General features: G+C 74.1%; 50 protein-coding genes, 2 tRNA genes and 1 other RNA gene (1 of these 53 only partly in view). 33 read left to right on the top strand and 20 right to left on the bottom strand.

Features of this window, described 5'->3' with window-relative positions; all coding sequences use genetic code 11:
- Positions 1–175: 175 nt before the first annotated feature.
- Positions 176–1,387, top strand: a complete 1,212-nt coding sequence (locus N555_RS29090; RefSeq protein WP_029431204.1) for a PucR family transcriptional regulator — start codon at positions 176–178, stop codon at positions 1,385–1,387.
- On the opposite strand, the gene N555_RS0109215 is transcribed toward N555_RS29090, so the two are convergent.
- Positions 1,388–1,621 carry a DUF2630 family protein gene (locus N555_RS0109215; RefSeq protein ID WP_029431203.1) on the bottom strand — a complete coding sequence of 78 codons (234 nt, stop codon included), beginning with the start codon at positions 1,619–1,621 and terminating at the stop codon, positions 1,388–1,390.
- A 38-nt stretch (positions 1,622–1,659) separates the two neighbouring features.
- Positions 1,660–2,586, bottom strand: coding sequence for a prephenate dehydrogenase/arogenate dehydrogenase family protein (locus N555_RS25795; protein ID WP_051683865.1), 927 nt, complete (start codon positions 2,584–2,586; stop codon positions 1,660–1,662).
- Positions 2,587–2,629: 43 nt separating this feature from the next.
- Here N555_RS25795 and N555_RS0109205 point away from each other — a divergent pair, with 43 nt between their 5' ends.
- From N555_RS0109205 to N555_RS0109185, 5 genes are all read left to right on the top strand, one after another.
- Positions 2,630–3,292, top strand: a complete 663-nt coding sequence (locus tag N555_RS0109205) for an O-methyltransferase (protein ID WP_029431201.1) — start codon at positions 2,630–2,632, stop codon at positions 3,290–3,292.
- Positions 3,289–3,795: a tRNA adenosine deaminase-associated protein gene (locus tag N555_RS0109200; RefSeq protein ID WP_029431200.1), complete on the top strand. Its 507-nt coding sequence runs from the start codon at positions 3,289–3,291 to the stop codon at positions 3,793–3,795. Before N555_RS0109205 ends, N555_RS0109200 begins: the two co-directional genes overlap by 4 nt.
- The gene (locus N555_RS0109195; RefSeq protein ID WP_029431199.1) at positions 3,792–4,454 is read left to right on the top strand and encodes an HAD-IA family hydrolase; all 663 of its coding nucleotides are present in this window, start codon (positions 3,792–3,794) and stop codon (positions 4,452–4,454) included. Before N555_RS0109200 ends, N555_RS0109195 begins: the two co-directional genes overlap by 4 nt.
- Before the next feature lie 136 nt (positions 4,455–4,590).
- Positions 4,591–5,082, top strand: coding sequence for a nucleoside deaminase (locus N555_RS0109190; protein WP_231502672.1), 492 nt, complete (start codon positions 4,591–4,593; stop codon positions 5,080–5,082).
- Between the two features lie 10 nt (positions 5,083–5,092).
- Positions 5,093–5,180, top strand: a tRNA-Ser gene (locus N555_RS0109185).
- Positions 5,181–5,246: 66 nt separating this feature from the next.
- On the opposite strand, the gene N555_RS25790 is transcribed toward N555_RS0109185, so the two are convergent.
- Positions 5,247–6,965, bottom strand: a complete 1,719-nt coding sequence (locus N555_RS25790; protein ID WP_034509602.1) for a serine/threonine-protein kinase — start codon at positions 6,963–6,965, stop codon at positions 5,247–5,249.
- 45 nt (positions 6,966–7,010) lie between these two features.
- Positions 7,011–7,355, bottom strand: a complete 345-nt coding sequence (locus N555_RS0109175) for a hypothetical protein (RefSeq protein WP_029431196.1) — start codon at positions 7,353–7,355, stop codon at positions 7,011–7,013.
- 202 nt (positions 7,356–7,557) lie between these two features.
- Here N555_RS0109175 and N555_RS0109170 point away from each other — a divergent pair, with 202 nt between their 5' ends.
- Entirely contained in the window at positions 7,558–9,549 is a 1,992-nt protein-coding gene (locus N555_RS0109170) for a CASTOR/POLLUX-related putative ion channel (RefSeq protein ID WP_029431195.1), read from the top strand.
- Between the two features lie 36 nt (positions 9,550–9,585).
- Positions 9,586–9,670: transfer RNA gene (locus tag N555_RS0109165), tRNA-Ser, on the top strand.
- 47 nt (positions 9,671–9,717) lie between these two features.
- Here the strand turns inward: N555_RS0109165 and N555_RS0109160 are convergent.
- Positions 9,718–10,674 carry a DMT family transporter gene (locus tag N555_RS0109160; protein ID WP_029431194.1) on the bottom strand — a complete coding sequence of 319 codons (957 nt, stop codon included), beginning with the start codon at positions 10,672–10,674 and terminating at the stop codon, positions 9,718–9,720.
- Positions 10,675–10,881: 207 nt separating this feature from the next.
- Between N555_RS0109160 and ffs the strand changes: the two genes are divergently transcribed.
- Together ffs and N555_RS0109155 are read left to right on the top strand one after the other, a co-directional pair.
- Positions 10,882–10,977: signal recognition particle sRNA small type (gene ffs, locus N555_RS27395), an RNA gene on the top strand.
- 331 nt (positions 10,978–11,308) lie between these two features.
- Positions 11,309–13,579, top strand: a complete 2,271-nt coding sequence (locus N555_RS0109155) for a DNA polymerase III subunit gamma and tau (RefSeq protein WP_029431193.1) — start codon at positions 11,309–11,311, stop codon at positions 13,577–13,579.
- Between the two features lie 69 nt (positions 13,580–13,648).
- On the opposite strand, the gene N555_RS0109150 is transcribed toward N555_RS0109155, so the two are convergent.
- Complete coding sequence (locus tag N555_RS0109150; RefSeq protein ID WP_029431192.1) at positions 13,649–14,482, bottom strand: N-acetylmuramoyl-L-alanine amidase; 834 nt, start codon at positions 14,480–14,482, stop codon at positions 13,649–13,651.
- Between the two features lie 48 nt (positions 14,483–14,530).
- Here N555_RS0109150 and N555_RS0109145 point away from each other — a divergent pair, with 48 nt between their 5' ends.
- The 6 genes from N555_RS0109145 (at position 14,531) to N555_RS29085 (ending at position 21,278) form a co-directional block, all read left to right on the top strand.
- Positions 14,531–14,866: a YbaB/EbfC family nucleoid-associated protein gene (locus tag N555_RS0109145; RefSeq protein WP_029431191.1), complete on the top strand. Its 336-nt coding sequence runs from the start codon at positions 14,531–14,533 to the stop codon at positions 14,864–14,866.
- A 30-nt stretch (positions 14,867–14,896) separates the two neighbouring features.
- A complete protein-coding gene (gene recR, locus N555_RS0109140; protein WP_029431190.1) occupies positions 14,897–15,496 on the top strand; it encodes a recombination mediator RecR in 600 nt (199 codons plus the stop codon).
- Positions 15,497–15,687: 191 nt separating this feature from the next.
- Positions 15,688–17,337 carry an ABC transporter substrate-binding protein gene (locus N555_RS0109135; RefSeq protein ID WP_029431189.1) on the top strand — a complete coding sequence of 550 codons (1,650 nt, stop codon included), beginning with the start codon at positions 15,688–15,690 and terminating at the stop codon, positions 17,335–17,337.
- Between the two features lie 112 nt (positions 17,338–17,449).
- Entirely contained in the window at positions 17,450–18,556 is a 1,107-nt protein-coding gene (locus N555_RS0109130) for an ABC transporter permease (RefSeq protein ID WP_029431188.1), read from the top strand.
- Complete coding sequence (locus N555_RS0109125; protein WP_029431187.1) at positions 18,556–19,590, top strand: ABC transporter permease; 1,035 nt, start codon at positions 18,556–18,558, stop codon at positions 19,588–19,590. The genes N555_RS0109130 and N555_RS0109125 overlap by 1 nt, the downstream gene beginning before the upstream one ends.
- A complete protein-coding gene (locus N555_RS29085; RefSeq protein WP_029431186.1) occupies positions 19,587–21,278 on the top strand; it encodes an ABC transporter ATP-binding protein in 1,692 nt (563 codons plus the stop codon). Before N555_RS0109125 ends, N555_RS29085 begins: the two co-directional genes overlap by 4 nt.
- Before the next feature lie 42 nt (positions 21,279–21,320).
- Here N555_RS29085 and N555_RS0109115 read toward each other — a convergent pair whose 3' ends face one another.
- Positions 21,321–21,680 (bottom strand): Rieske (2Fe-2S) protein, encoded by a 360-nt coding sequence (locus tag N555_RS0109115; protein ID WP_029431185.1) that lies wholly within the window; start codon positions 21,678–21,680, stop codon positions 21,321–21,323.
- 92 nt (positions 21,681–21,772) lie between these two features.
- Between N555_RS0109115 and N555_RS0109110 the strand changes: the two genes are divergently transcribed.
- The gene (locus N555_RS0109110; protein WP_029431184.1) at positions 21,773–23,797 is read left to right on the top strand and encodes a TPM domain-containing protein; all 2,025 of its coding nucleotides are present in this window, start codon (positions 21,773–21,775) and stop codon (positions 23,795–23,797) included.
- Between the two features lie 76 nt (positions 23,798–23,873).
- On the opposite strand, the gene N555_RS0109105 is transcribed toward N555_RS0109110, so the two are convergent.
- The 4 genes from N555_RS0109105 to N555_RS0109090 all read right to left on the bottom strand — a co-directional run bounded on the left by N555_RS0109105 (position 23,874) and on the right by N555_RS0109090 (position 27,609).
- Entirely contained in the window at positions 23,874–24,740 is an 867-nt protein-coding gene (locus tag N555_RS0109105) for a TauD/TfdA dioxygenase family protein (RefSeq protein ID WP_029431183.1), read from the bottom strand.
- Between the two features lie 20 nt (positions 24,741–24,760).
- Entirely contained in the window at positions 24,761–25,603 is an 843-nt protein-coding gene (locus N555_RS0109100) for an ABC transporter ATP-binding protein (protein WP_197028938.1), read from the bottom strand.
- Entirely contained in the window at positions 25,596–26,660 is a 1,065-nt protein-coding gene (locus N555_RS0109095; protein WP_029431181.1) for a taurine ABC transporter substrate-binding protein, read from the bottom strand. Before N555_RS0109095 ends, N555_RS0109100 begins: the two co-directional genes overlap by 8 nt.
- A gap of 79 nt (positions 26,661–26,739) precedes the next feature.
- On the bottom strand, positions 26,740–27,609 hold the full coding sequence (locus tag N555_RS0109090) for an ABC transporter permease (protein ID WP_029431180.1): 870 nt from the start codon (positions 27,607–27,609) through the stop codon (positions 26,740–26,742).
- Positions 27,610–27,914: 305 nt separating this feature from the next.
- On the opposite strand from N555_RS0109090, the gene N555_RS0109080 reads away from it, so the two are divergent.
- Positions 27,915–29,012, top strand: coding sequence for an LLM class flavin-dependent oxidoreductase (locus N555_RS0109080; protein WP_029431179.1), 1,098 nt, complete (start codon positions 27,915–27,917; stop codon positions 29,010–29,012).
- Positions 29,013–29,072: 60 nt separating this feature from the next.
- Positions 29,073–29,834: a VOC family protein gene (locus N555_RS0109075; RefSeq protein ID WP_029431178.1), complete on the top strand. Its 762-nt coding sequence runs from the start codon at positions 29,073–29,075 to the stop codon at positions 29,832–29,834.
- Between the two features lie 3 nt (positions 29,835–29,837).
- Here N555_RS0109075 and N555_RS0109070 read toward each other — a convergent pair whose 3' ends face one another.
- Genes N555_RS0109070 through N555_RS0109060 form a run of 3 tightly spaced genes read right to left on the bottom strand, consistent with a single transcriptional unit; the run spans position 29,838 to position 32,269 of the window.
- Complete coding sequence (locus tag N555_RS0109070; protein ID WP_029431177.1) at positions 29,838–30,266, bottom strand: PPOX class F420-dependent oxidoreductase; 429 nt, start codon at positions 30,264–30,266, stop codon at positions 29,838–29,840.
- A gap of 4 nt (positions 30,267–30,270) precedes the next feature.
- The gene (locus N555_RS0109065; protein ID WP_029431176.1) at positions 30,271–31,239 is read right to left on the bottom strand and encodes a pirin family protein; all 969 of its coding nucleotides are present in this window, start codon (positions 31,237–31,239) and stop codon (positions 30,271–30,273) included.
- Between the two features lie 28 nt (positions 31,240–31,267).
- Positions 31,268–32,269, bottom strand: a complete 1,002-nt coding sequence (locus N555_RS0109060) for a pirin family protein (RefSeq protein ID WP_029431175.1) — start codon at positions 32,267–32,269, stop codon at positions 31,268–31,270.
- A gap of 122 nt (positions 32,270–32,391) precedes the next feature.
- Here N555_RS0109060 and N555_RS0109055 point away from each other — a divergent pair, with 122 nt between their 5' ends.
- The 5 genes from N555_RS0109055 (at position 32,392) to N555_RS0109035 (ending at position 37,711) form a co-directional block, all read left to right on the top strand.
- Complete coding sequence (locus N555_RS0109055; protein ID WP_231502671.1) at positions 32,392–33,432, top strand: methylenetetrahydrofolate reductase C-terminal domain-containing protein; 1,041 nt, start codon at positions 32,392–32,394, stop codon at positions 33,430–33,432.
- Positions 33,425–34,189 carry a class I SAM-dependent methyltransferase gene (locus N555_RS0109050; RefSeq protein WP_231502670.1) on the top strand — a complete coding sequence of 255 codons (765 nt, stop codon included), beginning with the start codon at positions 33,425–33,427 and terminating at the stop codon, positions 34,187–34,189. The genes N555_RS0109055 and N555_RS0109050 overlap by 8 nt, the downstream gene beginning before the upstream one ends.
- A gap of 71 nt (positions 34,190–34,260) precedes the next feature.
- Positions 34,261–35,883 carry a circularly permuted type 2 ATP-grasp protein gene (locus tag N555_RS0109045; RefSeq protein ID WP_051683864.1) on the top strand — a complete coding sequence of 541 codons (1,623 nt, stop codon included), beginning with the start codon at positions 34,261–34,263 and terminating at the stop codon, positions 35,881–35,883.
- On the top strand, positions 35,877–36,827 hold the full coding sequence (locus tag N555_RS0109040; RefSeq protein WP_029431171.1) for an alpha-E domain-containing protein: 951 nt from the start codon (positions 35,877–35,879) through the stop codon (positions 36,825–36,827). Before N555_RS0109045 ends, N555_RS0109040 begins: the two co-directional genes overlap by 7 nt.
- The gene (locus N555_RS0109035) at positions 36,824–37,711 is read left to right on the top strand and encodes a transglutaminase family protein (protein ID WP_231502669.1); all 888 of its coding nucleotides are present in this window, start codon (positions 36,824–36,826) and stop codon (positions 37,709–37,711) included. The genes N555_RS0109040 and N555_RS0109035 overlap by 4 nt, the downstream gene beginning before the upstream one ends.
- 13 nt (positions 37,712–37,724) lie before the next feature.
- Here the strand turns inward: N555_RS0109035 and N555_RS0109030 are convergent, their stop codons facing one another.
- The gene (locus N555_RS0109030; RefSeq protein WP_156036276.1) at positions 37,725–38,498 is read right to left on the bottom strand and encodes a GNAT family N-acetyltransferase; all 774 of its coding nucleotides are present in this window, start codon (positions 38,496–38,498) and stop codon (positions 37,725–37,727) included.
- A 185-nt stretch (positions 38,499–38,683) separates the two neighbouring features.
- Between N555_RS0109030 and N555_RS0109025 the strand changes: the two genes are divergently transcribed.
- From N555_RS0109025 to mnhG, 7 genes are all read left to right on the top strand, one after another.
- Positions 38,684–40,498, top strand: a complete 1,815-nt coding sequence (locus tag N555_RS0109025; protein ID WP_029431168.1) for an ABC-F family ATP-binding cassette domain-containing protein — start codon at positions 38,684–38,686, stop codon at positions 40,496–40,498.
- Between the two features lie 170 nt (positions 40,499–40,668).
- Positions 40,669–43,527, top strand: a complete 2,859-nt coding sequence (locus N555_RS0109020; RefSeq protein ID WP_029431167.1) for a Na+/H+ antiporter subunit A — start codon at positions 40,669–40,671, stop codon at positions 43,525–43,527.
- Complete coding sequence (locus N555_RS0109015; protein WP_029431166.1) at positions 43,524–44,015, top strand: Na(+)/H(+) antiporter subunit C; 492 nt, start codon at positions 43,524–43,526, stop codon at positions 44,013–44,015. Before N555_RS0109020 ends, N555_RS0109015 begins: the two co-directional genes overlap by 4 nt.
- A gap of 17 nt (positions 44,016–44,032) precedes the next feature.
- On the top strand, positions 44,033–45,697 hold the full coding sequence (locus N555_RS0109010) for a Na+/H+ antiporter subunit D (RefSeq protein ID WP_231502668.1): 1,665 nt from the start codon (positions 44,033–44,035) through the stop codon (positions 45,695–45,697).
- Positions 45,694–46,308, top strand: coding sequence for a Na+/H+ antiporter subunit E (locus N555_RS0109005; RefSeq protein WP_081866084.1), 615 nt, complete (start codon positions 45,694–45,696; stop codon positions 46,306–46,308). The genes N555_RS0109010 and N555_RS0109005 overlap by 4 nt, the downstream gene beginning before the upstream one ends.
- Positions 46,305–46,634 carry an MrpF/PhaF family protein gene (locus tag N555_RS0109000; protein WP_029431163.1) on the top strand — a complete coding sequence of 110 codons (330 nt, stop codon included), beginning with the start codon at positions 46,305–46,307 and terminating at the stop codon, positions 46,632–46,634. The genes N555_RS0109005 and N555_RS0109000 overlap by 4 nt, the downstream gene beginning before the upstream one ends.
- Complete coding sequence (mnhG, locus tag N555_RS25785) at positions 46,631–47,026, top strand: monovalent cation/H(+) antiporter subunit G (protein WP_081866083.1); 396 nt, start codon at positions 46,631–46,633, stop codon at positions 47,024–47,026. Before N555_RS0109000 ends, mnhG begins: the two co-directional genes overlap by 4 nt.
- Here mnhG and leuA read toward each other — a convergent pair.
- The 4 genes from leuA to N555_RS0108970 form a co-directional block, all read right to left on the bottom strand.
- Positions 47,007–48,743, bottom strand: coding sequence for a 2-isopropylmalate synthase (gene leuA / locus N555_RS0108990; protein WP_029431161.1), 1,737 nt, complete (start codon positions 48,741–48,743; stop codon positions 47,007–47,009). The genes mnhG and leuA overlap by 20 nt on opposite strands.
- Positions 48,744–48,915: 172 nt before the next feature.
- Positions 48,916–49,545, bottom strand: a complete 630-nt coding sequence (locus N555_RS25780; protein WP_034509420.1) for a helix-turn-helix domain-containing protein — start codon at positions 49,543–49,545, stop codon at positions 48,916–48,918.
- Between the two features lie 301 nt (positions 49,546–49,846).
- The gene (locus tag N555_RS0108975; protein ID WP_051683863.1) at positions 49,847–51,304 is read right to left on the bottom strand and encodes a ferredoxin reductase family protein; all 1,458 of its coding nucleotides are present in this window, start codon (positions 51,302–51,304) and stop codon (positions 49,847–49,849) included.
- A 240-nt stretch (positions 51,305–51,544) separates the two neighbouring features.
- Complete coding sequence (locus tag N555_RS0108970) at positions 51,545–53,164, bottom strand: phospholipase D family protein (protein ID WP_051683862.1); 1,620 nt, start codon at positions 53,162–53,164, stop codon at positions 51,545–51,547.
- A gap of 74 nt (positions 53,165–53,238) precedes the next feature.
- On the opposite strand from N555_RS0108970, the gene N555_RS0108965 reads away from it, so the two are divergent.
- Positions 53,239–54,507, top strand: coding sequence for an aspartate kinase (locus tag N555_RS0108965; RefSeq protein WP_029431157.1), 1,269 nt, complete (start codon positions 53,239–53,241; stop codon positions 54,505–54,507).
- Positions 54,504–55,544 carry an aspartate-semialdehyde dehydrogenase gene (locus N555_RS0108960; RefSeq protein ID WP_231502667.1) on the top strand — a complete coding sequence of 347 codons (1,041 nt, stop codon included), beginning with the start codon at positions 54,504–54,506 and terminating at the stop codon, positions 55,542–55,544. Before N555_RS0108965 ends, N555_RS0108960 begins: the two co-directional genes overlap by 4 nt.
- A gap of 41 nt (positions 55,545–55,585) precedes the next feature.
- Here the strand turns inward: N555_RS0108960 and N555_RS0108955 are convergent, their stop codons facing one another.
- On the bottom strand, positions 55,586–56,474 hold the 3' end of the coding sequence (locus N555_RS0108955) for a S9 family peptidase (protein ID WP_029431155.1). Its footprint extends 920 nt past the window's final position; only the last 889 of its 1,809 coding nucleotides appear in the window; its start codon lies off the right edge, out of view; the stop codon is at positions 55,586–55,588.

Here is a 56,474-nt window from a genome sequence, read left to right as displayed (position 1 = left end):
GGGCCCACATCTCCTCGGGGTCTAGGAGGTCGCCCGACCGGGTGAGGTCGGCGACGATTGGGTCACGGCTACGTCCCCAGGAGATTGCCCGCTGGTGTCGGCGGTCACAATGGGCGCAACGCACAGTGATCGACAACCCGTGTTGTGCGCAGCGCAGCGTGGCAGGAGGTGGGCGGTGCACGTGTTTCCGTCGGAGGTGGCGGACCGGCTCAGTGACGTCGCGCCACAGATGTTCGACCAGGTGGACGCCATGGTGGATCGCATGGTCGACGTGCTCCTGCGGACCGAGCCGGCCTACCGCGAGCTCGACCTCGTGGAACTGCGCCGGTCCAGCCGGGCCGGTCTGGCCGGCGGCGTCCGCAGCCTGGTCGGCCTCGCCGGCGGGACGAGCGAGGTGCACAGCTCGGAGGCGCGTGAGGTGGGCCGCCGCCGTGCCGCCCAGGGCATCCCGCTGGAGGCCGTGCTGCGCGCCTACCGGCTCGGCGGGCAGATCACCTGGGAGACGCTGCTGGCGGTCGCCCGGGATTCCGGCGCCGCGAACGACACGCTCCTCGTCGAGGTGGCCGGCTCCGTGTGGCGGACCAACGACGTGGAGTGCTCCGCGCTCGCCGAGGGCTACCGCGAGGAGCAGCGGCGGCTGGACTCCGTCGACGAGGCGGCCCGCAGCCACGTGCTGGACGGGCTGCTGGAGGGCCGCGGCGGTGACCCCTCGTTCGTCCGTGCGGCCTCGGAGCTGCTCGGCATGCCGCTGGCCGGCCGGCTGCTCGCCGTCGTGGCGATCCCGGACGCCGGCGGGACCGCGCCCCTGGTGGATCCCGCCGCGGGCCTGCTGCGCCGCGGGGTGCGGTCGGTGTGGGGCGAGCGCTCCGGCGCGCAGGTGGGCGTCGTGGCCCTCGGCACCCGCCGGTCGACCGACGTCCTGGGCTGGCTGCGGGCGATGGCCACCGGACCGGTCGGCGTCTCCGCCGAGGTCGAGGGCGCCGGCGGCGTGGCCACGGCCTACCGCCTGGCCGAGACCGCGGCCCGCACGCTGCCGGTCGGCACCCGTCAGGTCGTGACCATCGACGACCGGCTGCCGGAGGCGCTGCTGAGCAACTCGCCGGAGATCAGCTCCCGGCTGGTCGGGCAGTCGCTCGGTGGGTTGCTGGAGCTCCCCGAGGAGGAGCAGGGGGTGCTGCTGGAGACGCTCGCGGCGTTCCTGGCCGCCGACGGCTCGCCGACCCGGGCCGCCGACGAGCTGTACTGCCACCGGAACACGGTCATGCACCGGCTGCGGCGGATCGAGTCGGTGACCGGGCGCAAGGTCACCGACCCGCGGGCCCGGCTGCTGTGGCAGCTCGCGCTGCTCATCGCCCCGCAGCTGCGGGCTGCCCGGCCCGCCGCCTAGCTACTGGAGGTAGCCCTCGACCTCCGAGGCGGGGCGCACCTCGGTGTCCTCCGGGTCCTCGTCGTACTGGCGCTTGGCCCGCCGCTGGCGCAGGAGGTCCCAGCACTGGTCGAGCTGCACCTCGAGCTCCTGCACGCGCTGGCGCTGGTCGTCGGTGTGCTCGCCGCTGTCACGGAGCTGGTGCTCCTCCTCGACCAGGGCGTGGATGCGGCTCAGGAGGTCGGTCTCGTCCATGATCGCCATCCTGCCCCCCGCCTCCGACGGGGAAACGGTCAGACCCGCTCGGGCAGCCGGCCCTCGACGAAGGCGGCCAGTCGCCGGGTGACCGCTCCGCCGGCCCGGCCCAGCGCCAGCAGCGCGGCCCGCTCCAGCGGCACCCGGAGCTTCCGGGAACCGGCGGGTGCGGCGGCCCGCACCGCGTGGCCGGCGGCCACCAGCTCGGCCCAGGGCCGGTCCAGCTGCTCCTGCACCCGGGCGAGCGCCGCTGCCGTCGGCCCGGCGTTCCCCTCCACCATGGCGGTGACCAGCGCGGGGTCGCTGCCGGCGACCCGCGTCCCGTCGCGGAAGCTGCCCGCCGCCAGCGAGAGCGCCAGCGGACCGGCCTGCCCCGCCGCGGCGGCCAGGGCTGCGGCCAGCAGGTGCGGCACGTGGCTGATCGCCGCGACGGCGTCGTCGTGCTCCGCGGCCGTCACCGGCACCACCTCGGCGCCCACGGCCAGCGCCACCTCGGCGACCCGCAGCCAGCGGGACAGGTCGGTGCCGGGCTCCAGGCACACCGCCCACCGTGCGCCGCGGAAGAGCGCGGGGTCGGTCGCGGCGTGCCCCGAGCGCTCGGTCCCGCACATCGGGTGGCCCCCGACGAACCGGCTCCCGACCGTGGCCCCGACCGTCCGCAGCACCGGCACCTTGACCGAGCCGAGATCGGTCACCGTCGCCGCCGGGTCGAGCGAGACCTCGGCCAGCGCCGCGGGCATCGCCGGCACCGGCACCGCCAGGACGACGACACCGGTCAGCTCCGACCCGATGCGGACCCCGCGCTCGGCGGCGGCGGCCCGCGCAGCGGGGTCGACGTCCCACCCGGTGACGTCGCGGCCGGCCTCGACCAGCGCGGCGGCCAGCGACCCACCGAGCTGGCCCAGGCCCACCACCCCGACCGGCGGGGTGGGCATCGTGGGCACCGGGAGTGCGGCGTCGGCCATGATCAGAGGCTATGACCCACGCGCTCCTCCACCACCGCGCGCCATGACCCCCCGTCCCTTCCTCCTCAGCCAGCAGATGGCCGACTACGTCCGGGCGAGCTCCGAGGCGCCGGACGACGTCGTCACCGACCTCATCGCCGAGACGTCGGCCATGGCCGAGCGGGGTGAGCTCTCGGCCACCATGCAGATCGGCCCGGACCAGGGCGCCTTCATGCAGCTGCTCACCCGCGCCCTCGGCGTGCGGACGGCGATCGAGATCGGCACCTTCACCGGGCTCTCCGCGCTCAGCATCGCCCGCGGCCTGCCCGACGACGGTCACCTGCTCTGTCTCGACCTGAACGCCGACTGGACCGCGGTCGCCCGGCGGTACTGGGACCGGGCCGGCGTCGGCGACCGGATCGAGCTGCGGCTGGGCCCGGCACTGACCTCGCTGCGCGCGCTGCCCGCCGAGCCCACGTTCGACCTCGCGTTCGTCGACGCGGACAAGACGGGGTACGCGGCCTACGTCGACGAGCTGCACCCGCGGATCCGGGAGAACGGCGTCATTCTGCTGGACAACACGCTGCGCGGTGGGCACGTGCTCGAGCCGCGCAGCGACGACGACCGGGCCATCGCCGAGCTGAACGTGCGGCTGGCCGCCGATCCGCGCTGGGAGACCGTGCTGCTGCCGCTGGCCGACGGCCTGACGATGCTGCGCCGGCGATGACCGCGGGACCCGACGCCGGCGGTCCGGCCAGCTACGCGCTGCTCGTGCGCAAGACCGGGGGCAGGTGGCAGGTGCAGCTGCTGGCCGAGGACGCCGGGGACGAGCTCCCCGTGCTCGAGCGGGCGCTGGGGGAGCCGGGCGCAGGGGAGTGGCCCGGGCCGTTCGTCGTCGTCGTCGACTCGCGGCTGTACTTCGTGCTGCTCCGGCACGGCCCCGGCGGCATGGTCCGGGCGTTCATCTCCGACGCGACGATGCAGGAGTGGCTGCTGGCCAGCGAGGTCGTCGAGCGCTACGGCATCGCGGTGGACACCGAGGGCGCCTTCGACGACGACGAGACCGGCTGGCCCGGCGGTGACCTCGACGTCCTGGCCGACTACGGACTGCCCGCCGACGAGCTGCGGCCGATCGTGACCGCCGACGACCTGTGGGCCGACGAGATGGTCGAGCGGATCGCCGGCCGGCTGGGCTTCGCCGACGAGCTCGCCGCGGCGGTGACCTCGTGACCGCGACGGTCTCCGCGGTCCTGTTCGACCTCGGCGGGGTGATCACCGAGAGCCCGATGACCGCCTTCGCCGCCTACGAGGCCGAGGCGGGCCTGCCCGACGGGCTGATCCGCCGGCTGAACAGCACCGATCCGGACGCGAACGCCTGGGCCCGCTACGAGCGCGGCGAGCTCGACACCGACGGGTTCTGCGACGCGTTCGAGGCGGAGGCGCTGACCGCCGGGCACCGGGTGGACGCCCGGCGGGTGCTCGCCGCGCTGGCCGGGGAGCTGCGACCGGCGATGCTCTCGGCCGTCGACGCGCTACGGGCGGCCGGCGTCCCGTTGGCACTCGTGTCGAACAACGTGGCGCCGATGGAGCGGACCGGCCGGCTGGGCGACCTGCTCGGTCTCTTCGACGCGGTCGTGGAGTCGTCGGTGGAGGGCGTGCGCAAGCCCGAGCCGGAGATCTACCGGCGGGCGCTGCAGCGGTTGTCCCAGGCCGTGGGCCGCCCGGTGGCGGCGGCGGACTGCGCCTACCTCGACGACCTGGGCATCAACCTCAAGCCGGCGCGGGCGCTGGGCATGCACACGATCAAGGTGGTCGATCCCGCGGCGGCGCTGGCGGAGCTCTCGGCGCTGGTCGACCTGGACCTGACCGGCGTGGGCACCAGCCGGTGAGCACCGACCCCGCTCGCTCGTGCTCTGCCCAGCCCACGGGGCAGAGCACGAAGGAGGCGGCGGCACCTGTCACTCCGGCTCGCTCGTGCTCTGCCCAGCATGGTGGGCAGAGCACGAGCATCCGCGGGGGTACCCCGTGACCGGCAGCGGGGGCGCCGAACCGGGCCGGGAGGTGCTCGACGCCGCCATGGCCCGGGCGCTGGAGCTCGCGGCCGCAGCGGTCGAGTGGGGGGACACGCCGATCGGTGCCGTCGTCCTCGGGCCGGACGGGACGGTCCTCGCCGAGGCGGCCAACGAGCGGGAGAAGCGCGGCGACCCCACCGCGCACGCCGAGGTGCTCGCCCTGCGGGCGGCCGCCCGCGTGGTCGGCGACGGCTGGCGGCTGACCGGCACGACGCTCGTCGTCACGCTCGAGCCCTGCACGATGTGCGCCGGGGCCAGCGTGCTCGCCCGCGTCGCGCACGTCGTCTACGGCGCCGACGACCCGAAGGCGGGAGCGGCCGGATCGCTCTGGGACGTGCTGCGCGACCGGCGGCTCAACCACCGGCCGCAGGTCACCGGCGGGATCCGGGGCGAGGAGTCCGCCACGCTGCTACGCACGTTCTTCCGGGCCCGGCGGAGCCTGTAGTCTCTCCGGCGGTGGCGTGTCCGAGCGGCCGAAGGGTCCCGCCTCGAAAGCGGGTGAGGTGCAAGCCTCCGTGGGTTCAAATCCCACCGCCACCGCCAGCACACCGACGGCGGCGCTCGTCCGGGCTCGAGGCCCGGGCCGGCGCCGCCGTCGTGCTTCCGGGATCAGCCCGCGGGGACGTCGAGGTCGACGAGCAGTCCGCCGTCCTCACGGCGGACGAAGGTCACCGCGTGCGTCTCGTCCTGCGTCTCGCCGGGCCGCGAGTAGCGCAGGTCGGTGGTCGCGGTGATCCGGTTCCCGTCGACCGACACGTTCCGGACGTCGAGCAGCTCGACGTCGGACCACGTGCCCCAGAACCCGACGTAGGAGTTCTGGCTGATCTGCGACTGCAGTGAGGGGCCGGTGAGCGCGTACGCGCTCCGGGCGTCGCCGGGCAGCAGCGAGTAGTACCGGCCGAGCGTCTGCTGGACCTCCGCGACGGGATCGTCCGCCGGCGGGGACTCCGACGTCGGCGGCGCCGGCTCCGTGCTCGGGGACGACTCGTCGCCGGCTCCCGAGGTCGTCCCCTCGGTCGGCTCCGCCTCCTCCGACGACGGTGCCGCGGAGGAGGACGACGACGGGGCCGACGGCTCGGCGGCCGGGTCGTCGCCGTCGCCGTCCGCCAGCGTCAGCCAGGTGACCCCACCGCCCACCAGCAGCAGCAGGACCAGGCCGGCCACGAGCAGTGGCCAGCGGCGACGTGGCCGGGCGGTCGAGCGGACGGCCGGAGCCGGCGCCCGGACCGGGGCCGGGGGAGGGACCGGGGCCGGGGGAGGGACCGGCGCCGGCTCCGGGACGGGGGACGGCTCCGGGGTCGGCGTCGGGTCGGCGACCGGGGTCGGTTCCGCGACCGGGGTCGGTTCCGCGACGGGCGTGGGTTCGGGAACGGGCGTGGGCTCCGCGACCGGGGTGGCTCCGGGTGCGGGGCTCGCCAGGGCCGACGTCGGTGTCCGCACGGGGGAGGGCCGCAGTTCGGGGCGCGCGAGCAGCACGGTCGTCGGGTCGCCGTCCCGGCCCGCCGCGAGCCGCGCCAGCCGGTCGCGGACCCGCTCCATCGTGGGCCGGTCCGCCGGGTCGTCGGCCAGCATCTCCATGAGCGGCGCGGTCAGCGAGCCCGCGCGGCCGGGCGGGCGGACCGAGCCCTGCGCGACCCGGTGCAGCAGGCGGAGGGCGTTGTCGTCCATGCCGAACGGCGGCTGGCCCTCCAGGCAGGTGTAGAGCGTCGCGCCGAGCGAGAAGACGTCGCTGGCCTCGCTCATCTCCGTGCCCTGGGCCACCTCGGGCGCCAGGAAGGCCGGCGTCCCGGTGATCTGGCCGGTCTGGGTGAGCGTGACGTCGCCGATGGCGTGGGAGATGCCGAAGTCGGTGATCTTCACCAGTCCCTCGACCTCGCCGCCCTGGCCGACGAGGACGTTCGCCGGCTTCACGTCGCGGTGCACGATGCCGGCGGCGTGGGTGGCGGCCAGCGCGTCGGCGACCTGCGCCCCGATCTGCGCGACGGGTTCCGAGCGCAGCGGACCGTCGTCGAACAGGACCTGCGCGAGGCTCCGCGACGGCAGGTACTCCATGACCAGCCACGGCTGACCGCCGTCCGTGGCGACGTCGTAGACGGAGATGGCGTGCGGGTGGCTGAGCCGGGCCGCGATCCGCCCCTCGCGCAGGGCACGCTGGCGCTGCTGGTCGACCAGCTGCTCGTCGGCACCGGCGGGCGGCAGGATCTGCTTGACGGCCACCTGCCGGCCGAGCAGCTCGTCGCGGGCGCGCCAGACGGTGCCCATGCCGCCGCCGGCGATCTGCGCCATCAGCCGGTAGCGGCCCGACACCAGGTGGCCTGGACCGATCACCTGCACGTGCGGTCCTCCTCGCGCCGAGCCCCGGGCGGCACCGGCTCAGACGGAACTGGGCACGCCGAAGCGGCGGGCGTACTCCTCCTGGGCGCCGGCGGGCAGGGCGTCGTAGAGCTCGCCCAGCTCCTGCACGGCGTCGGGGGAGAGGTCGTCGAACAGCGTCGACCAGGTCGGCGGCTCGTCGTAGCTGCGGGTCAGCAGCAGCTCCCACGCCTGGGTCTGGCGGTCCCGCTTGCTGCGCTCGGCGGCGAACTCGGTGAGGTAGCGGTCCTTGGCCGCCGACTTCTCCTCGCTCGTCGCACCGGGCGGCAGCCCCGCCGGGTCGGCGCCCTTGAGCACCGCGACGATGGCGTCGACCACCTCGGGCCGTGGCTCCGCTGCGCTCATCCCGACCGCCTCCCGATCTCCGGCTGTTCCGGCCGGGCCGCTGGCGGCGCCGACCGGTTTTCCATTCCCATGCGTCCGTCGCTCAACCGTCCGCCACGGCCGCATCAGCGACGTCCCAGGTCACAGGGGCGGAGGGCTACCGTGCCCCGACGCCCGACCGCTCCGAGCTGCGGACCGCCGGGCACGCCGCGAGGAGCCTCCCATGCCCGAGATCACGACCGCCACGTCACGCCCTGCCCGGCCGGGCAAGGCGGTCAGCCGGCGCAGCCGGATGAGCAGCACCCCGACGCCGGTCCCGCCGGGGGCGCGCCGGCCGCGGCCGACGCTGCGCCCGACGTCCGGGCAGCGGCTGCGCTACCGGTTCGACAACGCCCTGTCCCGCGGCCCCGCCGTCGTCATCGGCTGGCTGGCGCTGCTCACGCTGGCGATCTTCGTCGTCGCGGGCCTGGCGTTCTGGGCGTTCCGCATGGAGGGCGTCAACGGCGAGGGTCCCGTGCCCAACCCGGTCGAGGGCATCTGGCAGGCGATGCTGCGGGTGGTCGACGCCGGCACCTTCGCCGGTGACTCCAGCTGGCCGATCCGGCTGCTGTCGTTCGTCGTCACCCTCGCCGGCATCTTCATCGCCGGCAGCCTCATCGGCCTGATCGCCAACGCCGTCGACCAGCGGATCGAGGGGCTGCGCAAGGGCCGCAGCGACGTCCTGGAGACCGGCCACACCGTGGTGCTCGGCTGGTCCCCGCGGATCGCCGCCATCGTCTCCGAGCTGGTCGTCGCCAACGCCAGCGAGAAGGACGCCGCGATCGTCGTCCTCGGCGCCGAGGACAAGACGGTCATGGAGGACTCGCTGGCCGCGGCCGTGCCCGAGACCGGCAGCACGCGGGTCGTGTGCCGCTCCGGGTCGCCGGCCAAGGCGGCCGACCTGCGCATGGTCAACCTGCTCGGCGCCCGCTCGGTCGTCGTCATGGGTGCCGGCGCGGGGGACGCCGACGCGATCAAGGCAGTCCTCGCGATCAAGACGCTCGACCCGGACTTCAGCGGCCCGCGGGTCGTCGCCGAGATCTCCGACCCCATCTACGCCGCCAGCCTGCAGAGCCTCACCGACGGACGGGTCGTCACGGTCAACTCCGACCACGTGATCGCCGAGATCACCGCCCAGTCGTGCCGGCAGAGCGGGCTGTCGCAGGTGCTGCGCGACCTCCTCGACTTCGACGGCGACGAGATCTACTTCGGCTCGTTCCCCGAGCTCACCGGCCGCACCTACGCCGAGGTGCAGACCGCCTTCGAGGACTCCGCGGTGATGGGCATCGCCCGCGCCGACGGCACCGTGCTGGTCAACCCGCCGGGCGGCACCGTCCTCGGCCAGGGCGACGAGGTGGTCGCGGTGGCCGAGGACGACTCCACCTTCCGCAGCACCGGGGTCACCACCCACCCGGTGCCGGTGCCGGTGCTGTCGGCCGACGAGCTGCCCCAGCCGCAGCGGCTGCTGGTCGTGGGCTGGAGCGTGCTCGGACCCAAGGTGGTCCGCGAGATCGACCAGTTCGCCCGCACCGGGACCGTCATCGAGGTCGTCGTCGACCCCGCGCTGATCGACCCGGCCGACGTCCGCGTCGACGACCTCATGCACACCGACCTGGTCGTGCACACGTCCAGCGCGGGCCCGGACGAGCTGGCCGCCCTCGTCGCCGACGAGCACTACGACCAGGGCATCGTGCTCAGCTACCGGGACGCCGGCGACCCCGCCGACAGCGACGCCCGCACGCTGCTGACCCTGCTGGCGCTGCGCCGGGCCTGGCCCGCCGGGACCGACGGGCCGGGCGTGCGGATCGTCGCCGAGGTGCTCGACCGGGACGACGTCGAGCTGGCCCAGGCCGGCGGCGTCGACGACTGGATCGTCAGCGACGAGGTCACCAGCCTGATGCTGGCCCAGCTGTCCGAGCGCACCGAGCTGGCCCAGGTCTTCCTCGAGCTGTTCTCCCCGGAGGGTGCGCGCCTGTCCTTCCGGCCCGCGCAGCGCTACATCGGCGGGGAGCCGGTCCGCTACGGGGCCCTGGTCGCGGCCGGAGCCGCCCGCGACGAGTCGGTCCTCGGCTACCGCGACGCGACGACCGGTGCCGTCCGGCTCAACCCGGCCAAGAGCGAGGTGCTCACGCTCGGCGCCAGTGACCAGGTGCTCGTCGTGGAGAGCCGCGGCTGACCGTCGCCGGTGCGCCCGGTAGTCTGGGCACGCACGGGAGGATTCGCCTAGTGGCCTATGGCGCTCGCTTGGAAAGCGGGTTGGGGGCAACCCCTCGGGAGTTCGAATCTCCCATCCTCCGCACGTGAGAACAGGGCCCCCGGCGCACCGCCGGGGGCCCTGTCGCGTTCACACCCCGCCCTCGACCTCCGGGGCGCGCCCGAGCTCGCGCAGGTAGAGCCCCGCGACGGCGGCCAGCAGCAGCAGCCCGCCGACGACGGCGCCCGGGGCCAGCCGCTCGTCGAGGAACGCCGTCGCCAGCACGGTGGCGGTCAGCGGTTCGAGCAGCGTCACGATCGAGGCCACCGGACCGGGCACCGTGCGGACGCCGGTGAAGAAGAGGCCGTACGCGAGCGCGCTGGGCACCAGGCCGAGGTAGAGCAGCACCGCGACGGCGCCGGCGTCGGTGGGCACGGAGGGCCCGGCGGCGAGCACCGCGGGGGTGAGCAGCAGCGCGCCGCCGCCGAAGCCGACCAGGGTGACCGGCACCCCCGCCGGGACCCCGCCGCCGGCGAGCGTGACGACGGCGTACCCGAGCGCGGAGCCCGAGGCGAGCAGCGTGCCCAGCAGCACCGCCGTCCCGGCGTCCCCGGATGCCGACACGCCGACCAGCAGGGCGAGCCCGGCCAGGGCGACGACCAGCGCGGCCAGGGTCGTCCCGCTGGGCCGGCCGTGCCCCAGCAGTGCGGCGCCCACCGCGATCAGCAGCGGGGCGAGACCGAGGGCGACCAGCGTCGCGATGCTGACCCCGGCGCGGTCGACGGCGCTGAAGTACGCCCACTGGTAGCCGGCGAGACCGGCGGCCACGAGACACAGCCGCGCCACCACCGGGCGGCCGGCGGCGACCCGGGCGACCCGGCGCCGCGACGTCCAGGTCCACGCGGCCAGCAGCACGACGGCGCCGATGGCCAGCCGGTACCAGGCGATGTCGAGGGCGGAGAGGTCGCTGCGGTCGGCGACGACCCGGCCGCTCAGGCCCGACGTCCCCCAGCACAGCGCGGCGAGGACGACGAAGAGGAAACCGCGGCGGGAGGCCGCGGCGGGGGAACCGCGACGCGAGGTCGCGGCCGGAGAGGGGGTGGACATGACGCTCCTGGGCGGTCCGGACGGGCGGAGGGCGGTCCGGAGCGCGGGGCGGTGCACCCGAGGGCGGGAGGCCCAGCGGGTGTCAGGGGTGCGCGGCGCTCCGGGTCAGGAGCGGGGCGGGGGCAGCACGAGGGCGCGCCGGGGCGTCATGCCGCGAGCCTAGGGGACGGCGTCGCCGGCGCCCGTCCGCTCTCCTCTACAGTGGGACCCGACCCCTCGTGTGGCGTCATCCTGTGAACCTCCCCAGGGCCGGAAGGCAGCAAGGATAAGCGGGCTCTGGCGGGTGCGCGGGGGGTCCCTGCTTTCCCGGGCACCCGCCGCACTCTGCGGGCGCCCTCGGGACGTTGCCGATGCGATCTCGCCCGCGACGTCGGGAGAAAGCCCGCACAGCACTCGTGAGCCGGCGGTCGGTCCGGGGCGATGTCCCCCGAGCGGCCAGGACCAGCCGTTGTCTGGCCGGTGCGGGGACAACGCTGCCGGCCCCCGGCAGGTCGCCTGAGAAGTGGACCGGAGTGGCCCGGAACAGGTGGTGTCTCGGGCCGCGTGGGTTCGACGGTCGCGCGCCGGAAGCCGGAGTGCCGCGGCCATCCGTCGGGCCGCACAGGTCGTCACTCCTCCCACGTAACCTGCGTCCGTGGCTCTGGCGCTCTACCGGAAGTACCGCCCGGCGACCTTCGCCGAGGTGGTCGGGCAGGAGCACGTCACCGCGCCGCTGGTGAACGCGGTCGACGGCGGCCGGATCAACCACGCCTACCTCTTCAGCGGCCCGCGCGGCTGCGGCAAGACGTCGTCGGCGCGCATCCTCGCCCGCTCGCTCAACTGCGAGCAGGGCCCGACCTCGACCCCCTGCGGGGTCTGCGGCTCCTGCGTCGCGCTGGCGCCGGACGGCCCCGGCTCGCTCGACGTGATCGAGATCGACGCGGCCAGCCACGGTGGCGTCGACGACGCCCGTGACCTGCGCGAACGCGCGTTCTTCGCGCCGGTCAGCAGTCGCTACAAGGTCTACATCATCGACGAGGCGCACATGGTCACCTCGCAGGGCTTCAACGCCCTGCTGAAGGTGGTCGAGGAGCCGCCGGAGTTCCTGGTCTTCGTGTTCGCGACCACCGAGCCGGAGAAGGTGCTGTCGACCATCCGGTCGCGCACCCACCACTACCCGTTCCGGCTGGTGCCGCCGTCGACGCTGCGCACCCTGCTGGAGAAGACCTGCGCCGCCGAGGGCGTCACCGTGGAGCCGACGGTGTTCCCGCTGGTCGTCCGCGCCGGTGGGGGCTCGGTCCGCGACTCGCTGTCGATCCTCGACCAGCTGCTGGCCGGCGCCGGGCCGGGAGGCGTCACCTACGCGACCGCGGTCGGGCTGCTCGGCGTCACCGACGACGCGCTGCTCGACGAGACGATCGACGCGCTGGCCGCCTCCGACGCCCCGGGTGTCTTCCGCGCCGTCGACCGGGTCGTCGAGGCCGGTCACGACCCGAGGCGCTTCGCCACCGACCTGCTCGACCGGCTGCGCGACCTGATCGTGCTCGACGCCGTTCCCGACGCGGGGGGCAACGGCCTGCTCGACTGCCCGCCCGACCGGCTGGACCTGATGAGCTCGCAGGCCCGCGCCCTGGGCTCGGCGACCCTCTCCCGGATGGCCGACACGGTCCACGCCGGCCTCACCGAGATGCGCGGGACGACGGCGCCGCGGCTGCTGCTGGAGCTGGTCTGCGCGCGGATGCTGCTGCCGGCCGCCGACGACGCGGCCGCCGCAACCCTCCAGCGCCTGGAGCGGCTCGAGCGGCGGATGTCCATCGCCGGCGAGCACGCGGGCCGTCCACCCGTCGCTCCCGCCGCCGCGCCGGACCGCGAGGTCCCGGTCCCGGCGGCCCCCGTCCGGGAGGCGCCGCCGGTCCGCGAGGCGGCCGCGGTGCGCGAGGCGCCGGTGCCGGAGCAGCCGCCAGCCGCTCCGCCGACGCCGGACCCCGCGCCGGCCGCGCGCCGGGAGTACGTGCGGCCGTCGCGCACGACCACGACCACGACTCCGACCGCGCCGCCGGCGCCCCCGGCACCCAGCGCTCCGGCCGCGACCGCCCCCGCCGACGACGACTGGCCGGAGACGACCCAGCCCGGGTCCGGCGCGCCGCCCGCAGCCAAGCCCGCGAGACCGGCCGCCACGGCCCCGCCGGCTGCGACCGCCCCGCCGCGCCCGCCGGTGGCCACCGGCGAGCCGGACATCCCGCTGCCCCCGGAGCCGACGGACGACGAGGACTGGCCGCACCCGGCCGAGCCCGAGGCCGCCCGCGCCGCCGCCGCCCGGGTCGGTGCTCCGCGCGAGACCGCTCCGCCACGGGCGGCCGCGGAGTCCGCGCCCGCACCCCGGGGTGGCGAACCGACGCCCGTCGTCTCGGCGAACCCCGAGCCGGCCGGTGCGGCGGACGCATCCGGCGGCGCCCTCACCACCGCCGACGTCCGGCGGGTGTGGCCGGAGCTGCGGGCCGCCGTGAAGCGCCAGAAGCGCACCACGGACGCGCTGCTGCAGAACGCGCAGGTGCACGAGCTCAGCGGTGACGTGCTCACCCTCACCACCACGTCCCCGGCGCTCGCCCGGCGGCTCGGTGACGACCTGAACAAGGACATCATCCGGTCCTCGCTCGAGGAGCTCCTCGGCGTGCGGTGGAAGGTGCAGGTCGTCACCGACGGGGCCGGCGGAGCCGGTGCCGCGTCGCGGGGCGGCTCGGAGGCAACCCGGGAGGCCGCCCGCGAGGCCGCGCGGGTGGCGGAGGCCGCCGAGGCGGTGGAGCTCATGGCCGAGCGTGCCGCCGAGGCCACCAGTGACCGGCCGCCCGAGCCCGTCGTCGACCCGGAGCAGGCCGCGCTGTCGCTGCTGCGCGCCCAGCTCGGCGCCCGCCCCATCGACGAGTGAAGGACCCGACGTCCCCCCACGACACGCTCCGCGTGCCGCGGGGCCCTGACGTCGGGCCGTTCCAGCACCTCACTCGAGGAAGCTGAGCACCCCGGCGGCCAGGCGTTCGGCGATCGCCTGCCGGCCGGCCGGGTCGCTCATGCGCGCGGCGTCCCCGGCGTTGCGCATGTTCCCGCACTCGACGTAGACCGCCGGCGTCGTGGCCAGGTTGAGGGCGGCCAGGTCGCCGCGGTCGTCGAGCCCCCCGGACCCCACGTAGGTCGCCGGCGGCACCACCGCGACGAGCGCGTCGCGCAGGGCTGCGGCCAGCGCATCGGTGCCGGCCGCCACCTCGGGTCCGGCCGGGTCCAGCGACGACGTGATGACGTGGAAGCCGGAACCTCCGGCCGCGGCGCCGTCCCCGTGGATCCCCACGAACGCGGCCGCGCCCACCTGCCCCGGTAGGGCCCCGCGGACGTCGACGCACGGCCCGACCCCGGTGTCGTCGGGCCGGCTGAGGACCACCTCGACCCCGTGCGCGACGAGCAGGTCGCGGGTCCGCAGGGCGACGTCCCAGGTGAAGGCGTGCTCGGGGTACCCGGCGTCGGTCGCGGTCCCGGTGGTGTTGCAGGCCTTGGTGCCACCCGCCCCGTCCGGCACCGGCGCACCGATCGCTCCCGGCGCGGCGGCGTTGCCGCCGTTGTGGCCCGGATCGAGGACCACCACGGGCGCGGGCGCCGGTGGGGGAGCCGGGACGGCCGGTGGCGGGGTCGGGGTCTCGACCGGGACGACGGCCGGGGACGAGGACGACGACGCCGACGAGGACGTCGCCGCGGAGGGGGCGGCGGGAGCCGGTGCCGGATCGCCGCCGCAGCCGGCCAGCAGGAGCACGGCCAGCGCTGCTCCCGCCCCGGCGCGCCGCACCCGCGAGAGCCTGCCACGGACGTCGTCCCCCGGGCCTACGCTCGGGGCATGTTCCCCGGTGGCGCCCCCGACCTCGAGCAGCTCATGCAGCAGGCCCAGCAGATGCAGCAGCAGCTGGTCGCCGCCCAGGAGCGGCTGGCCGCCGAGGAGGTCACCGGCTCGGCCGGTGGCGGCCTGGTCACCGCCACGATGACCGGCGGCGGCGAGCTGACCGCGGTGGCCATCTCGCCGGAGGCCGTCGACCCCGACGACATCGAGACCCTGCAGGACCTGGTCGTCGCCGCCGTCCGCGATGCCGGTCGTCTCGCCAACGAGCTGGCCGCCAGCCGGATGGGTCCCCTCGCCGGGGGTCTCGGCGGCGGCCTCGGGCTGCCCGGCGCCTGAGCGCCGGCAGCCGGACGGGACAGGAGAGTCATGTACGAGGGGGCCGTCCAGGACCTCATCGACGAGCTGGGCCGGCTTCCCGGCGTCGGGCCGAAGAGCGCGCAGCGCATCGCGTTCCACCTGCTGGCCGCCGAGTCCGCCGACGTCGTCCGGCTGGTCGCGGCCCTGCAGCGGGTGCAGGCCGAGGTCCGGTTCTGCGTGACCTGCTTCAACGTCGCCGAGGGCGAGCAGTGCCGGATCTGCCGCGACCCGCGGCGGACCGACGACGTCATCTGCGTCGTCGAGGAGCCCAAGGACGTCGTCGCGATCGAGCGCACCCGTGAGTTCCGCGGCAAGTACCACGTGCTCGGCGGCGCGATCAGTCCGATCGAGGGCGTCGGTCCCGACGACCTGCGGGTCAAGGAGCTGATGACCCGGCTGATGGACGGGAAGGTCACCGAGCTGATCATCGCCACCGACCCGAACCTCGAGGGCGAGGCGACGGCGGCCTACCTGGCGCGGCTGATCGCTCCGATGGGTCTGGCGGTGTCGCGGCTGGCCAGTGGGCTGCCGGTCGGCGGGGACCTGGAGTACGCCGACGAGGTGACGCTGGGCCGGGCGTTCGAGGGCCGCCGCCGGATAGACGCGTAGCCGCACGCCGCGCGGCAGGCGATCGTCCGTCCGGCGGTCGGACACCGCGGAGATCTTCCGGCTGTCACGGTCCGATAACCGTCGGGACCATGGCCCCGCGCCGTGTGCTACTCATGGGTAGCCAACCATCTAGGTGGCGTGCGCCCGCCGTTCGACGGCACGGGCCGCCACATCCGAGAACGAGGTAGTGGATGACCCCCCTGGGCACCAGTGGCCGGCGCGTGCGCGCGGCCACGGCAGGAATCGCCGTGACGGCGCTCGCGCTCTCCGCGTGCGGCGGGAGCAGCGACGACGACAACGGCTCGGGCGGCGGCGGAGGCGGTGGTGACGCGCTGATCGTCGGCACGACCGACAAGATCACGACGATCGACCCGGCCGGTTCGTACGACAACGGCTCCTTCGCCGTGATGAACCAGGTCTATCCCTTCCTGCTGAACACCCCGCTGGGCAGCCCGGACGTCGAGCCCGACATCGCCGAGTCGGCCGAGTTCACCTCGCCGACCGAGTACACGGTGACCCTCAAGCCGGGGCTGACCTTCGCCAACGGCCACGAGCTCACCTCGTCGGACGTCAAGTTCTCCTTCGACCGCCAGGTCGCGATCGCCGACGAGAACGGCCCGTCGTCGCTGCTGGCCAACCTCGACAGCGTCGCGGCGCCGGACGACACCACCGTCGTCTTCACGCTGACGAACCCCGACGACCAGACCTTCCCGCAGGTGCTGTCGAGCCCGGTCGGTCCGATCGTCGACGAGGAGGTCTTCTCCGCCGACGAGCTGACCCCGGACGACGACATCGTCGAGGGCAACGCCTTCGCCGGCCCGTACGTCATCACCAGCTACGAGATCAACGACCTCATCGCCTACGACGCCAACCCCGACTACCAGGGTCTGCTGGGCGCGCCGAAGACGGACACGATCAACGTCCGCTACTACGCGGAGTCCTCGAACCTGAAGCTGGACATCGAGGAGGGTGCCGTCGACGTCGCCTACCGCAGCCTCTCGGCGACCGACGTCGAGGACCTGCGCGGCAACGACGACGTCGAGGTCGTGGACGGTCCCGGCGGCGAGATCCGCTACATCGTCTTCAACTTCAACACCCAGCCCTACGGTGCGACGACGGCCGAGGCCGACCCGGCCAAGGCGCTCGCCGTCCGCCAGGCGATGGCCGACCTGATCGACCGGCAGGAGATCGCCGACCAGGTCTACAAGGGCACCTACTCGCCGCTGTACTCCTACGTGGCCGACGGTCTGACCGGCGCCACCGACTCCCTGATGCCGCTCTACGGCGACGGCCAGGGTGGCCCGGACGCCGACAAGGCGGCCCAGGTCCTGGAGGCCGCGGGCGTGGAGACCCCCGTGCAGCTGTCGCTGCAGTACTCCAACGACCACTACGGCCCGTCCTCGGGGGACGAGTACGCGCTGATCAAGGACCAGCTGGAGTCCTCGGGCCTGTTCACCGTCGACCTGCAGACCACCGAGTGGACGCAGTACTCGGAGCAGCGGACCGCTGACACCTACCCCGCGTACCAGCTGGGCTGGTTCCCGGACTACTCCGACGCCGACAACTACCTGACGCCGTTCTTCCTCACGGAGAACTTCCTGAGCAATCACTACGACAACCAGCAGGTCAACGACCTGATCCTGCAGCAGCTGGCCACGCCGGACGAGGCAGCGCGCACGGCCCTGATCGAGCAGATCCAGGACCTCGTCGCCGCCGACCTGTCGACGCTGCCCTACCTGCAGGGTGCGCAGATCGCCGTCGTCCGCACGGGCGTGAGCGGCGCCGGGGACACCCTCGACGCGTCGTTCAAGTTCCGCTACGGGGCCCTCGAGCGGGCCTGACGGTCGACCAGCGGTACCCGGCCCCGGGTGATCTCCTCACGGTGATCGCCCGGGGCCTCCCCGTGTGCGGCGCGACCGCCACCGGCAGGTGACAGATGGACGAGCAGGAGCGATGACGACCACCAGCACCGAGCTGACCGGCGAGCCGGCCACCGTCCCCGAGGCCGCTCCTCCGACGCGCCGGCGGCGCACCGGCGGCGGGCTGGGCAGCTACATCACGGTCCGGTTCCTGTTGATCTTCCCGACCGTCTTCATCCTGGTGACGACGGTCTTCTTCCTCATGCGGACCACCGGTGACCCGATCACCGCGGCCCTGGGTGGCCGGCTGGCTCCCGCGGAGCTGGCCGAGCGTGTCGCCGCCGCGGGCTACGACCGGCCGCTGTTCACCCAGTACCTCGAGTACCTGGGCCAGCTGGTCCGGCTGGACTTCGGCACCACGCTGTCGACCAACCAGCCCGTCCTCGAGGTCCTCGCCGACTTCGGCGCCGCCACGCTGGAGCTGGCGGTCTACGCGCTCATCGTCGCGTTCGTCATCGGCATCCCGCTGGGCCGCTTCGCCGCCTACGCCCGCGACCGCTGGCCCGACGCCGTCCTCCGGGTCTTCGCGATCCTCTGCTACGCGACGCCGGTCTTCTTCCTCGGCATGCTGCTGAAGCTGGTCTTCTCCAGCAGCCTGGGCTGGCTGCCGGCCAACGGCCGGGCATCGACGCGGACCGAGATCCTCATCCAGACCTCCGTCGACAACCCGACCGGCATCTACCTGATCGACGCCATCAAGACCGGCAGCGGCGAGGCGGTCCGCGACGTGCTGGAGCACGCGATCCTCCCCGCCGTCGCGCTCGGGCTGCTGACCGCCGGGGTCTTCCTCCGGCTGGTCCGCACCAACGTGATCGGCACGCTCGGGATGGGTTACGTCGAGGCGGCGCGCTCCCGCGGGGTCGGCGAGCGCCGGCTGCTGCGCAAGCACGCCTACCGGCCGGCGCTCATCCCGATCATCACCGTCATCGGCCTGCAGATCGCACTCCTGCTGGGCGGCGCCGTCCTCACCGAGACGACGTTCGAGTGGCGCGGCCTGGGCTTCCAGCTCTCGGAGTTCCTGCAGGCCCGCGACTTCGTCGCCGTCCAGGGGATGGTGGTGCTGCTCGCGGTCGTCGTGGCCGTCACCAACTTCGTCGTCGACGTCGTCGCCGCGCTCATCGACCCCCGGGTGAGGTACTGATGTCCACCGCCGCGACCACGACCGCCGTCCCGGTCCGGCGCCGGCGCGGGCTGCCCGTCGTCCGCCAGCTGAAGCAGGCCGTCGGCCTCCAGCGCGGCATGCTCGTCGCCGGGCTGGTGCTCACCGGCGTCTTCCTGCTGACGGCGGCACTGGCCGACCTGCTCGCGCCGTACGGCTACAACCAGCTGCGCGACGCCGACGGTCCGTTCGGCGCCCAGCAGTCCCCGTCCGGCGAGCACTGGCTCGGCACGACCGTCGGCGGCTACGACGTGCTCTCGCGGGTCATCTACGGCACCCGGACGGCGCTGGCGGTGATCGTCGTCGGCATCGTGCTGTCGTTCTTCATCGGCGTGCTGCTCGGCCTGGTGTCGGGCTACTTCGGCGGCTGGCTGGACCGCGTGCTCGTGGTCGTCGCCGACGCCGTCTACGCGTTCCCGCCGCTGCTGCTGGCGATCGTCACGGCCATCGTGATCAGCGGCGGCCAGTCCAGCCTGTGGGGCGGGATCATGGCCGCGGCGATCGCGATCACGGTCATCTACATCCCGCAGTACTTCCGGGTCATCCGCGCCGAGACGGTGCGGATCAAGGCCGAGGCCTACGTGGAGTCGGCCAAGGTCATCGGCGCGAGCCACTGGCGGATCATGACCCGGCACGTGCTGCGCAACGCCACCCGCACGCTGCCGCTGATCCTGACGCTGAACGCCTCGGAGGCGATCCTCACCCTCGCCGGACTGGGCTTCCTCGGCTTCGGCATCGAGCCGACCTCCGGCGCCGAGTGGGGCTTCGACCTCAACCGGGCGCTGTCGGACGTGACCAGTGGCATCTGGTGGACCTCGATCCCGCCGGGCCTGGCGATCGTGTGGGTGGTCCTGGGACTGACGCTGGTCGGGGAGAGCCTCAACGACCTGGTCGACCCGCGGCTGCGCAGCCGGCGGGCGGCCGACGCCGGCGAGACCGGCGAGGTCACCGTCGTCCCCGGCGGCACGCTCGGCGCGGGCCCCGCTGGGCTCGCGGGGATCGAGGCGACGCGATGAGCTCCACCACCGGCCCCGTCGTCGACATCCGCGACCTCTCGGTCACCTTCGCCACCGACGCCGGCCGCGTCGTCGCCGTCCAGGACGTCTCGCTGGAGGTCGGGCCCGGCGAGGTGCTCGCGATCGTCGGCGAGAGCGGGAGCGGCAAGACCGTGACCGCGCGCAGCATCCTCGGGTTGCTGCCGGAGACGGCCACCACCCGCGGCGCGGTGCTGCTCACCCGCAAGGACGGCAGCAGCAGTGCCGACGTCGTCACCCTGAAGCGGTCCGACCTCGGCGACGTCCGCGGCCGCGACGCCGCGATGGTCTTCCAGGAGCCCTCGACCTCGCTGAACCCGGTCTACAAGGTGGGCTGGCAGATCATCGAGGGCCTGCGCGCGCACGGCGGGTACTCCCGCGCCGAGGCCCGCGCGAAGGCGATCGACGTGCTCCGGCGGGTCGGCATCCCCGAGCCCGAGAAGCGGATCGACCACTACCCGCACCAGTTCTCCGGCGGGCAGAAGCAGCGCATCGTCATCGCGCAGGCGCTCGTCCTCGACCCCGGCGTGATCATCGCCGACGAGCCGACCACCGCCCTCGACGTCACGGTGCAGGCCGAGATCCTCGACCTGCTGCGCCGCTGCCGCGACGAGTTCGGCACCGCGATCGTGCTGATCACCCACAACATGGGCGTCGTCGCCGACCTCGCCGACCGGGTGGCCGTGATGTTCCAGGGACGGCTGGTCGAGCAGGCCGACGTCCGGACGCTGTTCTCCGCGCCGCGCGAGGAGTACACGAAGCAGCTGCTGGGCTCGGTGCCCCGGCTGGGCCAGGGACTGGCGCGCACGCAGGAACGCGCGGCCGCCCGCCCCGCGGACTGGGCGCAGGCGGCCCCGCTGGTGGCGGCCCGCGACCTGCGGATCGTCTACCCGGGCCGGCTGCGGGCGCCGGACTTCACCGCGGTGGACGGCGTCAGCTTCGCCATCCGCCCCGGCGAGGTGCTCGGCCTGGTCGGTGAGAGCGGCAGCGGCAAGACCACGATCGGCCGGGCCATCGCCGGCCTGACCAAGGTCACCGACGGCTCCCTCACGGTCCTCGGCACCGAGATGAACGGCGTCAAGGAGAAGCGCTTCCGCCCGGTGCGGGAGCGGATCGGCTTCGTGTTCCAGGACCCGGCGTCGAGCTTCAACCCGCTGCTGACCATCGCCCAGGCCGTCGCCGAGCCGCTGGTCGTGCACGGCCGGGCGAAGGACGCGCACGAGGCCCGCGGCCGGGTCGAGGAGCTGCTGGAGGCCGTGCAGCTGCCGACGTCGTTCGCCGACCGCTTCCCGCACGAGCTCTCCGGCGGCCAGCGGCAGCGGGCGAGCCTGGCCCGGGCGCTGGCGCTGCGGCCGGAGCTGCTGATCGCCGACGAGCCGACCTCCGCCCTCGACGTGTCGGTGCAGGCGCGGGTGCTCGACCTGTTCGCCGAGCTGCAGCTGGAGTACGGCTTCGCCTGCCTGTTCATCAGCCACGACCTCGCCGTCGTCGACATCCTGGCCGACCGGATCGCCGTCCTCTACCGGGGACAGCTCGTCGAGGAGGGGACCGGCGAGCAGGTGCTCGGCGCGCCGCAGCACCCGTACACGCAGCGGCTGCTGGCGTCGCTGCCGGTGCCCGACCCCGACGAGCAGGCCGCCCGCCGCGCGTCGTGGCAGTCCCTCGCCTGAGCGGAGTGCGACAGCGCAGGATTCCTGCGCTGTCGCACTCCACTACTCGAGGACGACGTCGTCGCCGCGGCGGAGGGCCCGGCGGACGCGCAGCTTGAGGTACTTCCCGTAGCTCCGGACGAACTGCGTGTAGCCCGGCGTGGGCCCGTGGTAGCCGAGGAACCCCTTCGGCCCGCTGACCATCTCGCCGGTGCGGACGTCGTAGCGGCTCTGGTGCCACGGGCAGACCAGGCAGCCCTCGGCGTCGAGCTCGCCCTCCGAGAGGTCGGCCAGCTGGTGCCGGCACCGGCGGGAGACGGCGAAGTAGGCGCCGCCGCGGTCGCCCACCGCCCAGTCGCCGACCCGGCGCACCGTCCCCGGGGGGAGCTCGGCGGCGGGGATGCGGTCGGGCTCGTCGGCCATGTCGTCTCCAACTCGGTCGTGTGCGTGCGGTCTGCTGCGCCCTACCCGCTCACGGCCGTCCTCGACCGTGGGCCGTCGGTAGGGTCGCCATCGTGGTCCTCCGCAGGTTCTCCGTCGTCCTCGCCGTCGCCGGGGCGGTGGTCCTGACCGGGCCGGCCGCCCTCGCCGAGCCCCCCGTCGACGTCGTCGGGCAGGTCGACGACCGGGCGGACGTGCTCAGCGACTCCGAGCAGTCCGACGTCGAGGACGCCGTGGCGACGCTGCAGTCCGACGACGGCGTCGAGATGGTCGTCGTCTTCGTCGAGTCCTTCGACGGCATCGACCCCGACGACTGGGTGGACGCGACGGCGGTGCAGTCGAACCTGGAGTCGTCCGACGTCCTGCTCGCGGTGGCCGTGGACGACCGTGCGTACTCCTACGTGATCGGCCCCGACGCTGACGCGGACATCACGACGGAGGAGGTCGACGACTTCCTCGCCGACGACGTCGAGCCGCAGTTCACCGACGAGAACTGGGCGGCCGGCGCCGTGGCCTTCGCCGAGGGGCTGGGGAACGCGACCGGAGGTGGAGGCGGCGGACTGGGGACCGTGGCCGTCGTCGGCAGCCTGGCGGTGCTCGGTGGCGGGGCCTATCTCGTCGTCCGGTCCCGCCGTCGCAGGTCCGCCGCCCCCGATGTGAAGCGGCTGGAGAAGCCCGACCCGCACGCCGGCGTGCCGACCGATGCGCTCCAGGGGCAGGCGAGTTCCGCCCTGCTCGAGCTCGACGAGGCGGTCAAGAGCTCGCAGCTGGATCTGGACTTCGCCCGGCTCCAGTACGGCGAGGACGCCGTCACCGGTTTCACCGAAGCGCTCGCCCAGTCCCGGCAGGAGCTGACCCGCGCGTTCACGCTCCGCCAGCAGCTCGACGACGAGATCCCGGAGGACGAGCCGACCACCCGCGCGATGCTCACCGAGATGCTGCAGCTGACCTCCGCCGCGGACGCCCGGCTCGACGCGCAGGCCGATGCCTTCGACCAGTTGCGCGACCTCGAGAAGAACGCGCCGCAGGCGCTGGAGGCGCTGGCTCCCCGGATCACCGCGCTGCACGGCCGGCTCCCCGCCGACGAGCAGCGGATGGGCGAGCTGCAGCGCCGGTACGCCCCGGCCGCGATCGCCCCGGTCGCCGACAACCTCGAGCAGGCGCGGGCCCGGCTCGCCGCGGCCGAGCAGGAGGTCACCGAGGCCCGCACCGGCCTCGACGCGGGGAAGCCCGGTGACGCGGTCGGCGACATCCGCGCCGCCGAGGACGCGGTCGTGCAGACCGGCCAGCTCCTCGACGCGATCGGCCGGCTGGCGACCGACCTCGAGGCGGCGGTGCAGCGGATCCCGGCCGCGCGTGCCGACACCGAGCAGGACCTCGCCGAGGCGCGGGCGCTCGTCGCGTCCGGCGACCGCAGTGGCCTCCAGCCGCAGATCGCCCGGGCCGAGGCCGCGATCGTGGCCGCCGACGAGGCGATGGCGACGACCGGGGGTGCGCTGCCCGACCCGTTCACCGCGCTGCGCCGGCTGGAGGAGGCCGACATCGCGCTGGAGCAGGCGCTGGGCGTGGCCCGCGACGCGCAGACCCGCGCCCGCCGCGCCGCGGCCGCTCTCGACCAGGCGCTGCTCAACGCCCGCTCGACCGTCGCCGCCGCCGGTGACTTCATCGCCACCCGCCGCGGCGCCGTCGGGGCCGAGGCCCGCACCCGGCTGGCGGAGGCCGAGCGGCACCTGTCGGCGGCGAGCGGGCTGGCCGCCACCGACCCGGTCAGCGCGCTGCAGGAGGCGCAGCAGGCCGATGCCCTCGCCGGGCAGGCCCTGCAGCGGGCCCAGTCCGACGTCTCCGGCTGGAACTCCGGCGGCGGGTACGGCGGCGGTGGCTACGGCGGCGGTGGCTACGGCGGCGGGTTCGCCGGCCCCGGCTACGGCCGCGGGCCGGACATCGGCAGCCTCGTGCTCGGCGGGATCCTCTTCGGCGGGGGTGGCGGCGGCGGTGGCTACCGCGGCGGTTCGTTCGGCGGATCCGGTCGCCGGCACGGCGGTGGGGGCGGGGGTGGCGGCGGAGGTGGCGGCCGGCGCGGCGGCAGCGGCCGCTTCTAGCTCGGCGTCGTCCCCCCCTCGGCGCAGCGCGTCCTCCCTCACCGCAGACCGTGAGGGAGGACGCGCTCGGATCAGGTCAGCCCGCGATCGCCGCCGGGCCGACCGGCACGTCACCGCGCAGCGTCACCCGGTGCATGATCCGCCGGAAGTCGCCGTAGTCGCGGTTGGCGTAGTGCAGCGTCGAGCGGTTGTCCCACATCGCGACGTCCCCGGCCGCCCAGCGGTGCCGCACGATGTGTTCCGGCTTGGTCAGGTGCGCGTAGAACGCGTCGAGCAGGCCGCGGCTCTCGGCCTCCGACACCCCGGCGATGTGCGACGTGAACCCCGGGTTGACGAAGAGGCTGCGCCGTCCGGTCTCCGGGTGGACCCGGACGACGGGGTGCTCGACCGGCTCCAGGCGGGTGTACTCGCAGTCCTCCCACTGGTTCCCGCCGCGCTGGGCCAGGTGGTAGCCCCACTCGCGGTTGCCGTCGTGCACCGCGGTCAGCTGGTCGGCCAGCGCCCGCACCGGAGCCGACAGCGAGGCGTACGCGGCCTCGGCGTCGGCCCAGTTGGTGTCCCCGCCCAGCGGGGGCAGCTGGACGGCGCGCAGGATCGAGCCGAGTGGAGGACGGCGCACGAAGGTGACGTCGGTGTGCCAGGTGTCGGCGAAGCCGTTGTCGGCGGCGTCGAGGGAGTAGATCTCCGGGTGCTCGTCGTCCAGCCCACGGACGACGGGGTGCGAGGGCGTGAGCTCGCCCAGCCGCCGGCCCAGCAGCACCTGACTGTCCGGGTCGAGGGACTGGGCGGGGAAGAACAGCACCTTGTGCTCGACCAGCGCGGCGCGGACCGCGGCCAGCGTCTCGTCGGACGCGCTGGCCAGGTCGACGTCGGTGATCCGGGCACCGTGGTACGCACCGAGGCGCTCGACGGCGAGCGCGCGGGTGGCGGTGGTGAGAGTCATGCGGGGTCCCTTCGGAGCGGTCAGCTGGCGACGGAGCGGACGGCGGCGCCGATCTCGGCGCGCAGGGCGGCGTACTCGGGCAGGCCGCGCAGGTCGTCGGGCGAGAGCCCGGAGCGCGGCAGAGGCACCTCGAGGTCGAGCGCGACGGTGCCCGGGGCCCGGGTCAGGACGACGACCCGGGACCCGAGGAACACGGCCTCGTCGACGCTGTGGGTCACGAACACCGAGGTGTTGCCGGTCTCGGCCGAGACCTGGCGGACGTCCTCCTGCAGCCGTTCGCGGGTGAGCGCGTCGAGCGCGGCGAACGGCTCGTCGAGCAGCAGGACGGGCGCGGACCCGGCCAGGGCGCGGGCGATCGCGACCCGCTGCTGCTGGCCGCCGGAGATCTCCCAGGTGCGGCGCCCGGCGGTGCCGGCCAGGCCCACCCGGTCCAGCAGCTGCTCGACGCGGGCGGGGCGCTGCTCGCGCGGCACCCCGGCCAGCCGCAGCGCCAGGTCGACGTTGCCGCCGACGGTCCGCCAGGGCAGCAGCCGCGCCTGCTGGAACACCACACCGGCCTGCCGGCCGGGCTCGGGCTCCTCGCCGCCGACCAGCAGCCGGCCGCTCGTGGGCGCCTCGAAGCCGGCGAGCAGGCGCAGCAGGGTGCTCTTGCCACAGCCGGAGGGGCCGACCAGGACGAGGAACTCGCCGGCCGGCACCTCCAGCGACACGGGCCCGAGGGCGGGGACGGCGTCCGCTCCCTTGCCGTAGGAGTGGGAGACGGCGGAGATCGACAGCGGCGCCCCTCCGGTGCGCAGGGGCGCCGCCCCGGCCGGGGAGGAGTCCCCGGCCGGGAACGGCGTCCTGTCGGTCGTCCTAGTCACCGGCGCTCGCTGCCACGTCGTCCTCGAGTCCCTCGCGGTAGATCGCGTCCTGGAGGTCCTCCAGGGACGGGGCCTCGGGGATCTGCTGCTGCTCGACGAGGAACTGCGCGGCGTCCTCGAGGTTCGCGGCCAGGTTGCCCGGTGCGTCCGGGGTGCCCAGCCACTCCTCGCTGGTCAGCTCCGTCGGGTCGAGGAACACGCCCTGGGTGAGCTGGTCGGCGGCGTCCGCGGGGTCGATGCCCAGTTCCTCGGCGACGGCCTGGGCGGCGGCGTCCGGGTCGTCGGCGATCAGCCGCAGCGCGCGGGCCTCGACCTGCCGCCAGGCCGAGATGGCCTCGGGGTCGCCCTCGATGAACTCGGTCGAGGCCACGCCGAGGTCCAGGGTCGGCTTGCCGTTCGTGGCGAGCTCCCGGCTGCTGATGAGGTCGGTGCCGGACCCGCGGAGCTGGTCCAGGGCGGGCAGCCACACGTAGGCCGCGTCGATGGTGCCCTGGTCCCAGGCGGCGACGATGTCCTGCGGCTGCAGGTCGATCAGGTCGACGTCCGCGCTGTCGACGCCGGCCTGGTCGAGTGCGGCGAGCAGGCTGTAGTGCGAGGTCGAGCTGAACGGCGTCGCGACCTTGTGGCCGGCGAGGTCCTCGACGGACTCGATGCCGGTGCCCTCGCGGGCCACCAGCGCCTCGTTGTCACCGGCGACGTCGAGGATCCACGCCACCTGGTACGGGATGTCCAGCGGCGCGGACAGGCCGCGGGCGACCGGGCTGGAACCGATCGCGGCGATGTCGACGGAGCCCGCGACGAAGGCGGTGTTGATGCTGGCGCCGGAGTCGAACTGGGTCCACTCGATGTCGTAGTCCGGCAGCGCCTCCTCCAGCCAGCCCTGGTTCTTCACGATCAGGTCACCGCTGGGGAAGGCCTGGTAGGCGATGCGGATCGACTTCTCGCCGCCGTCCCCACCGGAGGAGTTGTCGTCGTCGCCGCAGGCCGCGAGGCCGGTCACGAGGGCGGTCAGGGAGAGGGCGGCGGCGAGTCGGCGCCAGCCGCGGGGCGTGCTCATGCGAGGTGGGTCCTCTTCTCGGGGGGCGCGGCGGTGCCGGACGGCACGCAGCGGGTTCGGTGCGGGGTGGCCGGGGAGGTCAGGCGCGGCCACGCCAGGGGAGGACGCGGCGCTCGATGGCGCGCAGGACGCCGTCGATGGCCAGGCCGGAGAGGCCGATGGCGAACAGTCCGAGGATCACGACGTCGGACTGGAGGTAGGTCTGCGCCTGGCGGATCATCCCGCCGATGCCGGGCAGGCCGTTCACCGTCTCGGCCGCGACCAGGGACGAGTACGCGATGCCGACGGCCAGCCGGATGCCGGTGGCGATCTCGGGCAGCGCCGCGGGCAGGACGACGGTCGTGGTGACCTGCCAGCCGCGGGCGCCCATGGCGCGGGCGGCCTCGACCAGGGCCGTGGGCGCTCCGACGACGGCCGCCGCGGTGGCGACGGCGACCGGCGGCATGGCGGCGATCGCCAGCAGCCAGATCTTCGGGGACTCGTCGATGCCCAGCCAGATGATCAGGAGGCTGAAGTAGGCCAGCGGTGGCAGCACGCGGATGAAGGACACCCACGGCTCGACCACGATGCGGAACCACGGGAGGGTGCCCATCAGCAGGCCGATGACCAGCCCGCCGGCGATGCCGAGGACGGACCCGAGGGCGATGCGGCCGAGGCTGATCGCGAGGTGCTCGATCAGGAGCTTCCCCTGGTAGCCGACCGTGCCGTCGTCGTGGGTGGTCGAGGTCCGGATGAACGCGTCCCAGACCGCGCCCGGCGAGGGCAGCAGCACCGGGTTCCAGATCTCGAGGGAGAACAGCAGCTGCCAGAGACCGAGCAGGGCGGCCGTGGCGAGGACGCGCACACCGACGCGCTGCCAGCGGCCGGAGCCGCGGCGGCGCCGGGCGGCGGCCGTCGTCGGCTCGGCGAGCGCGGTCTCGGCGACGGGGGCGGACAGCAGGGCGGACACGGTGCTCCTGGGGGTGGACGCCGGCGCTGGCCGCACGTCGAGGGAGGCACCCGCACGGGAGGCGGGCGCCGGGGGGTCGGGCTCAGGAGCGGCGACAGAGCGCGCTGGCGACGAGCGCGTGGTCGACCGTGCGCCGGGAGGTGAGCGGGGCGGGGGCCATGCGCGCACTCCTCTCCGGCTGGGGCGGGACGGGCGTCCCGGGGTCGACGACCGCGGACGGTAGGCCGCCGAGGGCTATCCCGTCAAATCCCATCGGTTAAGTATGGTTTGCCCGCCTCCACCCCTCCACGCCCCCGAGGACCCCCGTGCAGTTCTCCTGGTTCCTGCCCACCCGCGGTGACGGCCGCGCCGTCAACCCGGTGACGACCGCCCGCGGGTCGGACCCCACGGCGCTGAGCCGCCGGCCGACGCTGGCGTACCTGTCGTCGGTGGCCCGGGCCGCCGAGCAGTCGGGCTTCGAGGCCGTGCTGACCCCGGTCGGCTCCGGGTGCGAGGACCCGTGGGTGGTCTGCGGGGCGCTGGCCGCGCTGACCGAGCGGCTGCACTTCCTCGTCGCGTTCCGGCCCGGCTTCACGCTGCCGACGCTCGCCGCGCAGCAGGCGGCGACGTTCCAGCGGCTGTCCGGTGGCCGGCTGCGGCTCAACGTCGTCACCGGGGGCGACCCGGTCGAGCAGCGGGCCTACGGCGACTTCCTCGGTCACGACGCCCGTTACGCGCGGACCGGGGAGTTCCTCGAGGTGCTGCGCGCGTGCTTCGCCGGCGGGCCGGTGGACTTCGCGGGCGAGTACTTCACCGTGGAGGGCGGTGGGCTGGCCTCGCCGCCAGACCCGGTGCCGCCGATCTACCTCGGCGGCGCCTCGGGCCCGGCGGAGGACGTGACCGCGCGCCTGGTCGACACCTACTTGACCTGGGGGGAGCCGCCGGCACAGGTCGCCGTCCGGCTGGACCGGGTCCGGGAGAAGGCGGCGGCGGCCGGCCGCGAGGTGCGGTTCGGGCTGCGGCTCCACGTCGTCAGCCGGGACACCCCGGAGGAGGCGTGGGCCGAGGCCGACCGGATGCTCGCCCAGATGTCGCCGGCGGCGATCGCCGCGGCGCAGCAGCGTTTCGCCCGGATGGACTCGGTGGGCCAGGCGCGGATGACCGCGCTGCACGGGGGGAGCGCCGGGGACGGTGCCCGCTCGCTGGAGATCGCACCGGGCCTGTGGGCGGGGATCGGCCTGGTCCGGGAGGGCGCGGCGACCGCGCTGATCGGCAGCCACGAGCAGGTCGCGGAGCGGATCGCGGAGTACGCCGCGCTGGGCTTCGACGAGTTCGTGCTGTCGGGCTGGCCGCACCTGGAGGAGGCGTGGCGGGTCGGCGAGGAGGTCCTGCCGCTGCTGGGGACGACGGCCCGCGCGGCCTGACCCCTGGGAACTGTCGCACGACGGTGCCACGGTGACCTCTCCCACACCGGAGGAGGAGTCATGCCCACACAGGACACCGCCTGGCCGGCCGGCACGCCGTGCTGGCTGGACTACGGCGCCAAGGACATCGACGCTGCCCGCCAGTTCTACGGGTCGCTGTTCGGCTGGTCCTACACCGGTGGCGACCCGGAGTACGGGGGCTACCTGAACGCCGAGCGCGACGGCCGTCAGGTGGCCGGCATGGGGCCGGTGATGGACCCGGCGGACCCGCCGAGCTGGACGCTGTACTTCTCCACCGACGACGCGGCCGCGACCGCCGCGGCGATCCGCGAGGCCGGCGGCGCCGTCGTCGTGGAGCCGATGGAGGTCGGCCCGATGGGCACGATGGTCATCGCGCGCGACCCGCAGGGGTACGCGTTCGGGCTGTGGCAGTCCGGTCAGCACACCGGCGTCGGGCTGTTCAACGAGCCGGGGTCGCTGACCTGGGAGGAGGCCGCGGTCGACGACGTGGCCGGGGCGCAGACCTTCTACTCGCAGGTCTTCGGCTTCCGCTTCGACGAGATCCCCGACATGGGCGGCTACGCCACCTTCGCCACCGGGGAGCGACCGCTGGGCGGTCTCGGCCCGGCCCAGCCCGACCTGCCGAAGGGCTGGTCCGTCTGCTTCGCGGTCGGCTCGACCGACGAGACGGTCGCCGCGGTCACGGCTGCGGGCGGCCGGGTCCTCATGCCGGCCCAGGACAGCCCCTACGGCCGCTTCGCCGTCGTGGGCGACCCCTGGGGCGCCGCCTTCTCCGTCATGGAGGTCCAGCCGGAGGGGTGAGGTCTAGGGCAGCTGGCCGTAGACGTGCTCGGGGCGGAAGCGGACGACGAGCCGGCGGTCCCGGACCATGGCGGCGCGGTAGTCGTCCCAGTCGTCGTGCTCGCCGCTGATGCCGCGGTAGTAGGCCACGAGCTCGTCCGCCGCCGCGTCGTGCGGATCGGTGGTCACCGGCGTCAGGTCGGCGGTGCCCTCGACGGCGGCCCACGTCCAGAAGTCGTCGGACGAGACGTGCAGCGTGAGCCGCGCGTCCCGCTCGAGGTTGCGCGTCTTGGCCCGGTCGGCGGTCACCGAGACGCGGAACAGCTGCTGGTCGGGGTCGTAGGCGTAGCCGATGTTGGACAGCTGCGGCCGGCCGTCGCGCTTGACCGTGGCCAGCACGTCCCACTTCCGGCCGGCGACGAACTCGAGCAGGCGGGGATCGGGATCGGTCATGGCCTCACCTTTCCCGGCCGCGGGGCTTCAACGCGACAGGAGGCAGCGCGGGCGCGGGCAGCCGGTCGCCGTCGTAGCCGACGACGGTGCCGAACCGCTCGTGCTCGGCGTCCCACTGCTCGGCGTACGTGGCGATCTCCTCGCCCGACCGGCCGACGAAGTTCCACCACATGACCAGTTGCTCCTCGAACGGCTCGCCACCGAGCAGGAGGAGCTTGGCCGGGGTTTCCGTGCGGATCCGGACGGTGCGCCGGCCGGTGCCGAGGTAGAGCAGCTGGCCGTGCCCGAGCGGCGCGCCCTCGACGTCCGCGCCGCCGGAGGCGCCCAGCAGCGCGTGCTCGAAGTCCGGCTCGAGGGCCAGCTCGACGTCCGCGCCGGCGGCCAGGTCGAGGTCGACACCGAGCAGTGGCGTGTAGGCCGTGCCGGGGGAGGTCGCTCCGCCGAGGGAGCCCATGAGCACCGTGGCCGTGAGCCCGTCGGAGGTGAAGCCGGGGAGCACGGCGTGGTGCTCGAAGGCCGGCGCGACCTCGCGGGCCGAGTCGGGGAGTGCCACCCACAGCTGGGCGCCGTGCAGGTACCGCGGGTGCGACACGGGTGACTGCTCGGAGTGGGAGATGCCGTGCCCCGCGGTCATGAGCGCCAGCTCGCCGGGCCCGAACTCGACGTCGCTGCCCAGGGAGTCGCGGTGGTGCACCCGGCCCTGGAGCAGCCAGGAGACCGTCTGCAGCCCGGTGTGCGGGTGCGGGGCGACCTGCATGCCGCGGCCGGTGGCGATGTCGTCGGGGCCGTAGTGGTCGACGAACGCCCACGCCCCGACGAGCCGTCGGCCCAGCGTGGGCAGCAGGCGCCGCACCCGCGTGCTCCGGCCGAGCTGGACCTCCTTGCCGGGCAGGAGGTCCAGCACGGGCCGGGCGGGCGTCTCCGCCGTCCCCCCGAGGACACGGGCGGCGGGACGGGCGTCGAGGTCGCTCATGGGGCTGCCTGTCGAGGGAAGAGTGCCGTCATGCTTCCGGCGTCTGGCCAGTCTCACCCCGGACGTCGCCGTGCGGAACATGCTGGGCCGGGATCGTGCCGAGCCGGCCGGCCTGGAAGTCGGTGAACGCGTCCATGACCTCCTGCCGGGTGTTCATCACGAACGGGCCGTACATGGCGATCGGCTCGCGGATCGGCAGGCCGCCGAGGACGACGACGTCCAGGGCCGGGGTCCGGGACTCCTGCTGGTTGGCGCCGCTGACGGTGACGGTGTCACCGGGGCCGAGGACGGCGAGCTGTCCCGTGCGGATCGGTGCGCCGTCGATGCCGACCGTCCCCGCGCCCGAGAGCACGTAGACCAGCGCGTTGAAGTCCGGCCGCCACGGCAGGTCGAGGGTGGCCCCGGGCGCGATGGTCGCGTGCACCATGGCCATCGGCGAGTAGGTCGACCCAGGGCCGGTGTGGCCGGCCACGTCACCGGCGATGACGCGGAGGAAGGCGCCGGCGTCGGGGCTGGCCAGCAGGACGGACTGGTTCGCGCGGAGGTCCTGGTAGCGCGGCTCCGCCCACTTCTGCGCCCGGGGCAGGTTCACCCACAGCTGCAGACCGTGGAACAGGCCGCCGCTGAGGACCAGCGCCTCCGGGGGCTTCTCGATGTGCAGCAGCCCCTTGCCGGCGGTCATCCACTGGGTGTCGCCGTTGGTGATCAGCCCGCCGCCGCCGTGGGAGTCGGCGTGCTCGAAGGTGCCGTCGATGATGTAGGTGACGGTCTCGAAGCCGCGGTGCGGGTGCCACGAGGTGCCCTTGGGCTCACCCGGGGCGTACTCGACCTCGCCCATCTGGTCCATGTGGATGAACGGGTCGAGGTCCTTCAGGTCGACGCCGGCGAAGGCGCGGCGGACGGGAAAGCCCTCGCCCTCGAAGCCGGACGGCGCGGTGGTGACCGAGCGGACCCGGCGGCGCACCGTCCCGGGGGCGGGAACGGGCACGCGCGGGAGGACGGTGGTGTCCTCGACGGTGATGGCGGGCATCTCGGTCTCCTCTGAGTTGAGAGCTCAACTACCTTGCGGCCACCCTAGCGCGGATCGCCCTCGATCTGTTCCCGAGGAGCACTTCGCGCGCGAAAGGTCCCGCGGTCGGTCAGGGTGTGACCGTGCCGTCCAGCCTCCTCGCCGATCTGCCCGCCCGGGAGGGCTGTCCCAAGCGGATGGTCTTCGGCCCCTGCGGTGGCGTCCGGGCCGACGAGCGGTGCGAGGTGGCCGAGCACCGGTGCGTCTTCGTCGGTCAGCCGCTGGTGACCTGGCCGGCCGAGCCCGCGCCGGCACCCGAACCGCGGCCGGGCAGCCTCCTGGAGGCCGCGCGGACCCGTCCGGTGATCCTGACCGACCTCTCCGTCGTCCCCTACGACCCGGCGTCCCTGCGCCGCGTGGTCGAGGTCGTGGGCCCCGTCTCGGACGGGCTGCTGGTCGGTGAGCACGCCAACCGGCCGGACTTCCCGCCGGCGGTGGTCGCCGCGGAGGTACACGCCGCCGGTGGCCGGCTCTGGACGACGCTGGCCTGCCGCGACCGCAACCGCGTGGTGCTGGAGCAGGAGGTGGCGGGGCTCGCCGCGCTGGGGGTGGACGGCGTCCTGTGCGTCACCGGTGACGCCCGCGGCCCCGGCGTCCGCCCCGGTGCGACCCAGGTCTTCGACCTCGACGGGCCCCGGCTGGTGGCGCTGGCCACCGCGGCCGGGCTGAACGTCGCCGTCCCCGAGTCGCCCGCGGCGCCGCCGGTGGACCTGCGGCCGGCCCGGGTCGCGCAGAAGCAGCTGGCCGGCGCGCAGCTGTGCGTGCTCAACCACGTCCGGACGCCGGCCGAGGTCGCCCGGTTCGTCGCCGCGGCCCGGGCAGCCGGCGCCACGATCCCGTTCGTCGCCGCGGTCGCCGTCTACACCGACGAGCGGTCGGCCCGCGTGCTGCAGCGGTTCCCCGGCCTGCAGGTGGACGACGACGCTATCGAGGAGGTGCTGGCCGCGCCGGACCCGCGCGAGGCCGGCATCGCGACGGCGGTGGCCGAGGCCCGGGCGCTGCTGGCGATCGAGGGCGTGGCAGGGGTGAACCTCTCCGGTCTGGCCTCGGCCGACGGCGAGGACGAGGGCGCACGGGTCAAGGCCGAGGTGGCCGCACGGATCAGGGAGGAGCACGGTGGCTGAGCTGGCCGACGAGGCGATGGAGGTCGAGTTCGACACCGTCGCGAGCTGGACGGAGCAGGCCGTCCGCGCGCTGGGTCCGGAGCACGCCGTCCCCGCGGGCTGCCGGGGCAGCGGCAGCGAGAGCGCGCTGCGGTGGCTCGCCGACGGGATGGACCTCTCCACCGGCAGCAGGGTGCTCGACGACGGCGCCGGGGTCGGCGGCCCGGCCGGCTGGCTCGCCGCCGAGCGGGGCGTGCGGCCGGTCTGCGCCGAGCCGATGGTCGGCGCCGTGCGGGCGGCCTCCCACCTGTTCGGCCTGCCCGCGGTGGTGGCCACCGCCCAGCAGCTGCCGTTCGCCGACGCGTCCTTCGACGCCGCGTGGTGCCTCGGGGTGCTGTGCACGATCCCGGACAAGCCGGCGGCCCTGGCCGAGCTGCGCCGGGTGCTGACGCCGGGCGGCCGGGTGGGGCTGCTGGTCTTCGCCGCCGTCCGCGAGCTCACCGGGCCGCAGCCCGACGGCAACACGTTCCCCACGGTCGAGGAGCTGCCCGGCCTGCTGGCCGCTGCGGGTTTCGCGCTGGACGCCACCGGCCAGGCCGATCTCTCCGACAGTCCGGCGGAGTGGACCGAACGGGCCGACGCGGTCGACGCGGAGATCGAACGGCGGCACGGGCACGACGAGCGGTGGGCGCTGGCGCAGGAGCAGTCCGGCCGGGTCGGCCGGCTGCTGGCGGACGGGGCGCTCGTCCCCTGGCTGGGGCTGGCGACGGCGCGGTGAGCACGGCGGTGCCCGCCGGACGACGTCTGGCCGAAACGCGCGGGACACAGTCCGGAACTAGCTTCCCGGGAATGGCGGACCTGTTCGACGGCTACCCCCTCGGGCAGCAGTGGGACGAGATGTTCGGCAGTCCCGGCCAGCCGCGGTCGGCCTACGCCGGGCTCTTCACCTCGCTGCAGCCGATGGCGGGGGAGGAGCTCTCCGCCCGGGCCGACCTGCTCTCCCAGACCTACCGCGACGCCGGGGTCACCTTCGCCCACGCCGGCGAGGAGCAGCCCTTCCCGCTCGACATCGTGCCGCGGGTCATCGGGGCGGAGGAGTGGGACGTCATCGAGCGCGGGGTGGCCCAGCGGGTGCTCGCGCTCGAGGCGTTCCTGGCCGACGTCTACGGCGCCGGGGAGGTCTTCGCCGACCGGGTCGTGCCGCGCAGCGTCGTCACCACGAGCGCGCACTTCCACCGCCAGGCGCACGGGCTGGTGCCGCCCAACGGCGTCCGGGTGCACGTCTCCGGCATCGACCTGGTCCGCGACGAGGCCGGCGACTTCCGCGTCCTCGAGGACAACCTGCGCTCGCCGTCGGGGGTCAGCTACGTCATCACCAACCGGGCGGCGATGAGCCAGGTGCTGCCCGAGCTGTTCGCCGACCACCGCATCCAGCCGGTCGACGACTACCCGACGCGACTGCTTGCCGCGCTCAAGGCCTCCGCGCCGGCCAACGTCGCCGACCCGACGGTCGTCGTCCTCACCCCCGGCGTCTACAACTCCGCCTACTTCGAGCACGCCCTCCTGGCCCGCCAGATGGGCGTCGAGCTCGTGGAGGGCCGCGACCTCGTCTGCGCCGGCAACCAGGTCAGCATGCGGACGACGGACGGCCAGCGCCGCGTCGACGTCGTCTACCGGCGGATCGACGACGAGTTCCTCGACCCGGTGCACTTCCGGCCCGACTCGGTCATCGGTTGCGCCGGCCTGCTCAACGCCGCCCGCGCCGGCCGGGTGACGATCGCCAACGCGGTCGGCAACGGCGTCGCCGACGACAAGCTGCTCTTCACCTGGGTGCCCGACCTGGTGCGCTACTACCTGGGCGAGGAGCCGGTGCTGGCCAACGCCGAGACCTACCGGCTCGACGACCGCGAGACCACCGAGTGGGTGCTCTCCTCGCTCGACCAGCTCGTGCTCAAGCCGGTCGACGGCTCGGGCGGCAAGGGGATCGTCATCGGCCCGCGCGCGGACGAGAAGACGCTGGCCGACCTCGCGGTGAAGGTCCGGGCCCGCCCGCGGGACTGGATCGCGCAGAAGCCGATCGGTCTGTCGACGTGCCCCACGCTGATCGGCGGCCGGATCGCGCCCCGGCACGTGGACCTGCGACCGTTCGCGGTCAACGACGGCTCGAAGGTCTGGGTGCTGCCCGGCGGGCTGACCCGGGTCGCGCTGCCGGAGGGCGAGCTGGTGGTCAACTCCAGCCAGGGTGGTGGCTCCAAGGACACCTGGGTGCTCAGCGGCGCCCGCCCGGCCGCGAGCCGCGAGGTGCCGGAGTCGACCCGCATCGAGTTCACCGCCGCCGACCTGCCCGACGACCCGCCGGCGCAGGACCCGGGGCCGCTGAACGACACCGTCGTCGGCCAGTCCCAGCAGCAGCAACAAGGAGCGTTTCGCGCGCGAAACGCTCCGGAGGACGGGGGGACGACGCCGTGCTGAGCCGGATCGCGGAGTCGCTGTTCTGGATCGGCCGCTACGTCGAGCGGGCCGACGACACCGCCCGGATCCTCGACGTGCACACCCAGCGGCTGGTCGAGGACCCGTGGATCGACGAGCGCCGGGCCTGCGCCAACCTCCTCGCGCTGATGGGCTCGCCCTGCCCGGAGGACGAGGCCGACACCGAGCGGGTGCTGGCCACGCTGGCCTTCGAGCGGGACAGCCCGAGCTCGATCGTCGGCGCGCTGTCGGCGGCCCGGGAGAACGCCCGCGGCGCCCGCGAGGTCCTCTCCGGGGAGATCTGGGAGTCGCTCAACGTCACCCACAACGCCCTCCCGCAGCAGCGCACGATGGCCCGGCGGTACGGGCCGCACGCGCTGTTCCGGTTCGTCCGGGAGCGCTCGGCGATGGTGTTCGGCCTGGCCGACTCCACGATGAGCCGCGACGAGAGCTGGCTGTTCCTCGTGCTCGGGCGGTCGCTGGAGCGGGTGGACATGACCGCCCGGATCATCTCCACGCGGGTGCTGGCCGGGGACGCCGCGCCGTCCTGGACGCTCGTGCTGCGCTCCACCGGCGCCTACGAGCCCTACCTGCGCACCTACCGCGGGGTGGTCGACTCCAGCCGGGCCGCGGAGTTCCTGCTGCTGGACCGGCTCTTCCCGCGGTCGGTGTTCGCCGCACTGGACCAGGCAGAGAGCTGCCTGGCCGAGCTGGAACGCAGCACCGTCCGGGACACCACCCGGATCGGCGTCGCCGGCGAGGCACACCGGATCGTCGGCCGGGCCCGGACGCTGCTGGAGTACATGAGCACCCCGGAGCTGCTGTCCCGGCTGCCCGCGCGGCTGGAGGAGCTGCAGCGCACCTGCTCGGCGGCCAGTGCCGCGGTGAGCAACCACTTCTTCACCGAGCAGGCGCCTCAGGTGTGGGTGCCGGAGGGCGTGGCGTGAGCGTCCAGCAGCAGCAGGTGCACGGCGGGCGCCCGTCGTCGTCCCGGTGGCGGCTGCAGGTCGTGCACCGCACCCGCTTCTCCTACGCCGGCCGGGTCCGCTCCTCCTACAACGAGGCCCGCCTGACCCCGGAGAACAGCGGCCGGCAGACGACCCTGCGCTCCCGGGTGGAGATCGAGCCGGCGGCGACGGTGCACGCCTACCGCGACTACTGGGGCTCCACGGTCACCGCGTTCGACCTGCACTCCCCGCACGAGGAGCTGGTGGTCACCGGCACGTCGATCGTCGAGGCCGGCCCCGACCCGGTCGGGCACGAGCACGTCGACTGGGCGGTCCTGCGCGGTCCGGAGGTGCGCGACGCCTACGGCGAGCTGCTCAGCTCCACGCCGCTCACCGCGGTCGACGACGAGGTGGTCGCGGAGGCGCGCGCCGTGGCCGGGGACCTGCCGCCGCACGAGGCCGCCGACGCCGTCTGCCGGTTCGTGCGCGGGCACATCGAGTACCTGTCGGGCGCCACCCACGTGAAGACGACGGCGATGCAGGCCTGGCGGCACCGCAAGGGCGTCTGCCAGGACATCTCGCACGTCACCGTCGGCCTGCTGCGGGCGCTGGGGCTGCCGGCGCGCTACGTCTCCGGCTACCTGCACCCGAAGCGGGACGCCGAGATCGGCCGGACCGTCACCGGCGAGAGTCACGCCTGGGTGGAGTGGTGGGACGGCGGCTGGTGCGGGTTCGACCCCACGAACTCCGTCGAGGTCGGCACCCGCCACGTGACGCTGGGCCGGGGGCGGGACTACGGCGACGTCTCCCCGTTCCGCGGCATCTTCTCCGGCGCCGGCAGCAACGGGCACACCGTCACCGTCGAGGTCACCCGCCTCGCCTGAGCTCCACGGGAGATCAGGCGTAGTCCTTGAGCAGGCGGGTGACGCCGACCGGCTCGTCGACGGCCGCGTCGGGGTCGGGCAGGACCTCGCTGCGGTCGGCGAGCCGCGGCCGCCAGGCCGGCGGCGCGGCCTCGAGCCAGGCGGCGCCGGCGTCGGTGAGCCGGCCGTCGCTGCGCAGCGGTGCCCAGCCGCGCAGCACCGCCAGCGCCTCGGCCGCGGTGACCAGCAGGGTGCCCATCCCGCGGCGGCGCAGCGCCGGGGCGACGCGGACGTCGTCGACGATCCCCGAGCGGTTGTACCAGCGGACCTCGCCGATGCGGTCGGCCATCCGCAGGCCGGCCGCGGCCACCTCGCGCGGGGTCACCACCGCGCCCGCCCGGAACGGCCCACCGGTGAAGGCCAGCAGCGAGGACGCCGCGATCGGGCTGGTGGCGTGGTGCAGCTCGGCGAACCACAGCGTCGGGCAGCGGTCGCTGAGGTCCTCGGAGGGGACGAGCCGCACGACCGCGCCGTCGACGGTCCGGTAGCCGACCTCGACCAGCCAGCCCGCCGGCCGCCGGCCCCCCGCCTGCAGTGCCGTCATGTCCACGGGGGTCCCGGCGGCGAAGCGCCCGGAGCCGACGGCGACGAGGGCGTGCTCCCGCGACTCCGGGCCGCTGTCGGCGATCCGTGCCCACCACACCCCCGAGGGCGCCGGTGGCGGGGTCAGGGCCACCAGGCGGAGCCGCTGGGCCGGATCGCGTCGGTCGCCCCCGGACGAGCGGGGGGCGGGTGCGGCGCTGGTCATGACGGCCTCCGGGACGTAGTGCGGGAACGACCGGCAGGAGCCGGCGGGCACAGCGTCGGCGAGCGCACTTGCGGGGCCCTTGCGGCTGACTGGGACGCCCAGGCCGGCGTCCCCCGGGCCCGGAGGAGATCCGCCGGGGTCACACCGGCGGATCTCCTCCGCGGCAGCCAGGGATACTGGGCGTGATGAGCGCACCCGTGAACCTGGTCAACCTCGAGCGGGTGTCCAAGGCGCACGGCACCACCGTGATCCTGGACGACGTCTCCCTGGGCGTCGCCGCCGGTGAGCGGATCGGCATCGTCGGCCGCAACGGCGGCGGGAAGACGACGCTGCTGTCGGTCCTCACCGGCGTCGAGGAGCCCGACTCCGGCCGGGTCACCCGCCGCGGGGACCTGGCGATGGGGGTGCTCGACCAGTCCGGGACGCTGCCGCCGGGGACGACGGTGCGCGACGTCGTCCTGCCGACCACGCGGTTCGCCTCCGAGCACGAGTGGGCCGCCGACCCGGCGGTGCGCAGCGTGCTGGCCGGTCTGGAGCTCGACCGGCTCGGGCTGGACAGCCCGGTCGCGCCGATGTCCGGTGGCGAGCGGCGCCGGGTGGCCCTGGCCGCCCAGCTGATCCGCCCGCTGGACCTGCTGGTGCTCGACGAGCCGACCAACCACCTCGACGTGGAGGGCGTCGCCTGGCTGGCCGACTACGTGAAGCGGCGCAGCGGCGGGCTGCTGGTCGTCACCCACGACCGCTGGTTCCTCGACGAGGTGTGCACGACCACGTGGGAGGTCGCCGACGGCGACGTGCACGCCTACGAGGGTGGCTACTCGGCGTACACGCTGGCCCGGGCGGAGCGGGCGCGGATCTCCGCGGTCACCGAGGAGCGCCGGCTGAACCTGGTCCGGAAGGAACTCGCCTGGCTGCGCCGGGGGCCGCCGGCGCGCACCAGCAAGCCGCGGTTCCGCATCGAGGCCGCCGAGGCGCTGATCGCCGACGAACCGCCGCCGCGGGAGACCATGGCGCTCAAGGGCTTCGCCGCCCGCCGGCTCGGCAAGACGGTCTTCGACGTCGAGGACGTCGACTACGCGGTGCAGACCCCGGCCGGCCCGCGCACCCTCTTCGCCGACCTCACCTGGCACGTCGGCCCGGGCGACCGGATCGGCGTCGTCGGCGTCAACGGCGCCGGGAAGACGACGCTGCTGCGGATGCTGCTCGGCGAGATCGTGCCCGACCGTGGCCGGATCGTGCAGGGGCAGACCGTCGCCCCGGCCTACCTCTCCCAGCACGTCGCCGAGCTGCCGCCGCGGCTGCGGGTGCTCGAGGCCGTGCAGGAGGTCGCCCGGATCGCGCGGATCGGCAACCAGGAGATCTCGGCGTCCTCGCTGGCCGAGCGGTTCGGCTTCGCCACGAACCGGCAGTGGACGCCGGTGGGTGACCTCTCCGGCGGCGAGCGCCGGCGCCTGCAGCTGCTGCGGCTGCTCATGGGCGAACCGAACGTCCTCGTGCTCGACGAGCCGACCAACGACCTCGACATCGACACCCTCACCGCGCTGGAGGACCTGCTCGACGGGTTCGCCGGCACCGTGCTGGTGGTCAGCCACGACCGCTACTTCGTCGACCGCGTCTGCGACTCGGTCGTGGCGCTGATGGGCGACGGCACGATCGCCGCGCTGCCCGGCGGGGTGGAGGAGTACCTGGCACGGAGGGCCGCCGGCGAGGCCGCCCTGTCCGGCGGGCACGCCGGGACGGGCACCGGGACCGGAGCCCCCCTGCACGCCCCGGCGGTCTCCGCCGCCGACGCCCGCGCGGCGAAGAAGGAGGCGGCGCGCCTGGAGCGGCGGCTGGCGAAGCTCGACGCCGACGAGAAGAAGCTGCACGGGCAGCTGGCCGCTGCGGCGAGCGACTACGCGAAGGCGGCCGAGCTCGACGCCCAGCTGCGCGAGGTGCTCGCGGAGAAGGAGCAGATCGAGACCGACTGGCTGGCCGCCGCCGAGCTCGCGGAGGGCTGACCTCCCGGGCATGCCCCGGACGCGCTCGTGCTCTGCCCACCATGGTGGGCAGAGCACGAGCGGCGTCGCCGGGCGTGGTCACGTCCGGTGGGTAAGCTCTCCACTACCGCCGGCCGTCGTTCGACCGACGTTCTGTGGTCCCCGAGCCGCCATCGACTCCCGGGAGACCCGTGCTCGTTCTGCTGCTCCTCCACCTGCTCGCCGCGCTGCTCGCGCCCGTGCTCGTCCGGTGGTGGGGCAGATCGGCCTTCCTCGCGCTCGCACTGGTCCCGGGAGTCGCCTTCGGCTGGGTGCTGGCGCAGCTGTCCGTGGTGCTCGACGGCGGTGAGGTCTCCGAGACCGTCTCCTGGGTCCCGGCCCTGGACCTGGACCTGGCCTTCCGGCTGGACGCGCTCGCGCTGCTGTTCGCCGCGCTGGTCACCGGCGTCGGTGCGCTGGTGCTCGTCTACTGCGCGCGGTACTTCGCCGCGGACGAGGAGGGGAACGCGCGGTTCGCCGGCACGATGGTCGCGTTCGCCGGCTCGATGCTCGGCCTCGTCCTCGCCGACGACATGCTCCTGCTCTACGTGTTCTGGGAGCTCACGACCGTCTTCTCGTTCCTGCTGATCGGCGGGTCCGGGCGCCGGCTGGCCGCCCGCCGCGCCGCCACCCAGGCACTGGTCCTCACCACCGCCGGCGGCCTGGCCATGCTGGTCGGGCTGATCATGGTGGGCCAGACCAGCGGGTCCTACCTGCTGTCGGAGGTCGTCGCCGACCCTGGCAGCGGCACGGTCATGACCGTCGGCACCGTGCTGGTGCTCATGGGCGCGATCACCAAGTCGGCGATGGTGCCCTTCCACTTCTGGCTGCCGGCCGCGATGGAGGCCCCCACCCCGGTCAGCGCCTACCTGCACGCCGCCGCCATGGTGAAGGCGGGCATCTACCTCGTCGCGCGGCTGGCCCCCGGGTTCGCCGACGTGCCCGGGTGGCGGCCGATCGTGCTGGGCCTCGGCCTCGCGACGATGCTCGTCGGGGGGTACCGCGCGCTGCGGCAGAACGACCTCAAGCTGCTGCTCGCCTTCGGCACCGTGAGCCAGCTCGGCTTCCTGCTCGTGCTCGTCGGTGCCGGCAGCCGGGAGCTCGCGGCCGCCGGCCTGGCGATGACCGTCGCGCACGCGCTGTTCAAGTCCGCCCTCTTCCTCAGCGTGGGCGTCATCGACCACGCGACGGGGACCCGTGACCTGCGCGAGCTCTCCGGCCTGGGCCGGCAGCTGCCCGTGCTGGCCGGCGTCGCGGTCCTGGCCGGCGCGTCGATGGCCGGCGTCCCGCCGCTGTTCGGCTTCGTCGGCAAGGAGGCGGCGTTCACCGCGCTCTGGGAGGGCGGCCTCGCCTCCCGCACCGCCGCGGGGTTCGAGCTGGCCGGGCTGGTGGTCGGCTCGATCCTGACCGCCGCCTACACGTTCCGCTTCCTGTGGGGCGCCCTCGCCCGCAAGCCCGGCGTCGCCGACACCGTCGTCGCGCACCGGCCCGGCCCGCTGTTCCTCGCCGCCCCCGTCGTCCTGGCGTCGGTCGGGCTGCTCGCCGGGCCGGCCAGCCCGCGGCTCGCCGCGCTGGTCACCGAGTACGCCGACACGCTGCCGCTGCTCGCTCCGGAGTACGAGGAGCTGGCGCTGTGGCACGGGCTCCAGCCGGCGCTCGGGCTCACGGCGGTCACCCTGCTCGGCGGCTACGCCCTGTTCGCCGCCCGCGACGGCGTCCGCCGGTTCCAGCGCAGGTTCGCGGTGGGGGCCTCGGCCGACGAGGGGTACTGGAACGTCATCCAGGGCCTGGACCGGCTGTCGGTCCTGGTCACCGGCACCACGCAGCGCGGCTCGCTGCCGGCCTACCTCGGCACGATCCTCGTGGTGGTCCTGGCGCTGCCGGGGACCCTCCTGCTCACGCAGGCGCCGTGGCCGGGGGAGTGGCGGGCCTGGGACACCCCGGTGCAGGCGATGGTCGGCGTCGTCGTCGTCAGCGCGGCCGCCCTCAGCCTGCGCATCCGGCAGCGGCTGTCGGCCGTCCTCGTGGTCGGCGTGACCGGCTACGGCACCGCGGTCCTCTTCGCCCTCCAGGGAGCACCGGACCTGGCGCTGACCCAGTTCCTGGTCGAGACGCTCACCCTCGTCGTCTTCGTGCTGGTGCTGCGCAAGCTGCCCAAGGACATCGGCGAGCGGCACCTGCCCCGCGAGCGGGCGGTGCGCGGCGTGATCGCCGTGGCCGTCGGCGCCTTCATGGCCGCGGTCGGCGCCGTGGCCCTGGGCGCGCGGACGGCGACGCCGGTGTCGGTGGACTACCCCGAGGCGGCCTACGACTTCGGCGGCGGCAAGAACATCGTCAACGTCACCCTGGTCGACATCCGCGCCTGGGACACCCTCGGCGAGATCTCGCTGCTCGTGGTGGCCGCCACCGGGGTCGCCAGCCTGGTCTTCCTGCGCAGCCGCACCGGCGGGGTGGACCGCGCCGCCCGCACCGAGCTCGCCCAGGCCGACCACCGGCCGAGTTGGCTGGCCGCCAGCGCCACCCTGGACCCCGACCGGCGGTCCGTGGTGCTCGAGGTGGTCACCCGGATCCTCTTCCACACGATCCTGGTGTTCTCGATCTACCTGCTCTTCTCCGGCCACAACGAGCCGGGCGGCGGCTTCGCCGGTGGGCTGGTCGCCGGCCTCGCCCTCGTCCTGCGCTACCTCGCCGGCGGCCGCTACGAGCTGGGGGAGGCGGCGCCGGTCGCGCCCGGCCTGCTGCTGGGCACCGGGCTGCTCTTCGCCGGCGGCACCGGCGCGGTCGGCCTGATGCTCGGCGGCGAGGTGCTGCAGACGGCGATCCTGGAGACGACGCTCCCCGTTCTCGGCGACGTCAAGCTGGTGACCTCGCTGTTCTTCGACATGGGCGTCTACCTGATCGTCGTCGGTCTCGTGCTCGACGTGCTGCGCAGTCTGGGCGCCGAGCTGGACCGCCAGGACGACGAGGACGACCCGATCGAGCTGAACGAGGGAGAGGTGGTCGTCCGATGACCCCCACCGTCGTGCTGCCGCTGATCATCGGTGGCCTCTACGCCGCGGGCGTCTACCTGCTGCTGGACCGCAGCCTGACCCGCGTGCTGCTGGGCTTCCTGCTGATGGGCAACGCCACCAACCTGCTGCTGCTGTCCAGCGGCGGCCCGGCCGGGCTGGCACCGATCCTGGGCGTCTCCGACCCGGAGGACATGAACGACCCGCTGCCGCAGGCGCTGATCCTCACCGCGATCGTGATCACCTTCGGGATCTCGGCGTTCGTGCTCGCGATGATCCACCGCTCGTGGCGGCTGGTCCGGCAGGAGGTGGTCGGCACCGACGAGGAGGACCGCCGGGTCGCCGCCCGGAAGGGCACCGACGCCGACGAGCTCGACCCGGACGACCTCGTCCCCGGGGACCGGCCGGCCGGGCACGCCGACAGCCTCCGTGGCGCCGATCTCGACGACGTGCCGGCCGACGACGTCGACCTGCCGGCGGGCAACCGGTGATCAGCGTCCTCGCGCCCTTGCCGGTCCTGATGCCGCTGCTCGGGGCGGCCGGTGCTCTCCTGCTGGCCCACCACCCCCGCGCGCAGCGGACGCTCAGCCTGCTCGTCATGACCGCGGTGCTGTCGGTGTCGGTCGCGCTGCTGTTCCTGGCCGACTCCGAGGGCCCCACAGCGGTCGCCGTCGGCGGCTGGCCGGTCCCGCTGGGGATCGTGCTGGTCGTCGACCGGCTCTCGGCGCTGATGCTCGTCGTGGCCTCGACCGTGGCGCTCGGGGTGCTCGTGTTCGCCGTCGGCCAGGGCTCGGCCGACCGCGACGAGGACACCCCGGTGTCGATCTTCCACCCGACGTTCCTGGTCCTCGTGGCGGGCGTGAGCAACGCCTTCCTCGCCGGGGACCTGTTCAACCTCTACGTCGGCTTCGAGATCCTGCTGATGGCCAGCTACGTGCTGCTCACCCTGGGCGGGACCGCGCCCCGCATCCGCGGCGGGATCACCTACGTCGTCGTCAGCCTGACCAGCTCGCTGCTGTTCCTCGCCGCGATCGGGCTGGTGTACGCGGCCACGGGCACGGTCAACATGGCCGACCTCGCCGTCAAGCTGGGGGACCTGCCCGAGGGCACGCAGGTGCTGCTGCAGTCGATGCTGCTCATCGCGTTCGGCATCAAGGCCGCCGTCTTCCCGCTGTCGGCCTGGCTGCCCGACAGCTACCCGACCGCCCCGGCGCCGGTCACCGCCGTGTTCGCCGGCCTGCTCACCAAGGTCGGCGTCTACGCGATCATCCGCACGCAGACGCTGCTGTTCCCCGGCGGCGCGCTGGACGACCTGCTGATGTGGGCCGCGCTGGCCACGATGGTGATCGGCATCCTCGGCGCGGTCGCGCAGACCGACCTGCGCCGGCTGCTGTCGTTCACGCTGGTCAGCCACATCGGCTACATGGTGTTCGGCATCGCCCTGGGTACGGCGGCCGGGCTGGCCGGCGCGATCTTCTACGTCGTCCACCACATCGCCATCCAGACCACGCTCTTCCTGGTCGCCGGCCTGATCGAGCGGCAGGGCGGGACGACGTCCATCGACCGGCTGGGCGGGCTGGCCCGGCGCGCGCCGCTGCTGGCGGTGCTGTTCTTCGTCCCGGCGATGAACCTCGCCGGCATCCCGCCGCTGTCGGGGTTCATCGGCAAGCTGGGGCTGCTCGAGGCAGGTGTGGCCGACGGCAGCGCCCTGGCGTACACGCTGGTCGCCGGGGGCGTCGTCACCAGTCTGCTGACGCTGGTGGCCATCGCACGCGTGTGGACCCGCGCCTTCTGGCGGCCGCCGACGCAGGCTCCCGCCGAGGACACCGCCGCAGCCGCTGCGGCCGCCGCGGGTCCCTCCGGCGACGGTTTCGCGCCCGCGGCGGAGGACGGGGACCTGACCGCGCGGCAGGTGGCCTGGCGCCGGCACACCCGCGTGGCGACGGCGGCCGACCCGGACATCGCGCCGGCCGCGTCCGCGGTGCGGGCGCTCCGGCCGCTCCCGGGCGCGATGGTGTCCGCCACGGCGGCGCTGGTCGCGGTGACCGTCGCCCTGACCGTCGTCGCCGGGTTCCTCTACGGCCTGGCCGACCGGGCCGCCGACGACCTCGTGGAACGGACGCCGTACATCGAGGCCGTCTTCGACGCCCCGGCCGCCGAGGACGCCGAGTGAACGAGCTCGCGAGTTCGCCCAGAGGTTCGGGCAACGCCGACCGGTCGCCGCTGCGGCTGCGGCACCAGCTGCCGCTGCTGGCCTGGCTGGTGTTCGTCTGGATCCTGCTCTGGGGCACCTGGTCGTGGGCGAACGTGCTCTCCGGCGTCGCCGTCGCGCTGCTGGTGACGCTGCTGCTGCCGCTTCCGCACGTGGTGGGCGGGACCCGCGTGCGGCCCCTGCCGCTGCTGGCGTTCGCCGGCCACTTCGTGCTGGACCTCGTGCTCTCCGGCGCGCAGGTGGCCTGGCTGGCGCTGCGCCCCGGCGGGCAGGGCAACTCGGCGATCGTGCGGGTGCAGCTGCGTACCGACTCGGACCTGCTGTCCACGATGGTCGCCGAGGCCGTGTCGCTGGTGCCGGGCTCCCTCGTGCTCGACCTCGACCGCGAGGACCGGACCATCACCGTCCACCTGCTGCACGTCCGCGACCTCGCGCACGTCGAGCAGGAGCGGGCCGACGTCCTCGTCGTCGAGGAACGGCTGGTGCGGGCGTTCGGCTCGGCCGAGGACCTCGCGGCGATCGACCGCGACCTCGAGCGCCGGGGACGCGCGAGAGGAGGGACCCCGCGATGACGGTCGTGACCTACGTGCTCTACGGGCTGATCGGCGGAGGAGCGCTCCTGGCCCTGGTCCGCCTGGCCTGGGGGCCGTCGCTGCTGGACCGGGTCGTCGCCACCGACACGCTGCTGGTGATCATCTCCGCCGGGCTGGCGGTCTACGCGGCGCTGGAGCGGGACCCCACCGTGGTCCCGGTGCTGGTGGTGGTCTCGCTGCTGGCGTTCGTGGGCTCGGTGTCGATCGCCCGGTACGTGGGCGGGATGCTGCGCCGGTCGGCCAGCGGCGACGGCCGGGACCTCGGCCTTCCGCAGGCGGCCGAGGAGCGGGAGGCCCGGTCGTGACCGCCGTCGTGGACGTCGTCGCGATGGCCTGCCTGCTGGCCGGTGCGTTCCTCTGCCTGACGGCGGGGCTCGGGCTGGTGCGCTTCCCCGACGTGCTGTCCCGGATGCACGCGGGCACCAAGCCGCAGGTGCTCGGCGTGCTGCTGGTGATGGTCGGCGCGGCGATCCGGCTGCACGGCTGGTCCAACGTCTGGATGCTGCTCCTGGTGGCCGCGTTCCAGCTGCTCACCGCGCCCGTGAGCGCGCACATGATCAGCCGCGTCGCCTACCGGCGGCGGCACGTGCGTCGCGACCTGCTGCTGGTCGACGAGTTCGACGCCGACCAGCAGCAGTCCGGTGACGCGCCCGCGGACGCCGGGCCGGAACCGCCGGCTACCGCTGGGCGCGGTTGACCGCCGACACGACCGCCCGCAGGGAGGCGCTCACGATGTTGGGGTCGATACCGACGCCCCACAGCACCCGGTCGCCGACGGCGCACTCGACGTAGGCCGCCGCACGGGCGTCGCCGCCGGCCGACAGCGCGTGCTCGGTGTAGTCCAGCACCCGCACGTCGACGTCGAGGCTCTTCAGCGCGTCGACGAACGCCGCGATCGGCCCGTTGCCGCGGCCCTGGACGGTGACCGGGACCCCGCCGTCGACCAGCTCGACCGACATCTCGTCGACCTGGCCGTCCCCGTGCGCGGTGTGCCGGTGGCCGGTCAGCGAGAAGCGGCCCCACGGCGCGGCCGGGTCGGGCAGGTACTCACTGCTGAACGCGGCCCACATCTGCTGGGCGGTGACCTCGCCGCCCTCGTCGTCGGTGTGCCGCTGGATGACCGCGCTGAACTCGATCTGCAGCCGGCGCGGCAGGTCCAGGTGGTTCTCGGTCTTCATGATGTAGGCGACGCCGCCCTTGCCGGACTGGCTGTTCACCCGGATCACGGCCTCATAGCTGCGGCCGACGTCCTTGGGGTCGATGGGCAGGTACGGAACCGCCCAGGGCATCTCCTCGACCGGCTTGCCGGCGACCACGGCGTCGGCCTCGAGGGCCTTGAAGCCCTTGTTGATCGCGTCCTGGTGGGAGCCGGAGAAGGCGGTGTAGACCAGGTCACCGCCGTACGGGTGCCGCTCGTGGACGCCCAGCTGGTTGCAGTACTCGACGGTGCGCCGGATCTCGTCGATGTCGGTGAAGTCGATCTGCGGGTCGATGCCCTGGCTGAACAGGTTGAGCCCCAGCGTGACCAGGCAGACGTTGCCGGTGCGCTCGCCGTTGCCGAACAGGCAGCCCTCGATCCGGTCGGCGCCGGCGCGGTAGCCGAGCTCGGCGGCGGCCACGGCGGTGCCGCGGTCGTTGTGCGGGTGCAGGCTCAGGACCACGGCGTCGCGCCGGCCCAGGTTGCGGTGCATCCACTCGATCTGGTCGGCGTAGACGGTGGGCTCGGCCATCTCGACGGTCGCCGGCAGGTTGAGGATCGTCGGCCGGTCGACGGTGGGCTCCCACACGTCGGTGACGGCGTTGCAGACCTCGACGGCGAAGTCGAGCTCGGTGCCGGTGAAGGACTCGGGCGAGTACTCGAAGCGGATCTCGGTGTCGCGCATCTGCTCGGCCAGCTTGCGGACCACCTGCGCGCCGTGGACGGCGATGTCGACGATGCCGGCACGGTCGGAGCCGAAGACCACGCGGCGCTGCAGGGTGCTGGTGGAGTTGTAGAGGTGCACGATCGCCTGCTTGGCGCCCACCAGCGACTCGTAGGTGCGCTCGATCAGCTCGTCGCGGGCCTGGGTCAGCACCTGGATCGTGACGTCGTCGGGGACCAGGTCGTCCTCGATCAGCTGGCGGACGAAGTCGAAGTCCGTCTGGCTCGCCGCGGGGAAGCCGACCTCGATCTCCTTGTAGCCCATGCGGACCAGCAGCTCGAACATGCGGCGCTTGCGGTCGGGGGTCATCGGGTCGATGAGCGCCTGGTTGCCGTCGCGCAGGTCGACGGCGCACCAGCGGGGGGCCACGGTGGTGACCTTCTCCGGCCAGGTGCGGTCGGGCAGTTCGACGGGCGTGAACGGCGCGTAGCGGCCGATCCGCATCGGGGAGGCCTGCTGCGGGTTGCGGGCGTGCGGGTGGTTCGCGTTCATGGGGGTGCTCCTCTGGCGCGGGCTGGACTCAGCTCCGGTGGGGCGGTCAGCAGGCGCCGGGAACGCTTCCGCTCACGGCAGATCACCGCGGCGAGGGGGCCGACCTAGGAGAGGGCCTCGCCGCGGCGGGTAAGCAGGAGGCTGCCGCGCACGCCCCCACGGTATCAGCGGCTCAGCCGAGGTCGCACCTGCACACGCAGTCGTCGGTGTGCTGCTGGCGCACGCCGGCCTCGTCCTCGGTGCAACCGGGCGGGCAGTCGCAGACCCAGGCCGGGATCGGCTCGAGCTCCCCGGCGTCCCGCCGGCGCTCCCACTCCGCGCGCTGTCTGCGCCGGATCCCGTCCCGCCGCGCCGCCGCCCGCTCGGCAGGGGAGTCGCCCGGCCCCGGCTGACGGTGGTCGTCCGGGACGCCGGTCATCGAGCGGGAGGCGTCGCGTCGCCTGCGGTCCCGGTCGAAGGAGTACGTGGGCTGTCTCCTGCTGTAGCGCTCGGGCCCGTGCCACCAACCGTCGTCGGAGAGGCGGGTGTCGAGGTGGGCGGGGAACCGTCTGCCGGCGCTGTCCCGCACGGCGTCGTCGGCCATCGCCCTGACCTCGCGCCCCTCCCCGTCGACCAGCGCGAGCCGCAGCCCGGCGAGCGCAGCGGCGCGGGTGAGAGTTCTCAGGTCGAGTCGACCGGTGCCGGCCTCGGCCGCCCCCACGGCGGACTTCGAGACGCCGAGGGCGGCAGCGAGGTCGCGCTGTGACAGGTCAGCGGTACGGCGGATGCGGCGGAGCAGCCCGGCGACGTCGACGTCTCGCATACGGGGATCGTCGATCCGGGTGCCGGCCCCGGTGGGCCGTCATGTCCTCCTGTGGACGCTCGTGCTCTGCCCACAGCCGTGGGCAGAGCACGAGCGTCGCGCGGTGTATGCGCGCCGGCCGCCCCTTGTGCTCTGCCCCGTGAGACGGGGCAGAGCACGGGGCACGGGGAGGAGAGGTGCCCGGGAGTCGACCCGCCGAGCAGCTGGCTCTCACACCTGCGCGGCCGCCCAGAGGACGCAGGCCAGCAGGATCACCACACTGGTGAGCAGGGCGGTGCCGGTGGTGCCGGGTGAACGCATGTCAGACCATCCCGAACTTCTCGCTGTGGATGCGGTCGCGGGGGACGTCGAGCCAGTCGAGGTAGTCCTCGACGGCCTCGACCATCTGTCCCCCCGAGCAGATGAAGTACTGCAGGGAGCGGCGGTGCTGCGGCAGGAGCCGCTCCAGGAGGGCTGCGTCGACGTGCCCGCGGACGCCCTCCCACTGGTCGGAGGGGCGACTGATGACGTGGACCACCCGCAGGTTGAGCCGGCCCTGCAGCCGGGCGAGCTGGCGCACGCCGGTCACCTGGTCCTCGTAGCGGTTGGCGAGGACGAGGGTGCAGGGCCGCTGGTCGCCCTGGTCGGCGAGCGTCGACAGCATGCTGAGGAACGGGGTCACGCCCACCCCCGCCGCGATGAACACGAACCCCATGCCGGGGTGTCGTTCCAGGGTGAACGACCCGTGCGGACCGTCGACGTACACCGTGTCGCCGACCCGCAGGCCCCGGATCGAGTCGGTGAAGTCGCCGACCTGCTTGATCGTGAACTCCACGCGCGAGGAATGCGTGCTCGAGGACATCGAGAACGGGTGGTAGGTCAGCGTGAACGGGCTTCGCCCCGGGAGGATCCAGGCGAACTGCCCGGCCCGGAAGCGGAAGGGTCGGGCGTGCCGGCGGGCGGGCTCCAGGCCCACGGTGACGCTGCCGCCCGGCTCCGGCCACAGCTCGGCGACGCGGAACCGACGCCGCCACAGCATCAGGGGCTTGACCAGCCGGACCCACACGGCCAGCCACAGGAAGGCCGCGGCGTAGAGCAGCCAGACCAGACGGACCAGTGGCTCGCCGAAGTAGTAGTGGACGCCGAACGCGTGCCCCAGCCCCGCCAGGACGATGACGACCCCGAGGGCCGAGTGCAGGACATGCCAGACCGGGTAGCTGATCCGCAACGCCCGGCGCCAGATCGACGTGACCATGAGCGCGAGCAGTGCGACGACCGACAACCACGCCAGCTTGGCCCGCAGTGGGTCGTGGACGACGTCGAGCAGCCGGCGGTAGTGGTCGGAGACGCAGAAGAGCAGCACCGGGTGGCCGAAGGCGGCGACGACGGCGAGGAACGAGATCTGCCGGTGGTAGCGCAGGACCGCGTCGATCCCGAACGGGGCGGCCGCGCCGGTGAAGCGGGCGGCCAGGGCGAACTGGAGGCCGAGCACGGACAGCGCCACGAAACCCAGCGCCACCGACAGGTTGACGACGAAGCCGCGGCCCTCGCGGGCCTCCCCGAAGCACAGCGCCAGCGGCGTGAGCCCGAGGACGATGTGCGCGGCGACCCAGGCGGTCGCCCGTCCCCCGGAGGTCGGGGCGGCCCGCCGTGGCCTGCGCTCGACCACCGGGTAGGCGCCGGAGGTCGGCGCGGCGCGGTCCACGGGCGGCGGTGCGTAGGCCACCCGGGCCTGGGCATGCCGGCCACCGCCGCGGGGCGGGGCGGGCTGCGGGGACATGACTGCTCCTGGGGACGGCCGGGGAAGGGCTCGGGGTGGCGCGGCCGGCGCGGCGGCCACGACGTCACCGTCGGGATGCGCTGCGCTACGTGCTCGGACGGGAACACTAGGTGAGCAGAGCGGCCGCTGGAAGGCCTGGGACGGAACGGTCCGCATCCCTGCAGGTCGAGAGTGCGGTGAGGTGCGTCACCGGCCCGCCACGCCCGCGGGGGCGCGCCGAGCGAGGCAGCGATGCCGGGGTCAGAAGCCGCCGCGGAGGCGGAGCTTGAGGGGGCGGCCGTCGGGGTCGTCGAGCAGCCGGTAGACCGGCGTGGCCCAGAGCCGGGTGGACAGGCTCAGCCGCTCGGGCGCGTGCCGCCGCAGCCGGCCGCGGGGGCGGGGTCCCACGCGTCCCCCGGCATGCCAGGCGTCGAGCGCCTCGGCCCCGGCTTCCAGCGTCTCCACGAACGCCTGGGGGTCGAGCAGGTCGACGTCCTCGGCGCCGTCGGGGTCGCGGTCGGTGTGCTCCCGGGCGAGCTGCAGCCGCAGGTCGCGGGCGAACACGCGGGCGCCGTCCCCGACACCGGTGGGGTCCCGCGGCTCCCGCTCGTCGCGCGTGGTGTCGAGGACGGTGCTCGACAGCTCGCTGTCGTGCGTCCACGACCGGCGGTTGAAGTTGTCGCTGCCCACGCTGGCCCAGACGTCGTCGACCACGCAGACCTTGGCGTGCACGTACACCGGCGTCCCCTCGTGGTTCTCCACGTCGAACACGTGCACCCGGTCCGGCCCGGCCTCGCGACACAGCTCCAGCGCCTGCCAGCGGCCCACGTACTGCGGCCGTGAGGCGAAGGCGCCGTCCTGGTCGGGCACCCGGGGCACCACGACCACCAGGTGCAGGCCCGGATTGCGGCGCAGCGCGTCGGCGAACAGCTGCGCGACCTCCTGCGACCACATGTACTGGTCCTCCAGGTAGACCAGCCGGTGCGCCCGTTCGATCGCCTTCGTGTACCCGCGGGCGATCGATCGCTCGCCCTGCGGCGCGAAGGGATACGGGGGCCGGATCGCCGGATAGGTCCGGAGGTTCTGCACCACGTGCGGCCCGCAGGGCGGCGGAGGGGGCAGCTGGGCCGGCAGCGGGTCGCCGTGGGTGCGCGCGTGGTTCAGCTTGTCGCGCACCCAGGCGATCGGGTGGTCGGTGTCGGCGCCGTGGGGGTCGTCCCAGCGCTCGCGGAACACGGTGTCGAGCACGTGCACGGCCGGCCCGCGGAGCTCCAGCTGCACGTCGTGCCACGGCGGGGTCGCTCCGTAGGCCTCCGCCATGGCCAGCGACTGCGGGTCGCCCCGGTGCTCGCCGTCGTCCCGCCGGCTGTGGCACAGGTCGATCCCGCCGACGAAGGCGACGTCCCGCGAGGCGTCCTGGTCGTGCCGCAGCACGACGAACTTCTGGTGGTGCGACCCGAACCGGCGCACCCGCTGGTCGAGGATGACCTCCCCGCCACCGTGCTCGATCTCGCGGTCCAGCGCGCGGTTCTCCTCCTTGCTGAACGCCGCCCCGTCGACGTGCGACCGCCACACGAGCCCGCGCACCGTCACCCCGCGGCGCACCGCCTCGGTGAACAGCTGTGCCACGGTCGGTCCGCCCGGCCGCAGCTGCTCGTCGGGGTCGCCGCGCCAGTCGGTGAAGAACAGGTGGTCCCCCTCGTCGAGGCGCTCCACGCACTCCACCAGCCGGTCGAAGTAGGTGGATCCGTGCACGAGGGGGGTGCACAGGTTGCCGGCGGTCCAGCCCGGCACGTCGGTCGCGGGGTTGCCGCGCTCCTCCGCGCTGAGCATCCACAGCTCGGGGTCCTCGCCGTCCAGCAGCTGCTCGTGTCCGCCCATCCGGTGATCACATCCCGCCCTCCACGGGGACGCAACCACGGCCACCGCCGGAGGCGTCGGTAGCCTCATACCCCGTGGCCCTCGTCGTCCAGAAGTACGGCGGCTCCTCCGTCGCCTCCGCCGCGCACATGAAGCGCGTCGCCGAGCGGATCGTGGCCGCCAAGAAGGACGGCAACGACGTCGTCGTGGTGGTCTCCGCGATGGGCGACACCACCGACGAGTTGCTCGACCAGGCGGCCCAGATCACCGACGCCCCGCCCGGGCGCGAGCTCGACATGCTCCTCACCGCGGGCGAGCGGATCTCGATGGCGCTGCTGGCGATCGCGATCAGCACGCACGGCTACGAGGCCCGGTCGTTCACCGGCTCGCAGGCCGGCGTGATCACCACCTCCAGCCACGGCCGGGCGCGGATCATCGACGTCACGCCGGGCCGGCTGCGGTCGGCGCTGGACGAGGGCTCGATCGTCATCGTCGCCGGCTTCCAGGGCGTCAGCCAGGACACCAAGGACGTCACGACGCTGGGCCGTGGCGGGTCGGACACCACCGCGGTCGCCGTCGCCGCCGCGCTCGAGGCCGACGTCTGCGAGATCTACACCGACGTCGACGGGGTCTTCACCGCCGACCCGCGGATCGTCCCGAACGCCAAGCGGCTGGACACCGTCACCTACGAGGAGATGCTGGAGCTGGCCGCCTCCGGCGCCAAGGTCCTGATGCTCCGCTGCGTCGAGTACGCCCGCCGCTACGGCATCCCCGTGCACGTCCGCAGCTCCTACTCACAGCTCCCCGGCACGATCGTGACCGGCTCGATGGAGGACCTCCCGGTGGAACAGGCGATCATCACGGGCGTCGCGCACGACCGCAGCGAGGGCAAGATCACGGTCTACGGGGTGCCGGACCGGCCGGGCGAGGCCGCCCAGCTCTTCCGCGTGCTCGCCGACGCCGAGGTCAACATCGACATGATCGTGCAGAACGTGTCGGCCGACGCGAGCAAGCTCGCCGACATCTCGTTCACGCTGCCCAAGAGCGACGGTCCCGCCGCGCTGGCCGCGCTGGAGGGGGTCAAGCACACCGTCGGCTACACCGACGTGAGCTTCGACCAGCACATCGGCAAGGTCTCGCTGGTCGGAGCGGGCATGCGCTCGCACCCGGGGGTCTCCGCGAAGTTCTTCGGCGCCCTGGCCGACGCCGGGGTGAACCTCGAGCTGATCAGCACCTCCGAGATCCGCATCTCGGTGGTCTGCCGCGACAGCGACGTCGACATCGCCGTCCGCGCGGTGCACGACGCCTTCGACCTCGGGACCGACGAGGCCGAGGCCGTGGTCTACGGAGGGACCGGACGATGAGCATGCGCCCGCTGAACATCGGCGTCGTCGGCGCGACCGGCCAGGTCGGCGCCGCGATGCGCTCCATCCTCGCCGAGCGCGACCTGCCGATCGCGTCGATCCGCTTCTTCGCCTCCGCCCGCTCGGCCGGCACCACGCTGCCGTGGGGCGACGGCGAGATCACCGTCGAGGACGCCGCCACCGCCGACCCCACGGGGCTGGACGTCGCGCTGTTCTCGGCCGGCGCCACCACCTCCCGCGCGCAGGCCCCCCGCTACGCCGCGGCCGGCGTGATCGTGATCGACAACAGCTCCGCCTTCCGCCGCGACCCGGAGATCCCGCTCGTCTGCAGCGAGGTCAACCCCGGCGACATCGCGAAGGCGCACGGGCGGATCATCGCCAACCCGAACTGCACCACCATGGCCGCGATGCCGGTGCTCAAGCCGCTGCACGACGAGGCCGGGCTGGTCCGCATCGTGGCCAGCACCTACCAGGCCGTCTCGGGCTCCGGGATCGCCGGCGTGCAGGAGCTGCACTCGCAGGTCAGGGCCGTCGTCGACAAGGCCGACGAGCTGGCCTACGACGGCAGCGCGGTCACCTTCCCCGAGCCGCAGAAGTACGTGCGGCCGATCGCGTTCAACGTGCTGCCGATGGCCGGCTCGGTCGTCGACGACGGCACGTTCGAGACCGACGAGGAGCAGAAGCTCCGCAACGAGAGCCGCAAGATCCTCGGCATCCCGGACCTCCGGGTGTCGGGCACCTGCGTGCGCGTCCCCGTCTTCACCGGCCACTCGCTGTCGCTGAACGTGGAGTTCGAGCGGCCGATCAGCGTCGAGCGGGCCACGGAACTGCTCGCCGGCGCGCCCGGGGTGGAGCTCTCCGACGTCCCCAACCCGCTGCAGGCGGCCGGCCGCGACCCGAGCTACGTCGGCCGGATCCGGCAGGACCCGGGCGTCGACGGCGGCCGCGGCCTGGCGCTGTTCGTCAGCAACGACAACCTCCGCAAGGGCGCCGCGCTCAACACGATCCAGATCGCGGAGCTCATCGCCGCCTCCTAGCGGAGTGCGAGAGCGCAGGGAACCTGCGCTCTCGCACTCCGCTAGGGCTTCACGTGGCGGAGGGCGAAGTCCAGCGCGAGCTCGACCTGCCGGATGGTCTCCTCGATGACCAGGGAGCCGTGGCCGGCGTCGAAGCGGTACACCTCGTGCGGCTTCTCCAGCCGCTCCAGCTCACCCAGGTAGTTGTCGATCTGCCGGATCGGGCAGCGCGGGTCGTTGGCGCCGGCCACCACGAGCACCGGCGCGCGCACCTGCTCGACGTACGTGATGGGCGACGACCGCACGTACACGTCCCGCACCTCGTCCGGTGAGCCGCCGAAGAGGGCGCGGTCGTAGGCGCGCAGCCCCTCCATCTCGTCCTCGTAGGCGGCGAGGTAGTCGGCCACCGGCACCTCGGCGATGCCGGCCGCCCACCGCTCCGGCTGCGTGCCGAGACCCAGCAGGGTGAGGAAGCCACCCCACGAGCCGCCGGTGATCAGGGCACGCGAGGGATCGAGGAAGCCCTCGTCGACCAGGGCGTCGTAGACGGCGGCGACGTCCTCCAGCTCGGTCGGTCCCGGGCGGCCGGTCAGCGCGTCCCGCCAGGTGCTGCCGTAGCCGGTGGAGCCCCGGTAGTTGACGTGCACGACCGCGTAGCCGGCATCGACGTAGGCCGCCCGCCGGGCGCGGTAGGAGTCGTCGTCGGCCGCCTCCGGGCCGCCGTGCACCAGGAACGCGGTCGCGTACGGCGCCTCGCCGGCCGGACGGACGACGAGCGCGTGGATGTCGCCCCCCGGTCCCGGCACCCAGCGGTCCTCGACCGGATAGGCGGCCGGCGGCTCCTCGCCCGGCGCGGCCAGCACGACCGGACCGTCGGCCCGGCGGATCACCGGCGGCAGCTCGGCCGAGGACCAGGCGAGCTCGACGGAGCCGTCGGGCCGGGCCGTGGCG

The organism is Blastococcus sp. URHD0036, assembly GCF_000701365.1.
Lineage (GTDB): Bacteria > Actinomycetota > Actinomycetes > Mycobacteriales > Geodermatophilaceae > Trujillonella.
Note: the sequence above shows the minus strand (reverse complement) of the source record. Positions and strands in the feature narration are given on the sequence as shown.

What these genes read in the sequence shown, in the direction of transcription:
- N555_RS0109135 (WP_029431189.1), top strand. Translation starts at nt 15,688, where the DNA reads ATGACCCCCCTGGGCACCAGTGGCCGGCGCGTGCGCGCGGCCACGGCA.
- N555_RS0109205 (WP_029431201.1), top strand. Translation starts at nt 2,630, where the DNA reads ATGACCCCCCGTCCCTTCCTCCTCAGCCAGCAGATGGCCGACTACGTC.
- N555_RS0109025 (WP_029431168.1), top strand. Translation starts at nt 38,684, where the DNA reads ATGAGCGCACCCGTGAACCTGGTCAACCTCGAGCGGGTGTCCAAGGCG.
- N555_RS0108975 (WP_051683863.1), bottom strand. Translation starts at nt 51,304, where the DNA reads ATGTCCCCGCAGCCCGCCCCGCCCCGCGGCGGTGGCCGGCATGCCCAG.
- N555_RS0109075 (WP_029431178.1), top strand. Translation starts at nt 29,073, where the DNA reads ATGCCCACACAGGACACCGCCTGGCCGGCCGGCACGCCGTGCTGGCTG.
- N555_RS0108960 (WP_231502667.1), top strand. Translation starts at nt 54,504, where the DNA reads ATGAGCATGCGCCCGCTGAACATCGGCGTCGTCGGCGCGACCGGCCAG.
- N555_RS0109175 (WP_029431196.1), bottom strand. Translation starts at nt 7,355, where the DNA reads ATGAGCGCAGCGGAGCCACGGCCCGAGGTGGTCGACGCCATCGTCGCG.
- N555_RS29085 (WP_029431186.1), top strand. Translation starts at nt 19,587, where the DNA reads ATGAGCTCCACCACCGGCCCCGTCGTCGACATCCGCGACCTCTCGGTC.
- N555_RS0109105 (WP_029431183.1), bottom strand. Translation starts at nt 24,740, where the DNA reads ATGACTCTCACCACCGCCACCCGCGCGCTCGCCGTCGAGCGCCTCGGT.
- N555_RS0109070 (WP_029431177.1), bottom strand. Translation starts at nt 30,266, where the DNA reads ATGACCGATCCCGATCCCCGCCTGCTCGAGTTCGTCGCCGGCCGGAAG.
- N555_RS0109065 (WP_029431176.1), bottom strand. Translation starts at nt 31,239, where the DNA reads ATGAGCGACCTCGACGCCCGTCCCGCCGCCCGTGTCCTCGGGGGGACG.
- N555_RS0109160 (WP_029431194.1), bottom strand. Translation starts at nt 10,674, where the DNA reads ATGTCCACCCCCTCTCCGGCCGCGACCTCGCGTCGCGGTTCCCCCGCC.
- N555_RS0109200 (WP_029431200.1), top strand. Translation starts at nt 3,289, where the DNA reads ATGACCGCGGGACCCGACGCCGGCGGTCCGGCCAGCTACGCGCTGCTC.
- N555_RS0109145 (WP_029431191.1), top strand. Translation starts at nt 14,531, where the DNA reads ATGTTCCCCGGTGGCGCCCCCGACCTCGAGCAGCTCATGCAGCAGGCC.
- N555_RS0109000 (WP_029431163.1), top strand. Translation starts at nt 46,305, where the DNA reads ATGACGGTCGTGACCTACGTGCTCTACGGGCTGATCGGCGGAGGAGCG.
- N555_RS0109015 (WP_029431166.1), top strand. Translation starts at nt 43,524, where the DNA reads ATGACCCCCACCGTCGTGCTGCCGCTGATCATCGGTGGCCTCTACGCC.
- N555_RS25780 (WP_034509420.1), bottom strand. Translation starts at nt 49,545, where the DNA reads ATGCGAGACGTCGACGTCGCCGGGCTGCTCCGCCGCATCCGCCGTACC.
- N555_RS0109030 (WP_156036276.1), bottom strand. Translation starts at nt 38,498, where the DNA reads ATGACCAGCGCCGCACCCGCCCCCCGCTCGTCCGGGGGCGACCGACGC.
- N555_RS0109095 (WP_029431181.1), bottom strand. Translation starts at nt 26,660, where the DNA reads ATGAGCACGCCCCGCGGCTGGCGCCGACTCGCCGCCGCCCTCTCCCTG.
- N555_RS0109115 (WP_029431185.1), bottom strand. Translation starts at nt 21,680, where the DNA reads ATGGCCGACGAGCCCGACCGCATCCCCGCCGCCGAGCTCCCCCCGGGG.
- leuA (WP_029431161.1), bottom strand. Translation starts at nt 48,743, where the DNA reads ATGAACGCGAACCACCCGCACGCCCGCAACCCGCAGCAGGCCTCCCCG.
- N555_RS25795 (WP_051683865.1), bottom strand. Translation starts at nt 2,586, where the DNA reads ATGGCCGACGCCGCACTCCCGGTGCCCACGATGCCCACCCCGCCGGTC.
- N555_RS0109045 (WP_051683864.1), top strand. Translation starts at nt 34,261, where the DNA reads ATGGCGGACCTGTTCGACGGCTACCCCCTCGGGCAGCAGTGGGACGAG.
- recR (WP_029431190.1), top strand. Translation starts at nt 14,897, where the DNA reads ATGTACGAGGGGGCCGTCCAGGACCTCATCGACGAGCTGGGCCGGCTT.
- N555_RS0109170 (WP_029431195.1), top strand. Translation starts at nt 7,558, where the DNA reads ATGCCCGAGATCACGACCGCCACGTCACGCCCTGCCCGGCCGGGCAAG.
- N555_RS0109125 (WP_029431187.1), top strand. Translation starts at nt 18,556, where the DNA reads ATGTCCACCGCCGCGACCACGACCGCCGTCCCGGTCCGGCGCCGGCGC.
- N555_RS0109130 (WP_029431188.1), top strand. Translation starts at nt 17,450, where the DNA reads ATGACGACCACCAGCACCGAGCTGACCGGCGAGCCGGCCACCGTCCCC.
- N555_RS0108970 (WP_051683862.1), bottom strand. Translation starts at nt 53,164, where the DNA reads ATGGGCGGACACGAGCAGCTGCTGGACGGCGAGGACCCCGAGCTGTGG.
- N555_RS0109060 (WP_029431175.1), bottom strand. Translation starts at nt 32,269, where the DNA reads ATGCCCGCCATCACCGTCGAGGACACCACCGTCCTCCCGCGCGTGCCC.
- N555_RS0109215 (WP_029431203.1), bottom strand. Translation starts at nt 1,621, where the DNA reads ATGGACGAGACCGACCTCCTGAGCCGCATCCACGCCCTGGTCGAGGAG.